Here is a 57,671-nt window from a genome sequence, read left to right on the forward strand (position 1 = left end):
GACGGAATTTCGTACATGGTGTCGAGCAGCACGCCTTCGAGGATGGAACGCAAGCCACGGGCACCGGTCTTGCGCTCCAGCGCGCGACGGGCAACCGACTTCAACGCGTCGGTGCGGAACTCGAGGTCCACGCCTTCCATCTCGAACAGCTTGGCATACTGCTTGGTCAGCGCATTCTTCGGCTCGGTGAGGATCTGTATCAAAGCAGCCTCATCCAGCTCGTCCAGCGTTGCAAGCACTGGCAGACGGCCCACGAACTCGGGGATCAGACCGAACTTGACCAGATCGTCAGGCTCGACTTCACGCAGGGACTCGCCAACCTTCTTGCCCTCCTCCTTGCTGCGAACCTCGGCGTTGAAGCCGATGCCGCCACGGGTGGAACGGTTCTGAATGACCTTTTCCAGGCCCGAGAAGGCACCACCGCAGATAAAGAGGATGTTGCGTGTGTCCACTTGCAGGAATTCCTGCTGCGGATGCTTGCGACCACCTTGCGGAGGAACGGAAGCCACGGTGCCCTCGATCAGCTTCAGCAAGGCTTGCTGCACGCCTTCGCCGGAAACGTCACGAGTGATCGAAGGGTTGTCGGATTTGCGCGAAATCTTGTCGATTTCATCGATGTAGACAATGCCCATCTGGGCCTTCTCGACATCGTAATCACATTTCTGCAACAGCTTCTGGATAATGTTTTCAACGTCCTCACCCACATAACCGGCTTCGGTCAGGGTGGTGGCGTCAGCGATGGTGAACGGCACATTGAGCAGACGGGCCAGTGTTTCGGCCAGCAGCGTCTTGCCGGAGCCCGTAGGGCCGATCAGCAGGATGTTGCTCTTGCCCAGTTCAACGTCGTCGTTCTTTTTGTCGCGCTGGTTCAGACGCTTGTAGTGGTTGTACACCGCTACTGCGAGGACCTTTTTGGCACGTTCCTGACCGATTACATACTGGTCAAGGATGCCGCTGATTTCTTTAGGCGAAGGCAATTTATGCGCGCTGCTTTCGGCCTGTGCTTCCTGCACCTCCTCGCGGATGATGTCGTTGCACAGGTCGACGCACTCGTCGCAGATAAAGACCGAGGGGCCGGCAATCAATTTGCGCACTTCATGCTGGCTTTTGCCACAGAAGGAGCAATAGAGCAATTTGCCGTTGTCCTCGCCGTTGCGGGTGTCAGTCATTCGATCGATCCAATCCGGTAGGCTTGCAACACAAGATGAAGGCTATTGCGGGCTTTTTCAAGTCCGCAGGCGGTCGGTTGTGCCGACCCCCTACATTTTGAGCCGCTTAGGCAGGCATTTGACGCTTGTTGATCACGGAGTCGATCAGGCCGTATTCAGCCGCACGCTCTGCGCTCATGAAGTTGTCACGCTCGGTGTCGCGCTCGATGGTTTCGAGGCTCTGGCCGGTGTGATGCGCCAGTAGCGAGTTGAGACGATGACGAATGTGCAGGATTTCCTTGGCATGGATGTCGATATCCGACGCCTGACCCTGGAAACCGCCCAGCGGCTGGTGAATCATCATCCGCGAGTTGGGCAGGCAATGACGCTTGCCTTCTGCACCACCGGCCAGCAGGAAGGCACCCATGCTGCAAGCCTGACCGATACAGATAGTCGAAACGTCCGGCTTGATGAACTGCATGGTGTCGTAGATCGACATGCCTGCTGTCACCGAACCGCCCGGCGAGTTGATGTAGAGATGGATATCCTTGTCCGGGTTTTCCGCTTCAAGGAAGAGCAGTTGTGCCGCGATAAGGTTGGCCATGTAGTCCTCTACCGGACCAACCATAAAGATGACTCGCTCCTTGAGAAGGCGCGAATAGATGTCATAGGCGCGTTCGCCACGGGCGGACTGCTCGATAACCATCGGGACCAGGCCGCCAGCGGCCTGGATGTCAGAGTTCTGCTGAATATAAGAATTGCGGGACATGTCCTGCATTCACTCCCAAATAGTCGAGTCTTGAATACGCACAAGCCAGCGCGAAGGCTGGCTTGTGGGTGTTTTCGCACGAAAAGAGAAATCAGTCGGCTTTTGGAGCTTCCACCGGCTTGACAGCTTCTTCGTAGGAGACCGATTTGTCGGTCACGCTAGCTTTCTGCAAAACAGTATCTACAACTTGCTCTTCAAGCACAACAGAACGTACCTCGTTCATTTGCTGCTCGTTCTTGTAGTACCAGGCAACAACCTGCTCAGGCTCCTGATAGGCGGATGCCATTTCCTGAATCATTTCACGTACGCGAGCATCATCAGGCTTGAGGTCGAACTGCTTGACGACCTCGGCAACGATCAGACCCAGCTCGACGCGACGCTTGGCCTGCTCTTCGAACAGCTCAGCCGGCAACTGGTCTGGCTTGATGTTGCCGCCGAACTGTTGAACAGCCTGGACGCGCAGACGGTTGACTTCGTTTTCCAGCAGCGCTTTAGGCACTTCGATCGGGTTGGCAGCCAGCAGACCGTCCATGACCTGATTCTTGACCTTGGACTTGATCGCCTGACGCAGCTCGCGCTCCATGTTCTTGCGAACCTCGGTGCGGAAGCCTTCGATACCGGTTTCCTTGATACCGAACTGCTTGAAGAACTCTTCGTTCAGCTCAGGCAGCTTTGGCTCGGAAACGGTATTGACGGTCACGGTGAACTCGGCAGCCTTGCCGGCCAGCTCAAGGTTCTGATAGTCCTCGGGGAAGGTCACGTTCAGAACGCGCTCTTCGCCAGCCTTGGCGCCAACCAGACCGTCTTCGAAACCAGGAATCATGCGACCGGAACCCAGCACCAGCTGGGTAGCCGTAGCAGAACCGCCAGCGAACACTTCGCCGTCGACCTTGCCCACGAAATCGATGTTCAGCTGGTCTTCGTTCTGGGCAGCACGGTCGGCCACTTCAAAACGAACGTTCTGCTTGCGCAGTACTTCCAGCATGTTGTCCAGATCGCTGTCCGCCACGTCGGCAGACAGGCGCTCTACGGCGATGGTGTCGAAACCGGCAACGGTGAATTCCGGGAATACTTCGAAAGTAGCCACGTATTCCAGGTCTTTGCCTTTTTCGAAAGATTTCGGCTCTACAGCAGGAGCACCGGCCGGGTTCAGCTTCTGCTCAACCACAGCTTCGTAGAAAGTAGCCTGAATCAGATCGCCCAGTGCTTCCTGACGTGCGCCGTCTTCATAACGCTGACGGATCACGCTCATAGGCACCTTGCCTGGGCGGAAGCCCGGGATCTTGGCTTTGCGTGCGGTCTGCTGCAGACGCTTGTTGACTTCAGTCTCGATGCGTTCGGCAGGCACGCCAATGGTCATGCGGCGCTCAAGAGCGGAAGTATTTTCAACAGAAACTTGCATGGATATTCCTCGTTGCACAGACGTTAGCCGGCCGTTTCCGACCCCAGAATCAAGGGCATGCATTCTAGTGGGTCAAACTCAAGAAGTCACCCTACTGAAAAAGGGCGGGTTAACAAGAAGGAATCGGACTACAGCCGGAGGAGAAAGGAAAACACCTCGCATCACTCGCGACGTGTCTGGCACGGCCCCTATATAAGGAAACCTCTGCGCCGGACGATGACCGAATCCATCTACATAGCACGCCCCACTCGACCGGCGGCAATAGGGCCGCCGGACCCGCGAGGCGATGGAACGAATACGCCAAAACAAAAAAAGCCGCACTAGGCGGCTTTCTTTTTGTAGCTTTTGCAACCGAAGCGTTACCACTCGACTACAGTTATCCTGGTGCGGACGGAGAGACTCGAACTCTCACACCTTGCGGCGCTGGAACCTAAATCCAGTGTGTCTACCAATTCCACCACATCCGCATTTCAGACTTTTAAAGCAAAGGCGCCAGACTATGAATCTGGCGCCCTTCTTAATATGGGGTGGACGATGGGGTTCGAACCCACGACCGCAGGAGTCACAATCCTGTGCTCTACCAACTGAGCTACGCCCACCATATTGCGCGTGACGATAAAACTTACTTGCTGTGCCAAAGCTGCCTTAAATGGCGCACCCGGCAGGACTCGAACCTGCGACCATCCGCTTAGAAGGCGGATGCTCTATCCAGCTGAGCTACGGGCACTTATATAATTTGTATTCTTGCGATAACAAACTAAAAGGCTTTCAATCACACCGAGCTGATTTGCAACTCTGCCTGACCTAATCAACCAGTGCTAGCTTAACCAGTGCTGGGCTCTGCCCGGCAAGTGCGACGAATCTTATAGACGGCCCCTGGGGTCGTCAACCTTTTTTTGAAAAAAATTCAGCTAGATAAAGGAGTTAGCGGAATATACAAAGCAATCGCCTTTGCCCTCGCGCCATGTCATGCGAGAATGCGCGCTCATTTTATTTCCTCTCGATGGTTAATCACGCGTCATGACTGCAAAACTAATCGACGGCAAGGCGATCGCCGCCAGCCTGCGCCAGCAGATCGCCAAACGTGTCGCCGAACGTAGCCAGCAAGGTCTGCGTACGCCGGGCCTCGCGGTGATTCTGGTCGGCAGCGACCCTGCCTCTCAGGTCTATGTCTCTCACAAGCGCAAGGACTGCGAGGAAGTCGGCTTTATCTCCCAGGCCTACGACTTGCCCGCTGAGACCACTCAGACCGCACTGACCGATCTGATCGACCGCCTCAACGAGGATGCCGCTGTCGACGGCATCCTCCTGCAACTGCCCTTGCCTGCGCACCTCGATGCTTCGCTGCTGCTGGAGCGCATTCGCCCTGACAAGGACGTGGACGGTTTCCATCCTTATAACGTCGGCCGTCTGGCTCAGCGCATTCCCCTGCTGCGACCGTGCACACCCAAAGGGATCATTACCCTGCTGGAAAGCACCGGAGTCGATCTGTACGGTCTGGATGCTGTGGTGGTTGGCGCGTCGAACATTGTCGGCCGCCCCATGGCCATGGAATTGCTTCTGGCGGGCTGCACGGTCACCGTGACCCACCGCTTCACCAAGGATCTGGCAGGCCATGTAGGTCGCGCCGATCTGGTGGTGGTTGCCGCCGGCAAGCCGGGCCTGGTCAAGGGCGAATGGATCAAGCCCGGCGCGATTGTCATCGACGTCGGCATCAACCGTCAGGACGATGGCAAGCTGGTTGGCGACGTGGTTTACGAGACTGCCCTGCCCCGCGCCGGCTGGATCACTCCGGTTCCGGGCGGCGTTGGCCCCATGACCCGCGCCTGTCTGCTGGAAAACACGCTGTACGCCGCAGAAACCCTGCACGACTGATCAGCCTGCAGCAATAAAAAACGGCACCTCCAAGGTGCCGTTTTTTTACCTCGACAAAACCTTACTTCTTGCCAGCCTCCCAGCTTTTCAGCAGGTCAGCGTAGGCGATGGTTTCACCCTTGGGTTTCTCGTTGGCCAGTTTGCGCTGTGGCGCGAGGAACTTGCCGTTGCTGTTCTCAGCCTTGGCATACCACTCCTCGGCAGACGTTTCGGGGTTCATCTTCGGCGCACACTTGCTGGCTTCCTGAACCTTGGAACGTTCGATGCGCGTCATGATGGCATCCTGATCCTTGGCCAGACCGTTGAGGGCCTCCTGCGCTGTCTTCTCGCCAGTGACCGCCTCGGCCACATGGCTCCACCACAGCTGTGCCAGCTTCGGATAGTCAGGCACGTTGGTGCCGGTAGGCGACCATTGAACGCGGGCCGGGCTGCGATAGAACTCCACCAGACCTCCCAGCTTGGGTGCCAGAGCGGTCATCTCCTTGGAATTGATGTCCGACTCGCGAATCGGCGTCAGACCGACAATGGTCTTCTTCAGCGAAACACTTTTCGAGGTCACGAACTGCGCATACAGCCAGGCCGCCAGGCGCTTCTTCTCGTCGGAAGACTTCAGGAAGGTCCATGAGCCCACGTCCTGGTAACCGAGCTTCATGCCTTCTTTCCAGTACGGCCCTTTGGGTGACGGGGCCATGCGCCATTTCGGCGTGCCATCGGCGTTCATGACTGGCAGGCCCGGCTTGGTCATGTCGGCAGTAAAGGCGGTGTACCAGAAGAGCTGTTGCGCGACGTTACCCTGCGACGGAACCGGACCAGACTCCGAAAAGGTCATACCCGCAGCTTCAGGCGGTGCGTAGGCTTTCAGCCAGTCGATGTATTTCTGAGTCGCGAACACCGCTGCCGGCCCGTTGGTGTCGCCACCGCGGGTAATGCTGGAGCCGACCGGGTGGCAATCCTCGACGCGGATGCCCCACTCGTCCACAGGCAGACCGTTAGGCAAGCCCTTGTCGCCGCTGCCAGCCATGGAGAACCAGGCATCGGTGAAGCGCCAGCCCAGCGACGGGTCCTTCTTGCCGTAATCCATGTGCCCGAAGACTTTCTTGCCGTCGATCTCCTTGACGTCTTCGCTGAAGAATTTGGCAATGTCTTCGTAGGCCGACCAGTTGACCGGGACGCCCAGCTCATAGCCGTACTTATCCTTGAATTTCTTTTTCAGGTCGGGACGTTCGAACCAGTCGGCACGGAACCAGTACAGGTTGGCGAATTGCTGATCAGGCAGCTGGTAAAGCTTGCCGTCCGGCGCGGTGGTGAACGAGGTGCCGATGAAGTCTTTCAGGTCCAGAGTCGGCGAGGTGACCTTGCTGCCTTCCGGACTGGCCATCAGGTCGGTCAGCGACAGTGCCTTGCCGTAGCGGAAGTGTGTCCCGATCAGGTCCGAGTCGTTGACCCAGCCGTCGTAGATACTTTTGTCCGACTGCATGGCGGTCTGCAGTTTTTCGATCACATCACCCTCTTGCAGCAGGTCATGGGTGACTTTGATACCAGTGATTTCAGTGAAGGCCTTGGCCAGGGTTTTCGATTCGTACTCGTGGGTGGTCAGGGTTTCCGATATCACCTTGATGTCCATGCCACGGAACGGCTCGGCGGCCTTGATGAACCACTCCAGCTCTTTCAACTGTTCTGCATCGGAAAGCGTACTCGGTTTGAATTCACTGGCCGCCCACTTCTTCGCCGCATCTTCGTACTGATCTGCCCACGCCGAAACACTCAACCCGCTGAGCATCATCATGGTCGCCAGCGTCACGCTATGTTGCAGCTTGTTTTTCTTATTGAACATAGTCATCTCCAATGTTGCTTTTATGTAGTCCCGCTTTTCGAATATCGCCGACCGGATCACCCCGGCAATCGCGCCCGGCCGCCCTCTAACCCCAACGCATCACCACCAACAGCCACACCAGGGAGGCCCCTGAAGCGATCCAGACACTCCAGTCGGTCGCGCCTATCACCAGCAAATGCAGGTAAGCGCTACCCAGAAGCCCAATGAACAAACGGTCGCCACGCGTGGTGGCAATCGGCAGAAAACCACGGCGCTCGATACTTGCCGAGCGCAACTCCCATACGGTCATCCCCGCCAGAAGCAATGCGATGCTGATGAAAAAGGCCGCAGTGGGCAGTGTCCAGGACATCCACTCCATTTTTTCGACTCCTCAGACACGACCAAGAGCAAAGCCCTTGACCACATGGTTGCGAACGAACCAGATCACCAGCATACCCGGCAGGATAGTCAACACCCCCGCCGCCGCCAGCACTCCCCAATCGATACCCGACGCCGAGACCGTGCGAGTCATTACCGCAGCAATCGGTTTGGCATTGACCGATGTCAGGGTGCGCGCCAGCAGTAGCTCGACCCAGGAGAACATGAAGCAGAAAAACGCGGTAACACCGATACCCGAGCCAATCAGCGGAATGAAAATCTTCACGAAAAACTTCGGAAAGCTATAACCGTCGATGTAGGCCGTTTCATCGATTTCCTTGGGAACGCCGGACATGAAGCCCTCCAGAATCCATACCGCCAGCGGAACGTTGAACAAGCAATGCGCCAGTGCAACGGCGATGTGCGTGTCAAACAGGCCAATGGACGAGTAGAGCTGGAAAAACGGCAGCAGGAACACGGCCGGTGGTGCCATGCGATTGGTCAGCAGCCAGAAGAACAGGTGCTTGTCGCCGAGAAAACGATAGCGAGAGAACGCGTAGGCTGCCGGAAGCGCAACGCTCAGCGATATCACGGTATTGAGGCACACGTAGTACAGCGAGTTCAGATAACCGCTGTACCAGCTTTCGTCGGTGAAAATCACCTTGTAGTTGGCCAGGGTAAAGTCCTGCGGCCACAGGGTCAGGCCACCGAGGATCTCGGTATTGGTCTTGAACGACATGTTGATCAGCCAGTAGATCGGCACCAGCAGAAACAACAGGTAAATCCACAGCGGTATGATTTTGCGCAGACTCATGACCAGCCCCTCAATTCTTTTCGCTGTGAGTCATGGCGGTGTAGAACACCCATGACACCAACAGAATGATCAGGAAGTACACCAGCGAGAACGCCGCCGCAGGCCCCAGGTCGAACTGCCCGAGCGCCATGGTGGTCAGGGTCTGACTGAGGAAAGTAGTGGAGTTGCCAGGACCGCCACCGGTGAGCACGAACGGCTCGGTGTAGATCATGAAGCTGTCCATGAAGCGCAGCATCACCGCGATCAATAGCACGCTTTTCATCTTCGGCAGCTGGATATGCCGGAAGATGGCCCAGCCGGAGGCTCGATCAATCCGCGCCGCCTGATAGTAGACATCCGGGATGGCTCGCAGCCCTGAATAGCACAGCAAAGCCACCAGCGAAGTCCAGTGCCAGACGTCGATGACCAGCACTGTCACCCAGGCATCCGAAGCATTGGCGGCGTAGTTGTAGTTGATGCCCAGCACGTTGTTCAACGTGTAACCCAGCAAGCCGATATCGCCACGGCCGAAGATCTGCCAGATGGTACCGACCACGTTCCACGGAATCAGCAACGGAATGGTCATCACAATCAGGCACAGCGAAGACCAGCGGCCTTTGGTGGGCATAGTCAGGGCAATCGCGATACCCAGCGGGATCTCGATCAGCAGTACACAACCCGAGTAAATGAACTGGCGCAGCAGCGAATCGTGCAGGCGCGGGTCCTGCAAGACCTGGCGGAACCAGTCAGTACCGACAAAATAGCGGCTGGACTGGTCGAAGATGTCCTGCACCGAGTAATTGACCACAGTCATCATCGGGATAATCGCGCTGAATGCCACCAGCAAAAACACCGGCATCACCAGCCACCAGGCTTTGTTGTTCTGCACCTTACGCATGGGACACCTCACTGGCCGGGCCGGCTTCAAGCAGGTAATCGTCGGCATAGAGCATCAGCCATTGCCCTGGAAAGCTGATCCAGGCCTGGCCGTGCGGCACCGGTTTGTCTTCCTGCAAACGAACCTTGAGCAGTTGCCCGGCCAGTTTCAGGGTAATGATCTTGTAGGTGCCAAGGTCTTCCACATAGGTCACGTCAGCGCACATCGCATCGTCGTAAGGCCCGTCCCAGACATGCACGAACTCTGGACGAATGCCCACTTTCAGACTTTTCCACGGTGTATTGGCAAGCTTTTGCTGCAACGACTCAGGCAGCGGCAGATGAATGTCGGCAAAACCGACACCGCCCGGTTGAGGCGTAACGTCAATCAGGTTCATGCCAGGGCTGCCAATGAAATAGCCGACAAAGGTGTGCGACGGCTTCTCGAACAGCTCCCGCGGCGTGCCGAACTGCACAATCTGTCCGCCATACATCACGGCGATCTTGTCGGCGAAAGTCGACGCCTCCAGTTGATCGTGGGTGACGTAAACCATGGTGATATTGAACTGCTCGTGGATCTGCTTGAGCTTGCGGCGCAGCTTCCACTTCAGGTGCGGGTCAATCACGGTCAGCGGTTCGTCGAAGAGGATCGCCGACACGTCATCGCGCACCAGCCCGCGACCCATGGAGACTTTCTGCTTTTCGTCCGCGCTGAGGTTGCGCGCTTTCTTTTTCAGCAGCGGCTGCAGGTCCAGGACATCGGCAATTTCATTGACCTTGATGAGAATCCGCGCCTCGTCCAGGCCCTGATTGCGCAACGGAAAGGCCAGGTTATCGAACACGGTCATGGTGTCGTAGATCACTGGAAACTGGAAAACCTGAGCGATGTTGCGACGCTCCGGGGGCAGTTCGTTGACCACTTTCGAGTCGAACAGCACTTGCCCTTGAGAGGGACTGAGCAGCCCTGAAATAATATTGAGCAACGTTGACTTGCCGCAGCCGGACGGCCCGAGCAGCGCGTAAGCCCCGCCCTGCTCCCAGATGTGGCTCATCTCGCGAATTGCATAATCGTCAGGACCAGGCTTGGCGCTGTAACTGTGCGCCAGGTTTTGCAAGCGGATCTCGGCCATCAGGCAACCCTCGCCATGCGCAGGCCCGGCGCCTGAATCAGGCCGCCCTGCTGATCGAATACAAATAATTTGTGAGTCGGGATGTACACCCGAATCGATGCGTCAACGTCGTAGGCATGCACGCCCGGCAGGTGCAAAACCAGTGAAAACAGCTCGTTGCGCACATGCAGAAAGGTTTCCGAGCCGCTGATCTCCGCCAGCTCGACGGTGACCGCCAGCTCCAGATCATCATCGTTGGAAGGCACAAGGCTCAAATGGCTGGGACGCACACCAAAGCGGTATTCACCATCACCGACGGCCCGCAGGTCGACGTTGAGCGGGAAATGCACAAAGTTGGCGAAGCTGACTTCATTGCCGTCTATACGGCCCGGCATCAGATTGATCGGCGGTTCAGAGAACAGCTCGGCCGCCAATACCGTGCTCGGCCGGTGATAGACCTCGGGAGTCTTGCCGCTCTGCACCACCCGCCCTTCATGCAGAATGGTGGTGGTGCCACCCAGCGCCAGCGCTTCATTGGGCTCGGTAGTGGCATAGATTGCGATGGTATGGCGAGCGGCGAACAGCTCGCGCATTTCCTGACGCAGCTCTTCACGCAGCTTGTAATCAAGGTTGACCAGCGGTTCATCGAAGAGGATCAGTTCAGCGTCCTTGACCAGCGCTCTGGCCATAGCGGTGCGCTGCTGCTGCCCACCGGACAGTTCGAGGGGATGGCGTTGCAGGAATTTTTCGATGCGCAGCATCTTCGCGGTTTCCTGCACACGGCTGTGGATAACATCCTTGGACAGACCGGCCTGACGCAGCGGCGAGGCGATGTTTTCGAACACCGTCATGCTTGGGTAATTGATGAACTGCTGATAAACCATCGAGACGTTGCGCAGACGAACTGGTCGATTTGTAACGTCGACCCCGTTCATCAGCACCCGCCCGCTGTCAGGCTTGTCCAGCCCGGCCATCAGGCGCATCAGGCTGGTTTTGCCGGACAGGGTTCGCCCCAGCAGAACGTTGAAAGATCCTGGCTCAAAGCTCAGGGAAGCGTCGTCGATCCAGACCTGACCATCGACCGCGCGACTGACGTGCTCCAGCGTGAGAGACATGGCGTGCCCTTTGTTGTTTTTTTCTTAAGGGTGAATGCGTGACTATTTGCAGATAGCGACATTCGTGCCAGTTCGGCCAGATTGCTTGCGAGCCGCGAAACAGAGCCTTCCCCCGTATTCAGGGGGCGAAAGCGCTTTCACAGCTGAACAATAATGAACAGTAAACACTGAACACTTGAACAAAATGAACATTGACTTTGAACAAAACTGAACGACACTGGACGGACGTTGCGGGCAAGGATGGTCACGCCGACGGGACCTAAAAACAAAAACAACACGTCATATTCGCAGGCATCCTCATGTCTCAATCCAGCGCTTCGCTCGTTCACGACATCATCATTCAGGATTCATGGAGGCGCTGCCGGGATTTCGGTCTCAGCCATCAGACGCGTCCTTCATTCGGCCAACTGCCGGGCGCTGAGGTTTCCAGGCTGCTGGAGCGCCATCACGGGCTGGTGCAGACCACCCATCAGGAAGTCCTGCCGGTTTACGAAAACATTCTAAGCAACTCCAATTGCCTGATTCTGCTGGCCGACCCTCAAGGCCAGTTGCTCAAATCCTGGGGCGCGCAACGCTTCGTCGAGTCCTCTCAGGCACAGGGCTTCATGGCTGGCGCGAGCTGGAGCGAACGGGGCACCGGCACTAATGCCATCGGCACAGCACTGGCCTGTGAGCAGGCCATTCACATTGAACCGGACGAGCACTTCCTCAAGGCTAATCGCTTCATGACCGGTTCAGCTTCACCGATTTTCGATGCTGATCGACGCATCATTGCCGTGCTGGATGTGTCCAGCGACAGTTTCCTGCCCCCCTCGCATACGCTGGGTATGGTCAAAATGATGAGCCAGTCGGTGGAAAACCGACTGATCCTCGATCAGTTCCGCGACTCGCACTATCAGCTGATTTTCAATACGGGCCTGAACAATCTCGACAGCCAATGGGCAGGCCTGCTGATTTTTGATGAAAGCGGCCAGATCCTTTGCGCCAATCGACGCGCTGACAATTTGTTGGGGACGACGCCGTCCGGTGCCAGTATCGAAACGCTGTTCAAGTGCCCTATCCTGCAACTGCTCAGCGAGACAGAAGCGCGGCCGTTTGCACTGCACGCGTTTGGCAACAATCGCTTTCAATGTCTGCTCAAGCGTCCGACCCGCAAGCCGCTGAAGCTGCACAGCGTCCAGCCGGTTCAGGCACCTGTCGCGCTGCGGAGCCTGGACCTGGAAGCGATCAGCCTGGGTGACGCAAAAATCGAGAAAGCCGTGAATCAGGCGCAGCGGCTGCTGGAAAAAGACATTCCGCTGCTGATCCACGGGGAAACCGGGGTAGGTAAGGAAGTGTTTGTCAAAGCCCTGCATCAAGCCAGTAGCCGCGCCACTCAGCCGCTGATCGCTGTCAACTGCGCGGCGATCCCGGCCGAACTGGTCGAAGCCGAGCTATTTGGCTATGAAAGAGGGGCGTTCACCGGTGCCAGTCAAAAAGGCAGCATTGGCCTGATTCGCAAAGCCGACAAAGGCACGCTGTTTCTGGATGAAGTCGGTGACATGCCCCTGCCGGTACAGGCGCGATTGCTGCGTGTGCTGCAAGAACGCTGCGTTCAGCCGTTGGGCAGCAGTGAATTATATCCGGTAGACATACGCCTGATTTCAGCCACCAATCGCAGCCTGCGCGATCAGGTTCAGACGGGGCACTTTCGCCAGGACCTTTATTATCGAATCAGTGGGCTCAACATCGAGTTGCCGCCGTTGCGCGAGCGCACCGACAAACATGCACTCATCCAGCGTATTTGGGAACGGCATCGCGACGCTCATCAACGGGCGGGGTTTTCTCGGGAAGTGCTCGAGTTATTCGAACATCACCCGTGGCCGGGCAACATTCGTCAGCTCAACAGCGTGATTCAGGTGGCGCTGGCTTTGGCAGATGAACAGCCGATCAGTACCGAGCACCTGCCGGAGGATTTTCTGCTGGATATGGGCATGGATGAGGACTGCCGAGAGCCGGTGAAAACCCAGGAATCCACTGTGCGCCTTCACACGACAGAAGACCTGAGCCAACTGTTTCAAGCGGCTGGCGGAAATATTTCACAGCTGGCAAAACGCCTGGGGGTAAGCCGCAACACGCTGTACAAGCGGTTGCGGGAACAGCGGATTGTCTAGTTTTTGGCTTTCGGCAGACCGCACATCGAGGATCGGGCACGATAGTCTCCCGGGTCATTTCATTCCCATGCTCCGCGTGGGAATGCACTTCGTGACGTTCCGCGTCACTAGCCGCCTTATTTGATCAGTCCGCCAGACGCCAGGTCGTGCCGCCCTTGCCGTCTTCCAGCAGTACGCCCATGGCGGTGATCTGGTCGCGAATCCGGTCGGATTCGGCCCAGTCCTTCGCCGCGCGTGCAGCCAGACGTGCCTGAATCAGCGCTTCCACTTGCGCTGCATCGACCCGCCCTTCCGCGCCTGCACGCAAAAAGTCGTCGGCTTCGAGCTGCAGAACACCCAGCACACTGGCCAACTGCTTCAAGCGCGCCGCCAGACCCGCCGCTGCGGTGACATCGGATTCACGCAGGCGGTTGATCTCACGGACCATTTCGAACAGTACCGCACACGCTTCCGGCGTGCCGAAATCATCATTCATCGCCGTGCTGAAACGCTCGACGAACGCCTCCCCACCCGCAGGCTCGGCAACCGGCAACCCCTTGAGCGCGTGATAGAAGCGTTCCAGCGCCGCCTTCGACTCACGCAGGCTGTCTTCGGAGTAGTTGATCGCGCTGCGGTAGTGGCTGGATACCAGCAGGTAACGCACCACTTCCGGATGGTATTTCTCCAGCACGTCGCGGATGGTGAAGAAGTTGTTCAAGGACTTGGACATCTTCTCGCCATTGATGCGAATCATCCCGCAGTGCAACCAGGCATTGGCGTAGGTCTTGCCGGTGGCCGCTTCGCTTTGGGCAATTTCGTTTTCATGGTGCGGAAACTCCAGATCGCTGCCGCCACCATGAATATCGAAGGTGTCACCCAGGCAGCAGGTCGACATCACCGAGCATTCGATATGCCAGCCCGGACGCCCTGCGCCCCATGGCGACTCCCAGCTCGGCTCGCCAGGCTTGACGCCTTTCCAGAGCACGAAGTCCAGTGGGTCTTCCTTGGACTCATCCACTTCGATCCGCGCGCCGATGCGCAGGTCTTCTATCTTCTTGCGCGACAGCTTGCCGTAGCCCTGAAACTTGCCCACACGGTAATACACGTCGCCGTTACCCGGAGCGTAGGCATAGCCCTTGTCGATCAGGGTCTGGATCATCGCGTGCATGCCAGCGATGTGATCGGTGGCACGCGGCTCCATGTCCGGCTTGAGGATATTGAGGCGCGCCTCGTCCTCGTGCATGGCGTCGATCATGCGCGCAGTCAGCGCGTCGAACGACTCACCGTTGTCACGCGCACGATTGATGATCTTGTCGTCAATATCGGTGATGTTGCGCACATAAGTCAGCTCGTAACCGCTGAAGCGCAACCAGCGAGTCACCAGATCGAACGCCACCATGCTGCGGCCATGGCCCAGATGGCAGTAGTCGTACACGGTCATCCCGCAGACGTACATGCGCACCTTGTTGCCATCCAGCGGTTTGAATACTTCTTTGCTCTTGGTGAGCGTGTTGTAAATAGAAAGCACTATCTGCCCCTCGGACATATCTCAGGTCCAGGAATCCCGCAACGTGACCGTGCGGTTGAAGACTGGTTGACCGGGTTTCGAGTCCTTGATGTCCGCGCAGAAATAACCTTCGCGTTCGAACTGGAAACGGTCTTCCGGTTGCGCGTGTCCCAATGATGGTTCAGCACGACAACCGGTCAGCACTTGCAGGGAATCGGGGTTGATATTGTCCAGAAAGCTCGCGCCGTCTTCGGCTTTTTCCGGGTTGGCGGAGCGGAACAGGCGGTCATACAGACGCACTTCGCATTCAACGCTCTCGGCCGCTGGCACCCAGTGCACAACGCCCTTGACCTTGCGGCCTTCAGGGTTCTTGCCCAGGGTGTCCGGATCGTAGGAGCAACGCAGTTCTACGATGTTGCCCTCTGCGTCCTTGATCGCTTCGTCGGCGCGAATCACATAGCTGCCACGCAAACGTACTTCACCATTGGGTTCAAGACGTTTGTAGCCTTTTGGCGGCTCTTCCATGTAATCGTCGCGATCGATGTAGATCTCCCGCGAAAACGGCAGCTCGCGCATGCCCAGGTCTTCTTTCGGATGGCGCGGCAGTTCCAGCTTCTCGACCTGACCTTCCGGGTAGTTGGTGATGACCACTTTCAAGGGGCGCAGCACACACATGGCGCGCGGCGCGCTGTGGTCCAGGTCGTCGCGAATGCTGAATTCGAGCATACCGAAATCGACCACCCCGTCAGAGCGGTTGGTGCCGATCATTTCGCAGAAATTGCGAATCGATTTCGGCGTGTAGCCACGACGACGAAAACCGGACAGCGTCGACATGCGCGGGTCATCCCAGCCACTGACGTGTTTCTCGTCAACCAGTTGCTTGAGCTTGCGCTTGCTGGTGATGGTGTAGTTCAGGTTCAGCCGCGAGAACTCATACTGACGCGGTTTGCACGGCACCGGCAGGTTGTCGAGGAACCAGTCGTACAGCGGACGATGGCTTTCGAACTCCAGGGTGCAGATCGAGTGGGTGATGCCTTCAAGGGCATCCGACTGACCGTGGGTGAAGTCATAGATCGGGTAGATGCACCACTTGTCGCCGGTCTGATGGTGATGCGCATGACGAATGCGGTAGATGATCGGGTCACGCAGGTTCATGTTCGGCGAGGCCATGTCGATTTTGGCACGCAGTACACGAGCGCCATCTTCGAATTCACCAGCCTTCATACGCGCGAACAGGTCGAGGTTGTCCTCGACGCTGCGCTCACGGAACGGACTGTTCTTGCCCGGCTCGGTCAGGGTGCCGCGGTATTCGCGCGCCTGCTCGGGGGTCAGATCGTCAACGTAAGCCTTGCCTGCCTTGATCAGCTCGACCGCCCAGTCGTGCAACTGGTCGAAATACTGCGAAGCGTAGCGCACTTCGCCCGCCCACTCGAAGCCCAGCCACTTGACGTCGCTCATGATGGCGTCGATGTATTCCTGGTCTTCCTTGGCCGGGTTGGTGTCATCGAAACGCAGGTGCGTATCGCCACCGAACTCCTTGGCCAGACCGAAGTTCACGCAGATCGACTTGGCGTGACCGATGTGCAGGTAACCGTTGGGCTCTGGCGGAAAGCGCGTGATGATTTTACTGTGCTTGCCCGAGTCCAGGTCTGCCTGCACGATTGGACGCAGGAAATTGGTCGGTACGGCTGGGCCTGCCTTGGAATGGGCAGCGGGTTCTGGAGTGGGCTTGCTCATAGGATCCTTGGACATACGTGCGCGGCCAGGGTAGGCCGACTAAATCAAAGCGCTTATCATAGCCGAAGCTGTCAAGTCCCTGACAACAGAGTGCACATTTGAGGGCATAAAAGCTGCAAAAGCGCTGAAAAATGTAACCTCGTCCGTAAACTGCGCGTCAGGGTCATAATGTGCCCATTCATGCATGACTATTAGAGCGACTTTCCACATGTCCAAAGTAAAGCTGACCACCAACCACGGCGACATCGTTCTGCAACTGAACGCAGAAAAGGCGCCACTGACTGTAGCCAACTTCATCGAATACGTTAACGCTGGCCACTACGAAAACACGGTTTTCCACCGTGTGATCGGTAACTTCATGGTTCAGGGCGGCGGTTTCGAGCCTGGCATGAAAGAAAAGAAAGACAAGCGCCCAAGCATCCAGAACGAAGCCGACAACGGTCTGCCGAACAAGAAGTACAGCGTCGCCATGGCCCGCACCATGGAGCCGCATTCGGCCTCTGCGCAGTTCTTCATCAACGTGGCTGACAACGCCTTCCTGAACCACAGCGCCAAGACCGTTCAGGGCTGGGGTTACGCTGTATTCGGTGAAGTGATCGAAGGCACTGATGTCGTCGACAAGATCAAGGGCGTTGCGACTACCAGCAAAGCCGGTCATCAGGACGTGCCTGCAGAAGACGTGATCATCGAGAAAGCCGAGATCGTTGAGTGATACTGCTGATCTCCGATCTGCACCTTGAACAGGAGCGCCCGGACATTACCCGGGCGTTTCTGGATCTGCTCGCGGGCCGCGCCCGCGAAGCCGAAGCGCTGTATATCCTCGGGGATTTCTTTGAAGTCTGGATCGGTGACGACGCCATGTCACCGTTTCAGCTTTCAATCTGCAAGGCCCTGCGCGCATTGAGTGACAGCGGCACACGAATTTTTCTGATGCACGGCAACCGCGACTTCATGATCGGCAAGGGTTTCTGCAAGGCAGCGGGTTGCACCCTGTTGAGCGATCCGAGCGTCGTGCAGTTGAACGGTGAGCGCGTGCTGTTGATGCATGGCGATAGCCTGTGCACCCGCGATGAAGGTTATATCCGGATGCGCCGTTATCTGCGCCATCCGCTGACGCTTTTCATTCTGCGCCATTTGCCGCTGGGCACCCGGCACAAGCTGGCGCGCAAGTTGCGCAATGAAAGCCGTGCGCAAACCCGTATGAAGGCCAATGATATTGTCGATGTGACGCCAGACGAGGTGCCGCGGATCATGCAGCAGTTCGACGTGCGTACTCTGGTCCACGGCCACACTCATCGCCCCGCGATTCATAAGTTGCAGATCGGCGATCAGGCAGCCAGACGCATTGTGCTGGGCGACTGGGATCGTCAGGGCTGGGTGTTGCAGGTGGATGAGCAGGGTTTCAGTCTGAACTCATTCGACTTTGTGCCCGAGACGACTGCGCTGTTGAATTGATAGCGCGGGAACGCGGCTGAGAGCACAGCGGTTCTGCGATGTCAGGTGGATTGGGGTTCGACTCAGGTCACCTTTTTCGCCCCTCGGCGAGTTACTTTGAGGGGCCATAGTAACCAAAGCCCTCGCTCCTGTTTCCGGCCCGACTTCGTCATTCCTTCACCCTGTCACTAAGGTCGCACTCTGCGTCGCCAGTGCCATCGCGGTTGAAACGCACTGCGTTGGCAGCTGCTATTTATATGGCATGCCGATCGTGACGCTCAGGCAATCGACCCCATCACCGGCTCTTCGCCTGCAACGGGCACATCATGCAGCGAGATTTTCGAGGTCTCCGGTAAGGCCAGGCCGCCAGCCATCGCCAATACAGCTACGGCAATGAGGTAGAACGCTGGCGACAGGTTGCTGCCCGTGACACCGATCAGCCAGGTCGCCACCAGCGGCGCGGTGCCGCCGAACAGGGTGTAGGCCATGTTGTAGGTGATTGCCGAGGCGGTATAGCGGGTGCGGGTCGGGAAGGTTTCCGACAACAGCGCTGCCGTCACTACACCGCACAGCACTGCGCCCACAGCAAGCAGCATGACCCCGATGATCGAGGCAATGAACGAGCCGGAGCTGGCCATCAGGAATGACGGAAACACCACGACCATCAACAGAGTACAGGCCGTTGCCATGGTGACCCGACGGCCTACCCGATCCGAATAGGCACCGGCCAGCGGACAGAGAGCAGCGGCGAAGGCCAGTGCGATCAACGAAACCAGCAGCGCCGTCGCCCTGCTCAACCCGCCAGCCACTTGCAGGTAGGTCGCAAAGTAAGTGGTGAACATATAGAACGACAGCGCCGTCAACGACACGAACGCTCCCAGACAACACATGGCAGCTGCATGATGGCGCAAGGTGTCCTTTAGTGGCGAGTGAGCCACGGCGTGCTCTTGCGTGACAGCCTGAAAGGCCGGAGTTTCGTCGAGCTTCCAGCGCAAGTACAAGCCGACCAGCCCCAAGGGCGCTGCAATCAGAAACGACAGGCGCCAGCCCCAACTGCCCATGGCTTCGGTCGACAGTGACGACTCCAGCGCGTAAGCCACCACTGCTGCGGCAGCGAAGGCGGAAAACGTCGACACCGGCACGAAGCTGCCGTACCAGGCCCGCTGCGTGCGCGGCGCATGCTCCATGAGGTAGGCGCAGGCCCCGGCATACTCGCCACCGGCCGAGAAACCCTGCGCACAGCGAATCATGGTCAGCAGAATCGGTGCCATCACGCCAATCGCTGCATACGTCGGCAACAAGCCGATCAGTGTGGTCGCGCCTGCCATCAACAGGATGGTCATCGCCAGGGTCTTCTTGCGCCCGATGCGGTCACCCAGCATGCCAAAGAAAATCCCGCCCAATGGCCGGAATGCGAAGGCCACGGCAAACACGGCGAAGGTTTTCAACAACGCGGCGCTGCTGTCACCGCTTGGGAAAAACTGCAGCGCGATGGTGGTTGCCAGAAAGCCGTACACGGCGAAATCGAACCATTCGACGAAGTTGCCGATGGCCGCCGCGACGATGACCTTTTTCAGCGTGGCAGGATCGACTTGCTCTACGGCGGTAGTTGTCATGGCTGACCTCAGCGTATTGATCTGGAATGGACCAATTATCGAGACAGCGACCCGGATGCCTCACTCCAGAAGTGTCATCCACGTAGTCATGGCCGACGTCTCGCCACCGATCTGCGCAGAATTCATGCCAAAGGCTCTGCCACAAGGCTTACAGGCCCATCGCGCGCCGCCCCTGCAGGCCACCGGTATGGACGAGGACCAGACGGCTGCCTGACTTGAACCGACCGGCCAGCACCTCATCGTGCAGGGCCAGCAAAGCCTTGCCGGTGTACAAGGGCTCCAGAGGTACGCCGCTATGCGCCTCGCTGCTGGCGATGAAGTCGAGCAGCGCGGCATCGGTTCTGGCGAAACCGCCCCGGCTGGCCGCCAGCAGGACACAGGCAGCGGGCAGGTTCGGCGAGGCGTTCGCCTGCGACCCTGCGGCTTCTTTCAACACAGCCACGATGTTTTGAGCAACGCCATGATCGTCCGGCACCGCCATCGCGCCATATACCGGATGGGCGCCGGCCTCGGCCAACAGCAAACCGGCAAGCGTTGTGCCGGTGCCGACTGCCAGCCACCAGCCGTGATAATCGTCCCAGCCAAGGTGCCCGAGCTGGCTATCGACCATCTCCCGCAACCTTGCGCAGCCCAGCGCACCGGCAAGCCCGCCACCGCCTTCGGCAATCGGATACAGCTCAGGATATTGCGCCTGCCAGGGCAGCCAGAAATCCGCAGCATGTCGTGCTCGATAACCCGCATAGCCCAACCAGTGCAATTGCATGCCAAAAGCTTGCAGGTCCAGTACCGTCGGCGTCTGCTGGGCGTGACCACGCAACAGGCCCACCGTCGGGAAACCGAAGCGCCTGCCCGCTGCTGCCAGAGCATGGAGATGATTGGAGTGTGCGCCGCCCAGGCTGATCAATCCCTCTGCACCCGCCTCTACAGCCTGGGGCAGGTGTTCGCTGAGCTTGAACCATTTGTTGCCGCTGATGAGCGAGTCAATAAGGTCCAGGCGCAGGATCGCCACCTCGACCCCGGCATCTTGCAGCCAGGGCAGGTTCAAGCGTTGCAGCGCAGCAGTGGGCTGCCAGTCAAGGGCGTCAACAATCATCCGCGCAGTTTACAGACAAGCTCAATCAGAGCGCAGCGGCCAGACGCGAACCCTGATCGATAGCGCGTTTGGCATCCAACTCGGCGGCAACGTCTGCACCGCCGATCAGATGGACGCTTTGCCCGGCGCTGACCAGATCGTCATACAGCTCGCGCAGCGGGTCCTGCCCGGCGCAAATCACAATGTTATCTACCGCCAGCAGCTTTTCCTCGCCGTCTTCACCAATGCGAATATGCAACCCGGCATCGTCGATTTTCAGGTACTGGACACTGTTTAGCATCTGCACCTGCTTGTTTTTCAGCCCGGTGCGGTGAATCCAGCCGGTGGTCTTGCCCAGGCCGTCGCCCACCTTGGAACTCTTGCGTTGCAGCAGGTACACCTGGCGTGCCGGGGCGTGCACATCAGGTTTGATCCCGGCCACGCCGCCGCGCGCTTCAAGCATGGTATCGATGCCCCACTCTTTCCAGAACGCCTCGCGATCCAGGCTGGTGGCCACGCCCTGGTGTACGAGAAATTCCGACACATCGAAACCGATACCGCCTGCGCCGATCACTGCCACGCTGCGCCCGACCGGCTTGCGCTGCAAAATGACATCCAGATAGCTGAGCACTTTTTGGTTATCGATACCTGGGATGGCAGGAGTGCGCGGTGCGATGCCGGTTGCCAGAATCACCTCGTCAAAGCCGGCCCCCAGCAAGTCTTCGGCTTTTATGCGAGTGCCGAGGCGCAATTGCACGCCGGTTTCTTCCACTTTGTTGCGGAAGTAACGCAGCGTCTCGGAGAACTCTTCCTTGCCCGGCACGCGCTTGGCGATATTGAACTGGCCACCGATTTCGCTGGCCGAATCGAACACCGTCACCTCATGTCCGCGCTGTGCAGCAACGGTTGCAGCAGCCAGACCGGCAGGACCGGCACCCACCACGGCAATTTTCTTCACCTGCCGGGTGGGCAGGTAGTTGAGCTCGGTCTCGTGACAGGCGCGCGGGTTGACCAGGCAACTGGTGAGCTTGCCGCCGAAGGTGTGGTCAAGGCAGGCCTGATTACAGCCGATGCAGGTGTTGATCCGTTCGGCGTGCCCCGCCGCAGCCTTGTTGACGAATTCCGGGTCGGCCAGAAAAGGACGAGCCATCGAGACCATGTCGGCGTCGCCCTCGCTGAGGATGCGCTCGGCAACTTCCGGGGTATTGATGCGGTTGGTAGTGATCAGCGGCACCTTCACCGAACCTCGCAGTTTGGCAGTGACCTTGCTGAACGCTGCACGCGGCACCTTGGTGGCGATGGTCGGAATACGTGCCTCGTGCCAACCGATCCCGGTGTTGATCAGCGTCGCACCCGCCTGCTCGACCGCCTTGGCCAGCTGGACGATCTCTTCCCAGGTGCTACCACCCTCCACAAGATCCAGCATCGACAGTCGAAAGATAATGATGAAATCCGCACCGACCGCCTCACGCACCCGCGTAACGATCTCGACCGCCAGGCGCATGCGGTTTTCATAGCTGCCGCCCCAGCGATCGGTGCGGTGGTTGGTATGTGCGGCGAGGAATTGATTGATGAAATAGCCTTCCGAACCCATGATTTCGACACCGTCATACCCGGCACTGCGGGCCAGCGTGGAACAGGTCACGAAATCAGCGATCTGCTTTTCGATGCCCTCTTCGTCCAGCTCACGCGGCGTGAAAGGGTTGATCGGGGCCTGGATAGCACTCGGCGCAACCTGCTTGCGGCTATAGGCGTAGCGACCGGCATGCAGGATCTGCAGGCAGATCTTGCCGCCAGCCTCGTGGACCGCACGGGTAACGATGCGATGCTGCTCCGCCTCTTCGGCATTGGTGAGTTTTGCCGCACCGTCGTAGACGCCACCCTCTTCGTTGGGCGCGATCCCGCCGGTCACCATCAACCCGACCCCGCCGCGTGCCCGCTCGGCAAAATAAGCCGCCATGCGCTCGAAACCACCCGGCCGCTCTTCAAGACCAGTGTGCATCGAGCCCATCAAGGTCCGGTTGCGCAAGGTTGTGAAGCCCAGGTCCAGCGGGGCCAGCAGGTGCGGGTAATGAGCAGCAGTCATGGCGAAGCTCCATCGAGTCAATCACGGGAAAACAAGGACCTCTGCGGGTCCTCTCATGGGCAACAGTAAAGACGCATCCAGCCCCACACTCAATGACCGAAAGTGACAAGTTATTGATCCAAACGCGCAGCGGCACTTGGCAAGCGCCTGACGTCGTCCTACCCTAGTCGACAATTCCCTGATGGCAGCCAGCCGGCCTTTTTATGCGCAAACTCTTCGCCATCTGCCTGATCCTGCTGAGCGTAGCCAGCCTTGTCAGTTACGCAGTCTGGACCGGACAACGTCCGGCGGGCCACTACCTGTCCGATCTGCGCATTCGCCTGGCAATCAATGAAGGCGAGCCCAGTGAACGCGGAAACATGCTGGGCATCGAGCCGGAGCTGTTCCCCACGGACTATCAGAACACTGACCGACTGCACCGCAAGCTGGCCGCCTATCTGCAACAGGCCCGTGATTACGGGCTGATCAACCACAGAACGGTGGTAGTACTCCCCGAGCATATCGGCACCTGGCTGTTCGCCAGTGGCGAGAAGGATGAGCTTTATCAAGCAGCAACAGTCGATGAAGCGATGGACTGGCTGTCCTGGAGCAATCCGCTGCAATTCATCACGGCGATGCTCAGTGCCGAAGGCCGGGACCGTGTGGATGACGCCCATCTGCGCCTCAAGGCACGATCGATGGCACGCGACTACCAGGCACTGTTCGGCGGCCTGGCCAAAGAGTTCGGTATAACACTGGTGGCAGGCTCGATTGTGCTGCCGGAACCAAGCGTTGAAAACGGTCAGTTGAAAGTCGGTAAAGGCGCCCTGTACAACATCAGCCTGACATTCGGCAGCGATGGCCAGCCGCTCGGCCAGCCTCAGCGTCAGCTGTACCCGGACCGTTTTCAGAAACGCTACGTGCACACGGCGAGCGACGCACCATTGAATGTGCTCGACACGCCCGCAGGGCGTCTGGCCGTGCTGATCGGTAGCGACAGTTGGTACGCGGACAATTACGCACGCTTGAATCAGAGCGGTGCGCAGCTGATTGCGGTGCCTGCTTTTGTGATCGGCAAGGCCACTTGGTCCGAACCGTGGCGCAAGCCTCGGCACTCAAGCATCGATATGGCAGCCGACAATCCAAGCGAGGGCGAAGCCTGGCATCGCCTGACCCTGATCGGCCGTCCAGCGCAAAGCAGTGCACAGGCAGGGGTCAGCGTGTTCATGCGCGGGCAATTCTGGAATCAGGGCGTTGCCGGGCAAAGTTTTGCCAGCCACGCAGGTCAGACAATTGCCGAACCGTCGTCTGACAATGGCCCCGATGGCGGTGCCCGCCTGATCAACCTCTGGCTTTGACGATGCCGACCTTGACCCTGCGCCTTGGTGACCTGTCGGTGGGCTACATCCAGAGTCTGGCCGGTGCGGTCACTCGTTTAGGCAAGAATCCTGATCCGCTGCTCGAGCAGTACGGTCTGGACCCCGCCCGCCTGAGTCAGGCGCGTGCGCGACTGTCTATCCCACGCTACATGCGCCTGGGGCATGCTGCCATACAGCTTACCGGCCAGCCCGGGCTCGGCTTGCACATGGGCCAGCTCAGTCGTTTCGCGCATGCAGGTCTGGCGGGCGTGACCGCCGCCCAGGCTCCCACAGTGCGCGAGGCCGCCCGCACGCTGATCCGTTTCGAGCCATTGTATGCCTCCAACTATCGCGGTCAGTCGAGCTTTCACGAGGATGCGCAAGGCGCCTGGATGCGCTTCTATTCAATCAGCCCCTATAACGCTTACAACCGCTTTGTTGTGGACTCGATTTTGGCTGGCTGGCTGGCTCAGCTCTCAACACTGGCGGGCACCAGACTACGTGCACAACGTGTCGAGATCGAATTCGATGCGCCTGACTACGCCGCGCAATATGCCAGCCTGAGCGACAGCCCGGTGATATTTGCCGCAGCCACCAATCAACTGCGCCTGGATCAGAGCTGTCTTGCGTTACGCAACCCTGACCACTGCCCGAGTACCTGGCGGCATCTGCTGCAATTATGCGAAGGCGAACTGGAGCAACAGACCCGTACCCGCAGCTTGCGTGAACGCATCATTCAACTGCTTGGGCCGCTATTGAACGGCGGCAGGGAACCGGATCTGGAAGAGGTGGCGGCAAGGCTCAAGCTGCCGACCTGGACACTGCGACGCAAGCTGGCCGAGGAAGGCACATGCTTTCGCGCCGTGCTCAATGACACGCGGCGTGATCTGGCGATGACTTATATTCGCGACACTGAACTGGCGTTCGGGGAGATCGCCTACCTGCTGGGGTTCGCTTCTGCCGAAGCCTTTCAACGCGCCTTCAAACGCTGGAACGGACAGACTCCGGGAGAGTTCCGCCGCAGCCAGCGCCAAAGCGCATGAAGCCTTTCATAACTCGGTAGCGTCGTCGGCAGGCTCTACCGGGTCCAGCTCCGATGCACGGTATTCAAGCAGTTCTTCCTGGTATTCGTCCATTTCTTCGCCCTCTTGGCTGATTGAGTATGGGTGATAATTAAAGCTGAAATAACTGACCGCAAGATCAACATTAAAGTGCCAATGTGAAATAAAAATGTTGATCCCTATCAAACAGACGAAAAAGATCGTCGCCGATTCAGCACGTCTCTCGATACGCGGCCAGCCAGGCACTATTGACTTGCAGGCCCGTGTCGACCTAACCTCAGGGCCATGAACCTCATCAAGCAAAACCTCGGCCAGATTATTATTACCGTCATTCCAGTCATGGCGGGTTAGCCGACGTTTGCAAAAACCCGCCCTGGAGGCGGGTTTCTTCTGTCTCCTGGGCAACATTATTGAACCAGGAGTCAGATATGATTGTTATCCCTCGCTCTATCGCCCTTCGCGCCTTCCTGAACCTGATTATCGCTCTGCCACCTGTTGCCGGACTGCGCATGTATGAGGGATCGACGCGATGAGCCAAGGCCAGCACGATCTGCTCAATCATTACGCTCGCAAGATCCTCACCTCCTGTGTTTATGACGTGGCTATCGAAACCCCGCTGCACGGCGCTCGCCAGCTGTCCGAACGGCTGGGCAATCAGGTGCTGCTCAAGCGCGAAGACCTGCAGCCGGTGTTCTCCTTCAAGATTCGCGGCGCGTACAACAAGCTGGCGCAATTGACCGCAGAAGAGGCCGCACGCGGCGTGGTCACGGCTTCGGCGGGTAACCACGCGCAAGGTCTGGCACTGGCGGCACGCGAACTGGGCATTCTGGCGACTATCGTCATGCCGCGCACCACCCCGGAAATCAAGGTCGAAGGCGTGCGCTCACGGGGCGCCACGGTGGTGCTGCACGGCGATTCCTTCCCGGAAGCGCTGGCCTACTCGCTGAAGCTGGTCGACGAACAAGGCTTCGTCTACATCCACCCGTATGACGACCCCGATACGATTGCCGGGCAAGGCACCGTGGCGATGGAGATTCTTCGTCAGCAACCGGGGCAGCTGGACGCGATATTCGTACCGGTCGGTGGTGGCGGTTTGATCGCGGGTATCGCGGCGTACGTCAAATACCTGCGCCCAGAGATCAAGGTGATCGGCGTCGAGCCGGACGACTCCAACTGCCTGCAAGCGGCGATGGCCGCCGGGGAGCGCGTGGTGCTGAGCCAGGTCGGGCTGTTTGCCGATGGCGTGGCGGTGGCGCAGATCGGCCATCACACCTTTGAAGTGTGCCGTCATTATGTCGATGAGGTGATCACCGTCAGCACCGATGAAATCTGCGCGGCGATCAAGGACATCTACGACGACACCCGCTCGATCACCGAGCCTGCGGGCGCGCTGGGTGTTGCCGGGATCAAGAAATACGTCGAGCAACGCGGCATCAGCGGTCAGACACTGGTGGCCATCGACTCCGGAGCCAACGTCAACTTCGACCGTTTGCGTCACGTTGCCGAGCGCGCCGAGCTGGGCGAAGGCCGCGAAGCAATCATCGCCGTGACCATTCCCGAGCAGCCGGGCAGCTTCAAGGCATTCTGCGAAGCCATCGGCAAACGGCAGATCACCGAATTCAACTATCGCTACCACACCGATCGCGAGGCGCACATCTTTGTCGGTGTGCAAACCCACCCCGAGAACGACCCACGCAGCGCCCTGATCGCCAGCCTGACCGGGCAGGGTTTTCCGGTGCTGGACCTGACCGACAACGAACTGGCCAAACTGCACATCCGCCACATGGTCGGCGGGCATGCCGAGCGCGTCGACGACGAAGTGGTACTGCGTTTCGAATTCCCGGAGCGCCCCGGCGCGCTGTTCAACTTCCTCAACCGCCTGGGCGGACGCTGGACCATCTCGATGTTCCACTACCGCAACCACGGCGCAGCAGACGGCCGGGTGGTCGCTGGCCTGATAGTGCCGGAGGAAGAGCGGCATCTGGTGGGCGCAGCGCTGGACGAGATTGGTTACCCGTATTGGGACGAGAGCGAGAACCCGGCGTATCGGTTGTTTCTGGGCTGAGGACGTGGATACCTCTCGTTCCTCATGCGGACCGGCATACCCACGCGGAGCATGGGCACGATAGAGGTTCTCTGGACACCTTGATTATCGTCCCCACGCTCTGCGTGGGGATGCAGTTCTGGACGCTCTGCTTCCGCCGTGCATGATCACGACAGCCGGTATTGAGCGGGCTCAGCCTCGGTTGGCTTGGTACTGTCTGTTGGCTCGGCTGCCGGTGTGTCGACCGTTTCCGCCTTGAACGATGCAGGCTCGGCTGGCGCTGGCAGTGGTTCGCTTGCCGCGGGCGGCGTGGCTGATTCGGCAGCGGGTTCGGCCTTGGCGGGCGACTCCGTTGCTGCTGGAGCCAGTTTGGCGGGTTCGGCCGCCTTGGCCGGCTCGGCTGCGGCAGGGGCTACATCAGGAACACCCAGATCTGCTTTGGGCTTCTCGACAATATGCGCAGCCTTTTTCACTTCCGGTGGCAGGAAGTTTTCCACCAGACCGAAAAAGCGCTCGTAGAACTTCGCCGATGACACGGTTTCACTGGCCACCTTGACCATCGAGTCGTCAGTGGAGCCTATCGGCATCGAGACAGAGCCCAGCACTCCAACCCCGAGGCTGGCCGAGTTGTTGGTCTTCTTCAGCGCATAGCGATCCTGCAGAGCGTTTGCGAACATGGTCGAACTGCCATCCTTCGCATCAGCGGCGCACACCAGATTAAAGCTGATTTCAATATGCGCATCGCCGGTCTGTTGAAAGCTCTTGCGACCGGCAATCATCTTCGGGTCGCTGCTGGTGATGATATAGCCCTGGCTCAACAAGGCACGCCGCCCCGCTTCGCAATAAGCCAGGTCGGTTGCAGGATAACTGCGGGAGAAGGTCCCGGCGTCATCGAAATGTTCGTGGTCATAAACCGCCTGCTTCGGCGATGAACAACCAGCTGCCATCAACACGGCAGAGATCCAGAATGCGGTACGAACGTTCAGTAGCTTAAACATCGAAAATCCTGAGGAAGGAAAAGACTGCCAGCAAGACTGCGAACTGGGAAATGGCGGTAAGTCTGCAACAAGGCCGACGCTGGATCAACGTACAGATCAAAAGGATTTGGATACAACACGTGTTCAGGCCAACCACCCTACTCGCCTACGGACAAAACGCAGACAACAAAAAAGCGACCCGAGGGTCGCTTTCGTGTTTGCTTCAAGGAGTTCAAGGGCCTTGAAGCGGTGTATGGCGCAGCGGACGGGACTCGAACCCGCGACCCCCGGCGTGACAGGCCGGTATTCTAACCGACTGAACTACCGCTGCGTATCGCTGTAAACCTGTTTGAAACAAACCTTCGGTAGTTTGCTTCCTGTACTGGTGACTGAAAGACCCTTGGGCTTTTCAATCGCAGACCCGGCGAACCCGATCTGTACAAATATGGCGCAGCGGACGGGACTCGAACCCGCGACCCCCGGCGTGACAGGCCGGTATTCTAACCGACTGAACTACCGCTGCGCATTGTGGACTTGCGTCCTTTTGATACTTTGAAAGCCCTCGTACTTCAGCTTTCAAACTCAACGATGGTGGGTGATGACGGGATCGAACCGCCGACCCGCTGCTTGTAAGGCAGCTGCTCTCCCAGCTGAGCTAATCACCCTTTGCTTCGTTGAGGCCGCGAAATTTACGCACCTAACGAACCTAAGTCAATAGCCTGATTGAAGTTTTTTAAAAAACAGGCTCAATCGCAAAACCGCTACCACACATCAAAAGCACAACAAAGAGTCAATGTTGGCAGACTGCACGAAACTATTCGGCGTAGACCATCTTGCGCGTCATGCCGCCGTCGACCACAAATTCCTGCCCGGTCACAAAACCGGCGTTTCTGGACAACAACCACGCAACCATCGCGGCCACATCTTCTACCGTCCCTACCCTGCCGGCAGGATGCTGGGCGTGATCGGTCTCGGACAACGGCTCGGCCTTGCGCAACGAGGGGTCGCGCGCGTCGATCCAGCCAGGGCTGACAGCATTGACACGTATCTCCGGCCCCAGACTGATTGCCAGCGCGTGCGTCAGCGCCATCAGGCCGCCCTTGCTGGCCGCATAAGCTTCGGTATCGGCCTCGGACTGGCGGGATCGAGTAGAGGTAAGGTTGACGATGCTGCCACAGTGCGCACGCAGGTAAGGCGCGCAATGCTTGGCGAGCAGCATCGGGCCACCAAGATTGACAGCCAGTACCCGATTCCAGTGCGACAGCTCAAGGCTTTCCAGCGTAGTGTTGTGAGGGTCGGCGATCGCTGCGTTGCACACCAGCGCATCGAGACGACCGAACTGCCGAAGCACCTCGGCCACGCCCGCTGCGACCTGCTCTTCACTGGCAACGTCCATGGCAATGAACAGGGCATTTTCACCCAGCGCACCCGCCACTTTCGAACCACGCGCACGATCCAGATCGGTCAACACGACTTGCCAGCCTTCGGCAATCAGCCACGCTGCAATGCCGAGCCCGATCCCACGAGCGGCACCGGTCACCAGGGCGACACGACCATTGTGGACGCTGGAAAATTTCAACGCCCACGCCTCACCCGGCTTGCCACTGACCGGTTTGCTGGCCTCGCTACTCACAACGCCGCCAGACCACGGGCCAGGTCAGCCTGCAGATCAGCCACGTCTTCCAGCCCCACTGCAACCCGAATCAGGCTGTCGCGAATACCTGCGGCCTCACGTTCCTGAGGTGCCAGACGGCCGTGAGAGGTGGTGCTCGGGTGAGTGATCGTGGTTTTGCTGTCGCCCAGGTTGGCGGTGATCGAAATCAGTCGCGTGGCATCGATGAAGCGCCATGCGCCGTCCTTGCCACCCTTGACCTCGAAGCTCACCACCGCACCGAAACCCTTTTGCTGACGCTGGGCCAACTCGTGCTGCGGGTGGCTCTTCAGCCCCGCGTAATGGACTTTTTCGATGCCATCCTGCTGCTCGAGCCACTGTGCCAGTGCCTGGGCATTGGCACAGTGAGCGCGCATGCGCAGGTTCAGGGTTTCGAGACCCTTGAGGAAGATCCACGCATTGAACGGGCTGAGCGTAGGCCCGGCAGTACGCAGGAAGCCGACCACTTCTTTCATCTGCTCGCTGCGGCCGGCAACCACACCGCCCATGCAACGACCCTGGCCGTCGATGAACTTGGTAGCCGAATGCACGACAATATCAGCACCCAGCAACAGCGGCTGCTGCAAGGCCGGCGTGCAGAAACAGTTGTCGACGATCAGCATCGTACCTTTGGCGTGAGCGATTTCAGCCAGTGCAGCGATATCCACCAGCTCGGCCAATGGATTGGACGGCGACTCGACAAACAGCATTTTGGTGTTGGGCTTGATCGCCGCGTCCCAGCCGCTCAGCTCTGCAAGCGGAACGTAATCCACCTCAATGCCAAAGCGTTTGAAGTACTTGTCGAACAGGCTGATGGTCGAGCCAAAGACGCTGCGCGACACCAGCACATGATCCCCGGCACTGCACAGGCTCATCACGACCGCCAGGGTCGCCGCCATGCCGGTGGCCGTAGCAACGGCCTGTTCGGCGCCTTCCAGCGCGGCGATGCGCTCTTCAAAAGAGCGCACGGTCGGGTTGGTATAACGCGAGTAGACGTTGCCGGGCACCTCGCCAGCAAAACGCGCGGCCGCATCGGCAGCCGTGCGAAAGACATAGCTGGAGGTGAAGAACATGGGATCGCCATGCTCACCTTCCGGGGTGCGGTGTTGCCCGGCACGTACGGCAAGGGTATCGAAACCCACACCTTCAAGGTCGCTGTCCAGCCGACCTGCATCCCATTCCTGAGTCATGCCGCCCACTCCTTGTCCAATTTAGTTGTTGTACAGATCGATGATCGCGCTCACGGCCTGAGTCTTGATCTTGGAGGCGTCGTTACGCGCGCTCTCGATCCTGTTCAGATAATGCTCGTCGATGTCACCGGTCACGTACTTGCCATCGAAAACCGAGCAGTCGAAGTTGTCGATCTTGATCTTCTTGCTGCCACTGACCGCTTCGATCAGGTCATTCAGATCCTGATAAACCAGCCAGTCGGCACCGATAAGGTCGGCAACGTCCTGAGTGGAACGGTTGTGGGCGATCAGCTCGTGAGCACTCGGCATGTCGATGCCGTAGACGTTGGGGTAGCGCACGGCCGGGGCCGCCGAACAGAAGTAGACATTCTTGGCACCGGCTTCACGGGCCATCTGGATGATCTGCTTGCAGGTCGTGCCGCGCACGATGGAGTCATCCACCAGCATCACGTTCTTGCCGCGGAACTCCAGCTCGATTGCGTTGAGCTTCTGACGCACGGATTTCTTGCGTGCTGCCTGGCCCGGCATGATGAAGGTCCGGCCGATGTAGCGGTTCTTGACGAAACCTTCGCGGAACTTGACGCCCAGATGATTGGCCAGCTCCAGCGCAGCGGTACGGCTGGTGTCCGGAATCGGGATGACCACATCGATATCGTGATCCGGACGCTCGCGCAGGATCTTGTCGGCCAGCTTCTCGCCCATGCGCAAACGCGCCTTGTAGACCGAAATGCCGTCGATGATCGAGTCAGGACGTGCCAGATAAACGTGTTCGAAGATGCACGGTGCATATTTGGGGTTGGCCGCACACTGACGGGTATGCAGCTTGCCGTCTTCAGTGATGTAGACCGCTTCGCCCGGTGCCAGGTCGCGAATCAGGGTAAAGCCGAGCACGTCCAGCGACACGCTTTCCGACGCGATCATGTATTCGACGCCTTCGTCGGTATGACGCTGGCCAAACACGATAGGACGAATGGCGTCCGGGTCACGGAAGCCGACAATGCCGTAGCCGGTGATCATTGCCACGACCGCATAGCCGCCACGGCAGCGATTATGCACGTCGGTCACTGCGGCGAAGATATCCTCTTCGGTCGGCTGCAACTTGCCACGCACGGCCAGCTCATGGGCGAAAACGTTGAGCAGCACTTCCGAATCGGAATTGGTGTTCACATGGCGCAGGTCGGATTCGTAAATCTCCTTGGCCAGTTGTTCGACGTTGGTGAGGTTGCCGTTGTGCGCCAACGTGATGCCATAAGGCGAGTTGACGTAGAACGGCTGGGCCTCTGCAGACGTCGAGCTGCCCGCCGTTGGATAGCGCACATGACCGATGCCCATATGCCCGACCAAGCGCTGCATATGGCGTTGATGAAACACATCACGCACCAATCCGTTGTCCTTGCGCAGGAATAACCGGCCATCGTGGCTGGTTACGATACCGGCAGCGTCCTGGCCGCGGTGCTGGAGGACGGTAAGCGCGTCATACAGCGCCTGATTGACGTTCGACTTGCCGACGATACCGACGATGCCACACATGCGACACAACCCCTACTTAGTGGAACTGGATTTACCGAGCACATCCTGCGGCATTGTAGACGGCAGGATCTGTTCCTTGAACGGCAGATCAGCGGGTACGCTGATGCCGCTGGCGAGCCACTTGCTGGACATCCCTAGAATCAGGTTTTTCGACCAGTCAGCGACCATGAGAAATTGCGGCACCAGCCTGGACTGCTGCCACCATTGATCCTGTTGCACCGGCCCCAGGCTCAACAGCCCTACCGCCACAACGACAAGCAGGCCTCCGCGTGCTGCGCCGAAGACCATGCCGAGAAAACGATCGGTCCCGGAAAGCCCGGTGACGCGAATCAGCTCGCCTATCAGAAAGTTGACCATGGCGCCTACCAGCAAGGTGGCGACAAAAAGAATGGTGCAGCTCGCAATCACGCGGGCCGAAGGTGTTTCTATGTAATTGACCAGATACTGCGACAGCCCCGCGCCAAACATCCAGGCCACAACGCCTGCAATGATCCACGTCGTCAACGACAGTGCTTCTTTTACGAAGCCGCGCTTCAGACTGATCAGGGCGGAGATGGCGACAATTCCCAGAATTGCCCAGTCAACCGGAGTAAATGGCACGTTGCAGCCTGCAGACGGATAAGGCGGCGCATTTTAGCAGAGCGCCCGCCTGCCGGTAAGCAGCGATTACCGGCGCGAGGCATTTTCCTTTAACGCAAGGGCACGAGGTGCCGAACGGTCAGCCCCGCTCAGGCTGAAAGCGCACCACAATACCTTTGAGCTTTTGCTGTTTGTCGAGCTGATCGCGCAGACGATCAGCTTCGGCACGCTCGATAAGCGGGCCGACAAATACCCGATTAACGCCATCGGCAGTGCGAATGTAAGCATTGTAGCCTTGAGTTCGCAGAGTCTTTTGCAGGTTGTCGGCGTTGGCACGGTTGGACATGCTTGCCAGTTGAACCGACCAGCTGATCGACAGCCCGTTGGCATCGACGCCAGCAGGTGCTGCTGGCTTGGCGGGTGCCGCAGGGGCTGCCGGGGCTGCCGGGGCCGGAGCAGGCGCAAGTGCCGGCTTGGCAGCAGGCTTCGGGGCCGGGGCGCTGGCAACCGGAGGTGTGGCCGGTGTGGTTGGGGCAGGTGCGATCGGCATGGAAGGCGGCTGGCTGCTGCTCATGTCATCGTCGCTGGGCACAGGCTCCTGAGGCAGGGCCTGAGGCTCCGGAACAGGCACCGGGTCGACCCGGATCTGCGAAGCCGCAGGTGCCTGGGGCGCGGACGGTGCATCGACCTGCACCTGACGCGTTTCATCTTCCCGCGTGAAGAGCATGGGCAAGAAGATGACCGCCACAGCGATCAGCACCAGTGCTCCAACCATTCGCTGCTTGAATACGTTATCCAGCAAAGCCATTTGCAGCGTCCTCATCGGTGTACCGGGCCACCCATTCCAGGGCCTCGGCAACACAGTAAAATGATCCGAACAGCAGAATCTCGTCATCGGGCGTGGCGTGCGCGCACTGAGCTTCCAGCGCCAACGCAACACTCTGATAGGACGTCACGCAGGCGCCAAGGTTCTGCAAGGCCGAATGCAACTCTTCTGCCGGTCGGCTGCGCGAGGTAGGAAGCGGCGCAACGGCCCACTCATCGATGACCGGCACCAGGTGCGCGACCACACCCTCGAGGTCCTTATCGTTCAACAGCCCAAATACGGCGCGACGCTTGCCGACAACCGGCTGGCGCGCAAGGCATTGCTCCAGAAATTGCGCCGCATGGGGGTTGTGACCCACATCGAGAAGCAGATTGAGCCGCTTGCCTTGCCAGCTGACAGTTCTGCGATCAAGACGACCGGCGAGCCGGGTCTGCGCCAGAACCTGCCCTACTGCATCCGTTTGCAGCGGGTACCCCAGCAAGGCAAACGCCTGAAGTGCCAACGCTGCGTTCTGCATAGGCAGGTCCAGCAGTGGCAGACCGCGCAGTTCGACCTGTTCGCCGTGAGCAACACCACGCCAGTCCCAACTGTCCTTGCCTATCGAGAGGTCGAAATCACGACCACGCATCAGCAGCGGGCAACCCAACTCACGAGCCTTGGCCAGCAGCGGCTCGGGTGGTTCCGGATCGCCGCACAACGCTGGGCAACCGGCACGAAAGATTCCGGCCTTTTCGAAGGCGACCGACTCACGGGTGTTACCCAGATACTCGGCGTGATCAACACCGATACTGGTAACCAGCGCGAAATCTGCATCAACAAGATTTACCGCATCCAGGCGACCACCCAGACCGACCTCCAGAACGACCGCATCCAGCCGGGCCTGTTCGAACAGCCAGAATGCCGCCAGCGTGCCCATTTCGAAATAAGTCAGGGTTACATCACCACGCGCCGCTTCAACCGCCGCGAACGCATCGCATAACTCCAGGTCGGTTGCCTCGACACCCTGCACTTTCACCCGCTCGTTATAGCGAATCAAATGTGGGGAGCTGTAGACACCGACTTTCAAGCCCTGAGCCTGCAACAAGGCAGCGACAAAGGCACAGGTTGACCCCTTGCCGTTGGTGCCCGTCACCGTAACCACCCTGGGAGCCGGACGCGTCAGCCCCAACTGCTGCGCTACCTGCCGAGAACGATCCAGCCCCATGTCGATGGCGGATGGATGCAGTTGCTCCAGGTAAGCGAGCCAGTCGCTCAGGGATGTAGAGGTCATATCGTGGCCGGTGCCGGTGGAACGACGATAGGCTCGATGACCGGCGCTACAAAACGAGGCGTCGGCAGGTTCATCATCTGCGCCAGCAGGTTACCCAGACGCGGACGAAGCTCGCTACGCGAGATGATCATGTCGATAGCACCGTGATCGAGCAGGAACTCGCTACGCTGGAAGCCCTCAGGCAGCTTCTCGCGAACGGTTTGCTCGATAACACGAGGACCGGCGAAACCGATCAGCGCCTTGGGCTCGGCAACGATGACATCGCCCAGCATGGCCAGACTGGCGGAAACGCCGCCGTAGACCGGGTCGGTCAACACCGAGATAAAGGGCAGGCCTTCTTCGCGAAGACGTGCCAGAACGGCCGATGTCTTGGCCATCTGCATCAGCGAGATCAGTGCTTCCTGCATGCGCGCACCGCCGGAAGCGGCGAAGCAGATCATCGGGCAACGATTTTCCAGGGCGTAGTTGGCGGCGCGCACGAAACGCTCGCCGACGATGGCACCCATAGAACCGCCCATGAACGAGAACTCGAACGCTGAAGCCACCACCGGCATGCCCAGCAACGTGCCGCTCATGGAAATCAGCGCATCCATTTCACCGGTCTGTTTCTGCGCAGCGGTCAGGCGGTCCTTGTATTTCTTGCCGTCACGGAATTTCAGACGGTCGACCGGCTCAAGATCGGCACCCAGCTCTTCGCGGCCTTCGACATCCAGAAAAATGTTCAGGCGTGCGCGCGCACCGATACGCATGTGGTGGTTGCACTTGGGGCAGACGTCCAGGGTCTTTTCCAGCTCCGGGCGATACAGAACCGCCTCGCAGGACGGGCATTTGTGCCAGAGGCCTTCGGGAACCGAGCTCTTTTTGACCTCGGAACGCATGATCGATGGGATCAGTTTGTCTACCAACCAGTTGCTCATGCTTTATATCTCCAGTACCGGTGTGGCTCGAACGGCTGGCGATCACGCGCCAGTCGCATGCCCTCGGATAAATTCGTGTATGGACGATGATGAAGGATAGCGATCGACCCAAGCCAGACCTGCACATCCCTCACCCCGATTTTTTACAACGACGGCGTTGCACTCTGGCACCACCGCTTACTTGATTCGACCCGCATGCCTTGTGGCAGGGACAGGCTTATGGACGGCGGCCGACCGGCAACCGTCACATCAGGTGCCATGCACTGCACTCATGAACGCAAGGATCTTTTCCCGATCCTTGATGCCCTTGCTCTTTTCGACACCGCCGCTGACATCCACGGCGTAGGGCCGAACCTGGGCAATGGCCTGCGCCACATTCGCCGACGTCAGCCCGCCCGCCAGAATGACCGGTTTATCCAGATCGTCCGGAATCAGCGCCCAATCGAAGGTTTCTCCGGTGCCGCCAGGAACACCCTCTACATAGGTGTCGAGCAGCACGCCTCGCGCATTGCGATAGGTACGGCAAACCTGAGCGATGTCATCACCCGCCTTGACCCGCAAAGCCTTGATGTAGGGGCGATGATAACCATCGCATTCATCCGGTGTTTCATCGCCATGAAACTGCAGCATGTCCAGCGCAACCGCATCCAGCGTCTCGTTGAGTTCGCAGCGGCTGGCGTTGACGAACAGGCCGACGGTGGTAATGAACGGCGGCAACGCGGCAATGATAGCGCGAGCCTGCAGCACTGTTACTGCACGCGGACTTTTCGGGTAGAACACCAGGCCAATTGCATCGGCTCCTGCCTCGGCTGCAGCCAGAGCATCCTCTATGCGGGTAATCCCGCAGATCTTGCTGCGAACGGCTGACATATAGTGAGCAACCTCAGACCTTTCGGAAAGTCCCGGATGTTAGCAAATGCTGCTCGGGTCGTCAGCCGTCCAGTTCTGCAAAGCCCGTAAGAAAATGCGGACCTACAAAACGCTCGGGCAGCGGAAATTCATCACGGTACTCGACCTGAACAAGGTACAGACCATAAGGATGGGCCGTCACACCACCGGTACGCCGAACCCGGCTTTCCAGCACGTCTCGCGCCCATTCGACCGGACGTTCGCCAGTGCCGATGGTCATCAAAACACCGGCGATGTTGCGCACCATATGGTGCAGGAAGGCATTGGCGCGCACGTCGATCACGATCATCTTGCCGTGACGCGTCACGCGCAGGTGGTGCAACTGCTTGACTGGCGACTTGGCCTGACACTGGCCGGCGCGGAAAGCGCTGAAGTCGTGAGTACCGACCAGATACTCGGCTGCCAGTGCCATCCGCTCTACATCCAGTGGGCGATGATTCCAGGTAATTTCCTGATTCAGGTGCGCCGGGCGAATCTGATCGTTATAGATCACGTAGCGATAACGACGGGCAATGGCCTTGAAGCGGGCATGAAACGTAGCGGGCATGACCCGGGCCCAGGTTACGCTGACGTCATGGGGCAGATTGATATTTGCGCCCATGACCCAGGCCTTCATGGTGCGCTCGGCCTGCGTATCGAAATGCACCACCTGCCCGCAGGCATGCACGCCAGCATCTGTGCGGCCGGCACACATCAGTGATACCGGTGATGCAGCCACTTTTGACAAAGCGTCTTCAAGAGTTTCCTGCACGGTCAGCACACCGGATGCCTGACGTTGCCAGCCGCAATAGCGCGAGCCCTTGTATTCAACGCCCAGCGCGATTCGGGAAAAACCCTCGGCAGCCATTTCGGCTGCCGGGTTGTCTATGTTCGCCAAAGTGGTACAGCCTGTCGGTTCGCAAAAAGTCGGTCATTATACGGCCGCAAGAAAAACACGCTACCAAGCCGGGCAATTGAAATGCAAACGGCCGCATAAGCGGCCGTTTGCAGGTTGTTGCCTTAGGAGGATCAGGCCAGCCGCGAAAGCATCTCCCGCGCTTCGCTTTTCTGTCCGTCATCGCCCTCGGTGACCACTTCGTCAAGAATATCCCGGGCACCGTCTGCATCGCCCATGTCGATATAGGCGCGCGCCAGATCAAGCTTGGTCGCGGCTTCGTCAGTGCCGGCCATGAAGTCGAAGTCCGGCTCGTCTTCCAGTGCCGCAGCATCTTCGGCCGTGAACCTTGGTTCATCGAGCGGCGGATGCTCGAGATTCTGTGAAAGGCGGTCCAGCTCGGCATTGACGTCGTCGATTTCGGTCGCGAATGCCTGGCTGGCCTGATCGGTTTCAATCTCGTCCGCCAGCGACAGATCAAAGTCTTCCGGAAGCTCAAGGTCATCACTGACAGGCGGCACAGACGGCGTTTCACCCAGATCAAGTGGATCATTGCCAAGGCCGAGCAGGAAGTCATCTTCGTTCTTGAGCGCCGGATCTTCTTCGGACAGGTCCAGATCGAAGTCGGCAAGGTCTTCCGGCGTAGTCGCCGCACGGGCCTCTTCCTGTTGCTGCATGATCGACTCGAAGCTCAGCTCCTCGTCATCCGCTGCTGCCTGCACCTTCGGCTCATCCAGCATCAGGTCGTCAAGCTCGTTCACAGTGGTGACTTCAGGCGTGGGCGCTTCTTCGAATTCATCCAGGCTCAAGTCAAAATCGTGATCGAACGGGTCCGCTTCTTCAGCAGGTTCAGCGGCCAGTGGCGTAGCCCCTTCAGGTGCGGGCTCGGGATCTGCTGTTACAGCGACTTCAGGCTCAGGTTCAACCTCTTGCTCTGCCGAATCATCGGCCAACAGCTCTTCAACATACTTGGCGTCAAGCTCTGCAACCAGCGCAGCAGCACTGGCAGCTGCTGCCGCCGCAGCCACTGCCGGAGCAGCCGACGCAGTGGCAGATTCAGAAACCGCTGGCGCAGCAACAGGCGCTACCGGCTTCAGGGTCGAGTTAAGTTCTTCCTGCTGCTCGACCTCAGCTTCACGCTTTCCCGCTGCCACCAGTTTGCGTTCGTGGGCGGCGTAAGCTTTGTTATTACCCTGCTCGGCGTAGATTTCCATCAGCTTGAGGCGAATATCATCGCGCTTCGGATCTTCCTTCACTGCTTCTTCAAGCAGTTCGACAGCCTGATTCATGCGCCCGTAAGCAATATGGATCTCGGCCTGAAGCAGCGGATCGGCAGGACGTTCGCGAGCGGCGGTGGCAGCGGCGGCACCAGCAGCCCCCATGCGAACGTTCGGTGGTGGCACGTCCAGGCCATCGAAGCTGGCTGGCGGTGCATTCATGTCCATGTCTGAAACAAAATCCGACTCCTCAGCCAGAGCACGCGCCATACGCTTGTGCTTCTCGGCTTCGGCCTTCGCAGCGCGACGACGCGCCAGGAACAACAGCAACAAGGCCAGAATCAACAATACGGCACCGCCGATCAGGCCAAGCAGTACCGGGTTGTTGAGGATTTTCTGCAGCACGTCTTCATCTTCGGCTGCAGCCACCGGCTCCACAGCCAGCGGCTGATCGGCTGCAGGAGTCGCAACCTCGGCGGCACCTGCCGGCAATGCATCCTCAGGAGCAATCTCCCCAGCCGGTTTGACCGGAGCTCCATTGGCATCGACCAGCGAAGCAGGCACTGCCGCATTGGCAGGCGTGGTGGCTTCCGGGGTGGCAGCAGCCGGAGGCACAGCTGCACCGGCGGCCTGCATTTTGGCCAACTGACCGTTTTTCAGCTCAATCAGTCGCTGTAGCTTATCGAGCTGGCTTTGCAGGTCGTTCATGCGGCTTTTCAGCTCGGCATTGTCACGACGCGTGGTGTCCAGAGCTTCCTGAGCCACCGCCAGCTTGTTGCCAAGATCACTGTCACCCGCTGCACCTTTTGCCGCAGGCTTGCCGCTTGCCGAAACCAGGCTCAGGTTGTCGGAGGTATCGACCTTTGAAGGAGCAGCGCCAGCGCGATCACGGCGGGTGGCATCGACCTGGCGCGTGCCGGCAGGCAGGCGACGGCCTTCACGCCAGGCGCTGTACTGCCGGGAAACTTCTGCAACTGCCTGCGGTTGTGGCAACGCGGTGGTTTGCTGCGGAGTCGGAAGGCGCAGCACCTGCCCCTTCTTCAAGCGGTTGATGTTGCCGCCGATGAACGCTTCCGGGTTCAACGCCTGAATGGCCAGCATGGTTTGCTGGACAGTGCCGCCAGTACGTACCTTCGCGGCAATTTCCCACAAGGTATCGTTATTGGCGGTGACATATTGTGCCTGTTTGTCCGCGGCTGGCGGCGGCAATACCGGCGCACTGGCGGCAGGTGCTGGAGCCTCGGGTGCCGCAGCCTCTGTCGACGGCGCGACTGTCGCCAGTTGCGCGGGTGCGGCAGGAGCAGCAGCTGGTGCCGGGGCGGCGGCCGCAGCGGCGGCCTCTGGAGAAAACTTCGGTGGATCGAGCAGGAGGCTGTATTCACGCAGCAACCGGCCATTTGGCCAGAGCACCTGAACCAGGAACTTCACGTAAGGCTCGCGCACCGGCTTGCTGGAAGTAATGCGCAGGACACTTTTACCGCTGGCGTTGATAACCGGGGTAAAAGTGAGATCGTTGAGAAATGCCTGACGGGTAACGCCCGCCTGAGCGAAGTCAGCAGTGGTCGCCAGGCTCGGCACAACTTGCGTTGCGTTAAGCCCCTGCGCCTCAGTCAACTCTATTTCCGCTACCAAGGGCTGATTCAGGGTCGACTTGACCGACAATTCCCCGAGCCCCAGCGCCTGCGCCATACCCGATGACAGCGCTGAAGCCGCAGCGATTGCTAATACCAGTTTACGAACCTGAACCATAGCCCATCCCTTGTTTAAAGATTCCCCGAGATCCGGGGAGGTAGTCCTGCATTTGGGTGTAAGGCGTATCGCCGCTAAAACAATTATTCAAATTGTTGCCAAGTATCTTTTACACATAGTCTTTTATCAACAATTCGCCAACCTGCACAGCATTGAGCGCAGCGCCTTTTCGCACATTATCTGACGTCAGCCACAGATTCAGCTGCTCGGGATCGTCGATTCCCGCCCGAACGCGCCCCACATAAACCACGTCCTGCCCTACGGCATCACCCACCGGCGTAGGGTAATCACCCTCATCGACCAGTTCGATTCCGGCGGCAGACTCGAGTGCCGCATTGATCGCCGCAACATCGACCGAACCTGCGGTGCGCAGCGTTACGGTAAAGCTGTCGCCAAAGAACACCGGCACTTGAATGCAGGTAGCAGACACTTTGAGCGATGGCAGCGTCAGCAGTTCGCGTAATTCATCGACCAGACGCCTTTCCAGCGGCAAATGCCCCGACTCGTCAGGCGTCCCCACCTGGGCCAGTACGTTGAACGCCATCTGACGATCAAAAAAGCGGGTTTCCAGCGGGCGGACATTCAATAGCTCGGTAGTCTGACGCGCCAGCTCACTGACGCCTTCGCGCCCGAGTGCGGAGACCGCCAGACAGGCCGTTACTGTCACAGACTGGATATCGATCAACCCGCGCAACGGCGCCAAAGCCAGTGCGACCGCAGTGGCAGAGGCGCTCGGGCTGGCCACCAGCGAGGCGGCCGCGCCGCTGTGCAAAAGCGTAGCATTTATTTCCGGCACGATATTGGGTGCCTGCACGGCGGGAAATGCACCGGACAAGTCGACGACCGAGCACCCCGCCGCCACGGCCTTTTCGGCGTAACTGCGGCTTACCGCCGGGCCAGCGGCGAAGAATGCCAGGCGCACCTTGCTGAAGTCGAACTCATCGACTTCCCGTACGCGTACATTCTTGCCCCGAAACGGCACCGAGTGACCCGCAGACTCGATACTTGCCAGCAGGTGCAGATTGCCGACCGGGAAGTTGCGCTCCTCCAGCACCTGGACAACGGTTTCGCCGACAGTACCGGTTGCGCCGATTACGGCGATATCAAAGGACTGGCTCATGCAAAAACCTCAGGGAAATCAGGGAGCGGCACTTTAACTGTCGCACTGGCGACAGGCAATTCAAGCCGGCAAATAGCCGTGTTTTTCAAGGTTCAAGACCCACCGGAAAAAACACGCCATGACTCCAGACACCCAGCCAGCGCTGCCCGTTGATCTCGCGGGAGACCGCCAGCTCGACCAGTTGATAAAAGACATTGCGGTGAATCAGCGCCTCAAGATTGCTCCGCACATGGATATACGGCGCTGGCTCCTGAGTATCAGGGTTTGTCACAACCCGCAAAGGGTGCTCCGGCCCCGCTTCAGCCTGATCCTCGACATTGGTCAGGAAGCGCAGCACCTGACCCTCACCCTCTCCCAGCACCTCAAGGGTTACGGCGACAAAAGGCGCGTCATCGACCTTGATGCCGACTTTCTCGACAGGGGTAATCAGAAAATAGTCATCGCCGTCGCGACGCATGATCGTCGAGAACAACCTGACCATTGGTTTGCGGCCGATCGGCGTGCCCAGGTAATACCATGTCCCGTCTCGGGCGATACGCATGTCGATATCGCCACAGAAATCCGGATTCCACAAATGAACAGGCGGCAACCCCTTGGTTTTGGGGATCTGCGCAAACAGATCACCCGCCTTGTTTGAATCGGTCACTCCACTCTCCTGACGCTGGCTTAACGTTCGACGCCCAATAAGGTACGAGCGTAGTCCTCAAGAGGCGGACCCAGCAAATCTTCGGGGCTTTTGTCGTAAAGCGTCAGCAATCCGCCACGGCTGCGAATGCGCGCGCTGTCGATAAGGTAACGGGTGCTGGTTTCGATCAGCATCAGTTGAATGACACCGCTGTCGACACCCAGACGGTCCACGGCTTCCTGATCGGCCCACTGATCGCCGGTGCCGATGCGATCATCGGCCTTGGCAAAACGGGTGTAGAGCAAATAATGTGCGCCTGCACTGCGCGCCTCGATCATGGCCTCATCCAGGCCCATTGGCCCACGGGCACGGCGGACCATCGGGAAGTACTCGATGAACCCCTTGAAGGCCTCTTCAGCCACCACATTGGGCCGCGGATAGGCATTGCCTGGCGGCACGAAGGCACCTTGCGCGATGTAAATGAACGAGTCGGGCTGCACACGCCAGTTGGCAGTACGGCGAGTGTCGCTGTGATCGAGCAGACCCGCATCGCTGAATTGCTCGCGAACCCCCTCGCCCATGTCACTGACTTTCATGCAGCCACTCAACGCCAAAAGCGCGAGCAGCATAACCAGGCTACGCATCATCCCCTCCCAAATACCGGTGACGGAAAACCGGCGAATGGTCGTCGGATGCAGCTTCCGCGCCATCTCTGGCACAGCAGGCACCAAAGCCTTGAAGCAGATGCTCAAGACCGGGCCGGGGCGTTATTCCGTAGCAGGGTCGGGTTTGGGCTCGGCGATGACGTCGGCATCGCGCTTGCGCTTGTTGCCCATACGCACGCCGATGTCCATGAGGAAGTGGAAGAAGCCTTCCTGATCTTCCAGCACATTGCTCCAGAACGGCGAGTGGTACAGCGCAACGGCGCCATGCACCAGCGCCCAGGCGGCACAGTAGTGGTAGTAAGGCGGGACATCTTCGAGCTTGCCTTCGGTGATGCGGCCTTTGATCAGCAGCGTCAGGTGTTCGAAGTTGGAGGCGCGGATCTTGTGGAGCTCTTCGACCAGCTCGGGCACCTGATTGCCCTTGACCACTTTTTCCTCCAGGCGGTCGAACAGGCGATAGCGCTGCGGATCACGCATACGGAATTCGAAGTAGGCACGTGAGAGCGCCTCCTTGTCCTTGTCGACATCAGCGGAGTGCAGCAGCTCGTTCAGGTCTCGCTCATAGTCGAGCATCAGGCGCAGATAGATTTCTGCCTTGGACTTGAAGTGCTTGTAGATGGTGCCTTTACCAATGCCGACGGCGTCCGCGATCATCTCGACAGTGACGCTGTCTTCGCCCTGCTCCAGGAACAGCTTTAGCGCGGTGTCGAGAATTTCCTGCTCACGGCGGCGAAATTCACGGACCTTACGAGGTTCTTTCTGCATAGAGAGGTCTGTCAGGATCGAAATCGAAGCCGGGTATTATGCCCAATCGGCGCTAAATTGCACGGATCATCCTTACTTGTCGACCTTTATGAACGAAACCGGCGAAAAATTCGCATTTTGGCGTCCGCTTCGCAAACCTGACACACGACGGTATGCTACGACGCAGGCAGTACCGGGGATGCAGCGACAAACTCCAGGTAACCCGTGATCACTACATACAACGTGAAATAGGCAAAGATCAGCGCCGAGGCAATGTAGGACCAGCGCAACATACGCTCCCCCATGAAACGCCCACCCTGATGTGCCAGCGCACACAGCGAGATCGACCAGACCACGCCCGCCGCAACGAACCCGGCAAGAAAGGTCGAGGCACTGGCAAGATCAGAACCCTGTCGAGCAATCAGCGCACCGCCGACTGCAGCAAACCAGAGAATGGCGCTGGGTGATGACATCGCCAGAAAAATTCCGCGCAGGAACAACGCCAGGCTGGATTTTTCCGATTGAACATCCTGATTATCGAGGCCGGCACTGACCGCGGTGGCACTCATGACCATCCTGAAGCAGAACCAGGCCAACACCGCCGTACCGCCGAGCCAGAGCACGTAGCGTACGGCTTCATATTGCAGCAGCACCGCCATGCCAAGCATGGCCAGGACCGCATAGGCCAGATCGCCGACACAGGTTCCCAACCCAAGCCACAGCCCCTTGGAAAAGCCGCGCTGCATGGACAGCGTGATCATGGCTATGTTTGCCAGGCCAATATCCAGGCATAACGACAGACTCAGTAGAAAACCGTTGGAAAACTCCACTCGAACACTCCGACCAGGCACTGAAAAACCTCGGCATGCCTGACCTGCTGGCGTACACGGGCAAATATGATGCGATGGCCTTGTATCCCGTCCGGCAAAAAGTGCTCATCAAGGACTCAAGAATCGCTTTAGTATTCCAAAACTGTTTAAAAAACGATCACAAGGCACTGGACGGTACGCCATGCTGGGCAATACTTAAGCCACTGACGGGTCATCATTCCCCAAATGACTCGCCAGTAAAGGTGCCTAAGGACTAGCGTGCCTTTGTTTTACTCCTAATGGTCTTAACCCGGCTTCACCCCCCCAGAATCCGGGTTTTTTTTGCCCGCGATTTGCCGTCAGTCAACGTGTACGCCACTCAGCGTTGAACATGCGCCAGCGGGAACAGGCGAGCGAAGTTAGCGGTGGTCTGCTCGGCGAAATGCTCGTAGGACTCGCCCCGTAGCATCGCCAGAAACTCGGCAACTTCGCGTACGTACTGCGGCAGATTCGGTTTGCCCCGATAAGGGATAGGCGCAAGGTATGGGGAATCGGTCTCGACCAGCAGCCGGTCAGCGGGGACTTGCCTTGCGACATCCCGCAGGGCGTCGGCGTTGCGAAAGGTCACGATGCCGGACAGCGAGATGTAGTAACCCATATCCAGCGCCGCCCTGGCCATCTCCCAGTCTTCGGTGAAGCAATGCAGAACGCCCGCTTGAGGCAGCGCCGCATCACGCAGAAGGCTCAATGTATCGGCGCGCGCGCCACGGGTATGGATGATCACCGGCTTGCCAGTGACACTGGCTGCCTCCAGGTGCAACCGAAAAGAAGCCTGCTGCAGCTCGGCAGCTTCGGGTTCGTAGTGATAGTCCAGACCGGTTTCACCTATCGCCACCACTCGCGGGTGATCCAGCTCCTTGAGCAACCAGTCCAGGGGCGGCATTTCGCCGGGCTTCACGTCCAGCGGATGAATGCCCACCGAGCAATCGACATCCGCGTAGCGTTCGGCGAGTGCCTTGACCGCACTCGCATTGTCGGCGCTGACACCGATGCAGAGAAAATGCCCGACCCCTCTGCCACGGGCGGCATTGAGGGCTGCATCCAGAGAGCCGTCGTGCTGGGCAAGGTCAAGGCGATCAAGGTGACAATGGGAATCTACAAGCATGGGTTAAAACACAACTACATCGTATGGGTTGGACGATCGGACTTCAGAGCACCGACCAGATGAGTTTCGATCAGATTGCGCGCGGTATTGTCGCCATCATTGAATTGCACGCCGACACCGGCAGTCCGGTTGCCCTGCGCACCTTTTGGCGTGATCCAGGCGACGCGGCCAGCCACCGGAACCTTCTCCGGTTCGTCCATCAGATTGAGCAGCATGAACACTTCGTCACCCAGCTTGTAGCTTTTGCTGGTGGGGATGAACAGCCCGCCGTTTCTGATGAATGGCATGTAGGCAGCGTAAAGCACGGATTTGTCCTTGATGGTCAGGGACAGAATGCCATTACGTGGACCTGTGTTCAGCGGCAGACTCATGACAACACCTCAACGGTTCCGGGTAACGCAGAGTCTACGCCTGTCCTGGCAGGCCTGCCCACTGCACCAGTAATGCTTCAAGCAGCAAGACCCGGTTTAGATTGGCCTTGGACATGACTTTTTGCCTCTGTGCCAGAATCCAGTCCTGAATCTCCAGCACTTTTGCGCGAGAAGACTTCTGCGCCAGGTATTGAACGACCTTGCGCATGTCGCCCAGACCAAGGCCTTCCTCGTCCTGCGTCATCTGATAGCGCAGGATCAGGTGCGACCAGTCACAGAACCAGTCGAACAACAATAACAACGGGATGTCCTTCCAGCCTTCGGCCAGCTGGGTAGCCGATTGCTGTTGCTTGAGCAGCTTCTTGACGCCATCCACCACCAGCGCGCGCTGTTCGCGAACGCCTTGCGTGTAAAGTGCCGCAGCAGCCAGCGGCGACCCCGCTGCCAGCGTCAGCAATTCGAACCGTTCTTCCTGCGTGCAATCAGGCAGGGCATTGCCCAGCCAGTCCAGGCTCATCTGTTCACTGGGCAATGGGCAGGCCTGCTGCACACAGCGACTTTTGACCGTTGGCAGCAAGCGGCTCGGCTGATGGCTGACCAGCAATAGAACGGTATTGCCCGACGGCTCCTCAAGACTCTTCAACAAGGCGTTGGCAGCGTTGATGTTCATCGCTTCCACCGGCTCGACGAGCACCACCTTGCGACCGCCCATCTGGGCGGTCTGCACCACAAAGCTCACCAGGTCACGGACCTGATCAACCTTGATCGGCTTGTCTGCTTCTTCCGGCTCCAGCACATAGTTGTCCGGATGACTGCCAGCCGCCAGCAGCAGGCAGGATTTGCAATGCCCGCAGGCCTCAAGCGCTTCGGGAGCCTTGCACAGCAGGCTGGCCATCAGGCGCTCGGCCAGTGCCCGCTTGCCGATACCGGCCGGACCGTGCAGCAGATAGGCATGAGCGTGCTGAGCACGACCGGCCATCTGCTGCCAGAGTGATGCCTGCCAGGGGTAGGCTTCAGCCACGTCGCAGCTCCAGCAACTGCGGCAGCAATGTATCAAGGGAAGCCTGAACGTCAGCCAGCGGCTGGGCCGCGTCCACCAGACGATACCGCGCAGGATCCGCCTTGGCCCGCTGCAGATAAGTCGAGCGCACCGCGTCGAAGAAAGCCCGGCCTTCCTGCTCGAAGCGATCGAGTCGGCCACGTGCTGCGGCACGTGACAGACCGATTTCCACCGGCAGGTCAAACACCAGCGTCAGATCAGGCCGCAGATCGCCTTGAACAAATTCTTCCAGCACGGCAATACGCTGCTGAGACAAGCCGCGGCCCCCACCTTGATACGCGTAGGTTGCATCGGTAAACCGATCACAGAGCACCACCTCGCCACGCGCCAGAGCCGGGCGAATGACCTCGGCCAAATGCTGTGCACGCGCAGCAAACACCAGCAGCAGTTCGGTGTCGGCACTCATGGCTTCATCACTGGGAGCCAGCAGCAGTTCGCGAATGCGCTCGGCCAGCGGAGTGCCGCCCGGCTCGCGGGTCAGCAATACCTGAACGCCCTGCGCGCGCAGCTGTGCCGCCAGGTATTCGCGATTGGTACTTTTGCCAGCACCTTCCGGACCTTCAAGGGTGATAAACAAGCCAGTCACAGGTAATCCTTAATTATTGCCATCATTGCGCATTCGGCTCGGGCTGCGGGGCATCCGTTGCAGTCGCAGGCTCGGGCTCTGAAGAGGGAGAATCAGTTGATGGTGCCGGTGCAGCAGGTGCCGGGCTGGAGCGATAATCTGCGCGGCGCTTGAGCTGATAGTCACGCACCGCTGAGTTATGGGCATCCAGATCGTCCGAGAACACATGGCTGCCGTCCCCCTTGGCCACGAAATACAGGCTGCTGCCCGCTACCGGGTTGAGCGCGGCATGAATCGCCTCGCGCCCCACCAGTGAAATCGGTGTCGGCGGCATACCGGCTATCACGTAGGTATTGTACGGCGTGGGTTCCTTGAGATTGGCCCGGGTCAACTTGCCGTTGTAGCGCTCGCCCATGCCATAGATCACGGTCGGATCGGTCTGCAACTGCATGCCCAGCTTCAAGCGACGCACGAACACACCCGCAATCTGGCCACGCTCCTGAGGCACACCGGTTTCCTTCTCGACCAGCGACGCCATGATCAGGGCCTGATAAGGATTGGAATACGGAGCCTCAGACGACCTGGCATTCCATTCTTCATCCAGCACTTCTTCCAGACGACTGTAAGCCTGCCTGAGCAATTCGGCATCGGTCATGCCGCGCACATAGCGATAGGTGTCAGGAAAGAAACGCCCTTCAGGGAATACATCAGGATGGCCGATTTTTGCCATCAGCTCGCCGTCGGACAAGCCAGCCAGCGTTTGATCGAGCTTGGCCTGTTTGGCCAGCGCAGCCCGCACCTGACGGAAATTCCAGCCCTCGACCAGCGTCAGGCTGTATTGCACAACCTCCTTGCGCTTCCAGACGTCGAACAGCCCCTTGACGTTCATGCCCGGCACCATGCGGTATTCGCCGCTGTGCAGTGCCTGTCCGGAGAGGTTGAAACGCCAGTAGAGGCGCAACCAGAAGGCGTCCTTGATCACGCCATCGGCCTGCAGTCGATTAAGCACACCGGTCGGCGTTGAGCCGGCCGGGACATCCAGCAGTTGCTCCTGAGCGACTTCGAGCGGCTGGTTCAGCGCCTGATGTTGCTGCCAGAACGCAAAGCCGAGCAAAAGGCCTGCCAGAACGACAGCTGTTTCCAGCAACACCAATATTTTTCGGATCACAAATCAGATATCCAGAAGGGTGCGAGCAATACCTTGCAGTTTACGGGTGAGCGGCCCGACCGGCCAGCTCAAGACTGTAAAGCCGCGAACCGGCCAGACGCCGTAGACGCTATTGCATAGAAACACTTCGTCCGCCGATTCAAGGTCGGACAGGTGCAAATCACGGATATCGACAACCAGTCCCAGGTTTCGTGCCTGATCCAGCAACTCGGCACGCATCACCCCCGCTACCCCGCAGCGGCTCAGATCGGCAGTCAGCAGGCGGCCCTGGCTGACCAGAAACAGATTGCTGTAGACACCCTCGATCAATCGCCCGGAGGTATCGCGCATCAAGCCTTCGGCATGCTCGCTATCGCTCCATTCCGAGCGGGCCAGCACCTGTTCCAGGCGATTCAGGTGCTTGAGTCCAGCCAGAAGCGGCTGTTCCGCCAGACGCGTCTGGCAGGCAAACAGGCGCACGCCCTGCTCGGCATGCACACCCGGATAGGCTGGCGCAGGGCCGCCCTGCAGGATTCGACGCGATTGGGCATTGGGGGCTGGAGCGTAACCGCGCTGGCTGTCGCCGCGGGTAAGGATCAGCTTCATGACCCCATCGCCAAGCTCTGCAGCGAAGCGGGTCATTTCTGCACGGATAAGCGCATGATCGGTTGCGATCGACAAGCGCGCGCATCCGTTTTCGAGACGCTGCAGATGGCGCTCCAGGAGCAATGGCTGCCCGGCCTTGACGACGATGGTTTCAAACAGTCCATCGCCGTAGGCCAGACCCCGGTCCTTGAGGGACAAGGCGTCTGCGGGGCAGCCATCGACCCAGGCGGGCATTACTCGGCGAACCGACGGAACACCAGCGAGCCGTTGGTGCCACCGAAGCCGAAGGAGTTCGACAGAACGACGTCGATCGGCATGCGGCGCGCTTCGTGAGGCACGAAATCCAGATCGCAGCCTTCGCTTGGCTCATCCAGGTTGATGGTCGGCGGAGCCACCTGATCAACCATCGCCAGCACGCTGAAGATCGCCTCGACAGCACCAGCAGCGCCCAGCAGGTGGCCGGTCATCGACTTGGTCGAACTGACAGCCAGCTTGTAGGCATGATCGCCAAATACCGACTTGATCGCAGAAGCCTCGGCCAGATCGCCAGCAGGCGTCGACGTACCGTGTGCGTTGATGTACTGCACCTGATCGGCATTGACCTTGGCGTCACGCAACGCATTGACGATGCAGCGTGCAGCACCGGCACCGTCATCAGGTGGCGAGGTCATGTGATAGGCATCGCCGCTCATGCCGAACCCGACCAGTTCAGCGTAGATGGTCGCACCACGCGCCTTGGCGTGCTCAAGTTCTTCAAGCACCATCGCACCTGCACCGTCGGACAGGACGAAACCATCACGGCCTTTGTCCCAGGGACGACTGGCACGGGTCGGGTCGTCGTTGCGGGTCGACAGCGCACGCGCGGCACCGAAACCACCCAGCCCCAGGCCACAGGCAGCCATTTCAGCGCCACCGGCAATCATCACGTCCGCTTCGTCATAGGCGATGTTGCGAGCCGCCATGCCGATGCAGTGGGTCGCCGTGGTGCAAGCCGTGGCGATGGAGTAATTAGGCCCCTGTGCACCCAGATGGATAGACAGGAAACCGGAAATCATGTTGATGATCGAGCCCGGCACGAAAAACGGAGAAATCCGTCCTGGCCCTTGCTCGTGCAGCAGACGACTGCTGTTTTCGATATTGGTCAGACCACCGATACCCGAACCCATCGCGACGCCGATGCGTTCACGGTTTGCATCAGTGACTTCGAGGCCTGCATTACGCACCGCCTGAAAGCTGGCCGCGAGACCATACTGAATGAAGAGATCGAGCCGGCGCGCTTCTTTGGGCGCGAGGTATTCTTCGACGTTGAAACCCTTGACCGAACCGCCGAAACGGGTGGTGAAGGCCGACAAGTCCGTGTGCTCGATAAGGCCAATGCCACTGCGGCCCGCCAGAATGCCCTGCCAACTGCTGGGCACGTCATTGCCCAGTGGCGAAAGCATGCCCATCCCGGTGACCACGACGCGTCTACGCGACACAGGACTCTCCTTCTCTCTTGTTTACGGAACAATCATTTACGAACAATCACAGCGTTTTCTAAAGAAAAAACCGCACGCCGGTTAAAGCAGTGCGGTTTTCCCGTGACAGCAGTCAGCGATTACAAATCTTAAGCCTGATGGCTAGTGACGTAGTCGATTGCTGCTTGAACGGTAGTGATCTTTTCCGCTTCTTCGTCAGGGATTTCGGTCTCGAATTCCTCTTCCAGAGCCATTACCAGCTCGACAGTGTCCAGGGAGTCAGCGCCCAGGTCTTCAACGAAAGAAGCAGTGTTGACAACCTCTTCTGATTTGACGCCAAGTTGCTCTGCAACGATTTTCTTGACGCGCTCTTCGATGGTGCTCATACCTAGTTTTAACTCCTAGTGGAAATGTTCAGGCATCTGGCCAGTGGGTAAGTGTATAGAAGAGGTTTTGCGAATTTCAAGCTTAACGCTCTCCCCTTATGCCCAACCGTACCTTTGCCCATGCATAGATTGCAGCTTTATAACGGATTTTAGACAGCTCGTATGACATTTTTTTGAAACAGATGGTCACATTAGCTCATGTACATGCCGCCGTTAACAGGGATTGTGGCCCCGGTAACGTACCCTGCGCCTTCGGAGGCAAGAAAAGCGACTACATGCGCAATCTCTTCAGCCTGACCCAGACGGCCCAGGGGTATCTGGGTAATCAGTGACTCACGCTGAGCCTCAGGCAGCTCACGCGTCATATCGGTGTCGATGAAACCGGGCGCAACCGAATTCACGGTTACTGCCCGCGAGCCCACTTCACGGGCCAGAGCCCTGCTGAAACCTTCCAGCCCGGCCTTCGCGGAAGCATAGTTTACTTGACCGGCGTTGCCCATGGCACCCACAACCGAACCAATGCTGATAATACGGCCCCAACGCGCTTTGGTCATGCCGCGCAAAACACCCTTGGAAAGGCGGAAAAGGCTGTTCAGGTTGGTGTTGACGACGTCATACCATTCGTCATCTTTCATGCGCATCATCAGATTATCACGGGTGATGCCAGCATTATTGACCAGAATCAACGGTGCACCGACACGCTCCTGGATGGTCGACAGGACCGAATTCACGGACTCGGCATCGCAGACATCGAGCATCAGGCCAAAGCCTTCGATGCCGTTTTCCTTGAACGTCGCACTGATGCGCTCGGCGCCGGACTCAGAGGTCGCGGTGCCCACAACGACAGCACCATTGCGCCCCAATTCCAGGGCGATGGCTTGACCAATACCGCGACTCGCACCGGTGACCAGTGCAACTTTACCTTGAAGGCTCATACAGGCTTCTCCTAATCAGGCCAGTGCCGCGCGCGCGGCGGCAAAGGCGTCCGGGGTATCAAGGTTGTAAGTAATCACGCCTTCGGCGCAACGCTTGTTCAGACCGGCCAGGACTTTACCCGGCCCACACTCCACAAGCTGGGTCGCACCACGGCTGGCCAGGCATTGAATGGATTCAACCCAGCGAACCGGCTTGTACAGCTGTTCCAGCAAGTCACGCTTGAGCGTCGCCAAGTCACTGACTGCGCTGGCACTGACGTTCTGTACCAATGCGATTTCAGGCGCCTGCCATTCAATGGCTTCAACAGCCTCGGCGAAACGCTCGGCGGCCGGACGCATCAGTTCGCAGTGCGACGGCACGCTGACCGGCAACGGCAATGCACGCTTGGCACCCCGCGCCTTGCAAAGCTCCATGGCGCGCTTGACGGCCTCGGCGGAACCGGCGATCACCACCTGGCCCGGCGAGTTGAAATTAACCGCACTGACAACTTCGCCCTGTGCTGCTTCGGCACAGGCAGCGATAACGTCGGCATCATCAAGACCCAGAATGGCGGCCATGCCGCCTTGACCGGCCGGCACCGCTTCCTGCATCAACTGACCGCGACGCTCAACGAGCTTCACCGCATCAGCCAGACTCAGGCTTTGCGCAGCTACCAGCGCACTGTATTCACCCAGACTGTGACCTGCGACGAACGCAGGAACGGCACCGCCCTCGGCCAGCCACACATGCCACAAGGCTATGGAAGCAGTCAGAATGGCAGGCTGGGTCTTGTCGGTCTGATTGAGCAACTCGACAGGACCGCTCTGGGTCAACGCCCACAGGTCATAGCCAAGGGCTTCGGAAGCCTGCTCGAAAGTATCGAGAATCAACGGATGTTGCGCGCCTTGCTCGGCGAGCATGCCGAGCGATTGCGATCCTTGACCCGGAAAGACGAATGCGAGGGATGCAGACATTTGACAAGCCTCTGAATTATTGTCGCCAAAATGGGCGTCCGGACAGGCCGAACGCGGGTATTCAAATTTACATGACTGATCGGTTGGATGACTGACCAGTCTGATGCGTCACATTTTCAGGCTCCGCCGTTCTGGAGAAGCAATTCAAGCCGCCCCTTCAGGCGCTGCGGCAGGTTTTCACGGGATTCAACGATCGCTCGCTGAATCGCACTCTGGAACCCTGAAACACTGGCCGAACCGTGGCTTTTCACCACGACCCCCTGCAACCCGAGCAAGCTCGCGCCATTATGACGAGCAGGTGCCAGATCAGTCTGCAGTCGCTTGAGCAACGGCAACGCCAGCGCTCCGACCGCCCTGCTCAGCAGGTTGCGGTTGAACAGTGTATCGATTCTGGCGGCAATCATGGTCGCCAGACCTTCGCTCGACTTGAGCAGTACATTGCCGACAAAGCCATCACACACCACAACGTCAGCCTCACCCCGGTACAAACCGTCGCCTTCGACGTAGCCAATGTAGTTGAGCCCCAGGGCTGCCTGCAAAAGACCGGCGGCAAGCTTGACCTGCTGATTGCCCTTGATGTCTTCCGTGCCCACGTTAAGCAAGGCAACCCTGGGCTTTTTGACACCCAGGGTTTCTGCAAGAACAGAGCCCATTACCGCAAACTGATAAAGCGCCTCGGCGCTGCAATCGACATTCGCACCCAGGTCGAGCAGCTGACAATGGCCAGAACGAGTGGGAATGGCTGCGATCATCGCGGGACGATCGATACCGGGCAGCGTCTTGAGCACAAACCGCGAAAGCGCCATCAGCGCACCGGTATTACCAGCGCTGACACATGCCTGGGCCTGCCCGCTTGCAACAAGCTCAAGCGCAACACGCATGGACGAGTCAGGCTTGCCACGCAGAGCCTGGGACGGACGCTCGTCCATTGCAATGGCTTCATTGGCGTTTACGACACGCAGGCGCGCGCGATCCACAGCACCATGACGGGCAATGAGCTCTTCAATCAGGGAGGCTTGGCCGACGAGGACCAGATGAAGCGAGGGTGTAGCTGTCAGGCACGCGAGGCTTGCCTGAACAATGTTGCGGGGACCGAAGTCCCCGCCCATTGCGTCGATCGCGATGATCGGAGCGGACAAGAAATTACTCGTCAGCGCCCTTGTCGATCACTTTACGACCACGGTATACGCCTTCTGGCGATACGTGGTGACGCAGGTGAATTTCACCAGTGGTCTTTTCTACCGACAGAGTGCTTGCCTCAAGAGCGTCGTGCGAACGACGCATGTCACGGGCAGAGCGGGATTTTTTGTTCTGCTGAACAGCCATAATTGATTAACTCCTAAACGTTTGGGTCACGCTTTAACTGCGCCAATACACTGAACGGGTTGGACCGCGTTACCTCGTCCACGCTCGGTTCGGGCTCATCGAGACCCGCCGGTTGCTGGCATTCTTCAGGATGATGAGCAGGCACAATGGGCAAGGCGAGCAATAGCTCCTCCTCGATCAATGCCAGCAGATCCAAAGGATCTTCGCCCAGTTCCAGCACGTCATAACCTTTCGGTAACGACTGGGTATTCGCACCCTCCTTCACCACGGCGTAACTGCATTCGCTGTGGATCGGCAGGGTCACCAGCTCAAGACAACGCTGGCAAACCATCTTGACCGGGACGTCTATCGAACTGTGGATAACCACAGAACGGCGTTCGTCACGCTCAAAAACGAATTTCGCCTGCACCGTACCGACAGTGTCGGCAAGCGGGTCGCAGAGTCTCTTCAAATCGCCCAGCAGCACTTCACCCTGAAGGGTAGTGCCGCGATCAGACAATTTGCGCGGGTCAACGTGAGATGGAATCGGGTCATTCAACATAGGCGCAGCATTCTAGGGATGCCCCCCGGGCATGTCAAAGGAAATTCAGGCCTGTTCGTCACTCCGGCCACTCTTTAGAATCAACGCTCAGCCTACGGAGAACCGCATGCCATCCCTGCTCCTTGCCTCCAGCTCTTCATACCGGCGCGAACTGCTCACTCGCCTGCGCCTGCCATTCACCTGCAAGTCCCCGGACATTGATGAAAGTCACCGACCGGACGAAACCGCACACGACCTCGTTCGACGCCTTGCCTTAGAGAAAGCCAGGGCGCTGGCGGGCGAATATCCGCATCACCTGATCATTGGCTCCGATCAGGTTGCCGTCCTGGACGGGCAGATACTCGGCAAGCCACATACCTTCGAGCGCGCACTTGAGCAACTGACGGCTGCCAGTGGCGCCAGCGTAACCTTCCTGACCGGACTGGCCCTGCTTAATAGCTCGACAGGCAAGTACCAGGTCGATTGCGTACCCTTTACCGTGCACATGCGCGAACTCGATCAAGCCAGCATCGAACGCTATCTGCATGCAGAGCAACCTTATGACTGCGCCGGCAGCTTCAAGGCTGAAGGGTTGGGGGTCAGCCTGTTTCGCAGCACCGAAGGCAGCGACGCGACCAGCCTGATCGGCCTGCCACTGATACGCCTTGTGGACATGCTAATAAAGGAAGGGGTCAGCGTACCCTGACGCTCAGACAAAGAACCCGGCCATTGGCCGGGTTCTTCATTTCTGCATCAAGCCGTCAGCGCAGGCTTGGACCGTTGAAGCCGACCAGCATGGCAATGCGCTCAGCGATACTGGTGCCCAGCTTTTTCGAAAAGCGGTCGAAAGGCGACTCTTCGACGGTATATTCGACGATATCCTTTTCCTTGATCACATCCCGCGCGACATAACTGGCACTGCCCAGGCCGTCCACCAGACCGAGCGCAACGGCCTGCTCACCGGTCCAGATCAGCCCCGAAAACAGTTCGGGATGATCCTTGTCCTTCAGACGATCGCCACGACCCTGCTTGACGCTGGCGATGAACTGACGATGCGTTGTGTCCAGCACCCCCTGCCAGAACTGCGTCTCATCGGCCTTCTGCGGCTGGAACGGATCAAGGAAAGCTTTGTGCTCGCCCGATGTGTAGGTACGACGATCAACGCCGAGCTTGTCCATGGCACCGACAAACCCGAACCCCGCCGCCGTCACACCTATCGACCCCACCAGACTGGCCTTGTCGGCGTAGATCTGGTCGGCAGCACTGGCAATGTAATAAGCCCCCGAAGCACCCAGATCGGTAATGACCGCATACACCTTGATATCCGGTTTTGCAGCACGCAGACGACGGATTTCGTCATAGACATAGCCCGACTGCACAGGACTGCCGCCCGGACTGTTGATACGCAGAATAACGCCCTTGGTCTTTTCATCCTCGAACGCCTTCTGCAGCGCCGTGACGATATTCTCGGCACTGGCCGACTCCTTGTCGGCAATCACACCCTGCACATCAATCAACGCTGTGTGGCTGGAGCGGCGCGATGTACCGCCTTCAAAGTCCAGCATCGGAACGACCACTGCGACAAACAGAAACGCGAACGTCAGCAGCTTGAAGAAAATTCCCCAGCGACGCGCACGACGCTGCTCCTGAACACTGGCCAGCAGCGTCTTTTCCAGAAGTTTCCAGCTTTTTGCTTCTTCCTTGCCATTGATGCCCTCGTCCGCGCTTTGCGAGACGGGTGCCTTCCATTCGTCAGACATGTTCCAATCACTCCAACCCTAAAACTAGACGCCGCGCCCATTCAACCAGGTGCGCAGCTCGGAAAAATGCTCAATAGCCAATCGTGGCTGAAACTGGCGCAACGACTCCAGCGACTGAGCGCCATAACCCACCGCAACCGAATCCATACCTGCGTTGCGGGCCATCAGCAGATCGAATGACGCATCGCCGATCATCAACGAACGCTGCGGCGCAACATCACAATGCGCCATGATCTCGTTTAACATCAGCGGGTCCGGCTTGCTGGCGGTTTCGTCGGCAGCCCGGGTGGCATCGAAGTAATCGCCCCAGCCATTGGCTTGTAGCACCCGATCCAGCCCACGGCGCGCCTTGCCGGTAGCGACCGCCAGACGATAGCCGTCCTCGCGAAACGCTTGCATCGACTCCAGAACGCCCTCGAACAGCGGCGAAGGCACGTTATCCATTGCCATATAGCTGTCAGCA

General features: G+C 58.7%; 54 protein-coding genes and 6 tRNA genes (2 of these 60 cut by a window edge). 8 read left to right on the plus strand and 52 right to left on the minus strand.

Translation table 11 applies throughout. The features are described from left to right. From clpX to RYB66_RS04180, 6 genes are all read right to left on the minus strand, one after another. A protein-coding gene (gene clpX / locus RYB66_RS04155; RefSeq protein WP_316893891.1) for an ATP-dependent Clp protease ATP-binding subunit ClpX crosses the window boundary here: on the minus strand, positions 1-1,169 show its 5' portion. The gene continues 115 nt to the left of window position 1, outside the view; the window shows 1,169 of its 1,284 coding nt (coding positions 1-1,169); the start codon lies at positions 1,167-1,169; the stop codon falls past the left edge of the window. A 106-nt stretch (positions 1,170-1,275) separates the two neighbouring features. Beyond that, entirely contained in the window at positions 1,276-1,917 is a 642-nt protein-coding gene (gene clpP, locus RYB66_RS04160) for an ATP-dependent Clp endopeptidase proteolytic subunit ClpP (RefSeq protein ID WP_002552734.1), read from the minus strand. A gap of 91 nt (positions 1,918-2,008) precedes the next feature. Further along, the gene (tig, locus tag RYB66_RS04165) at positions 2,009-3,319 is read right to left on the minus strand and encodes a trigger factor (RefSeq protein WP_002552733.1); all 1,311 of its coding nucleotides are present in this window, start codon (positions 3,317-3,319) and stop codon (positions 2,009-2,011) included. 382 nt (positions 3,320-3,701) lie between these two features. After that, positions 3,702-3,786 (minus strand) — tRNA-Leu (locus RYB66_RS04170). A 56-nt stretch (positions 3,787-3,842) separates the two neighbouring features. Beyond that, positions 3,843-3,918 (minus strand) — tRNA-His (locus RYB66_RS04175). Between the two features lie 51 nt (positions 3,919-3,969). After that, a tRNA-Arg gene (locus tag RYB66_RS04180) sits at positions 3,970-4,046 on the minus strand. Between the two features lie 293 nt (positions 4,047-4,339). On the opposite strand from RYB66_RS04180, the gene folD reads away from it, so the two are divergent. Further along, a complete protein-coding gene (gene folD, locus RYB66_RS04185) occupies positions 4,340-5,194 on the plus strand; it encodes a bifunctional methylenetetrahydrofolate dehydrogenase/methenyltetrahydrofolate cyclohydrolase FolD (RefSeq protein WP_316893894.1) in 855 nt (284 codons plus the stop codon). A gap of 61 nt (positions 5,195-5,255) precedes the next feature. Here folD and RYB66_RS04190 read toward each other — a convergent pair whose 3' ends face one another. The 6 genes from RYB66_RS04190 to RYB66_RS04215 form a co-directional block, all read right to left on the minus strand. Then, positions 5,256-7,028: an ABC transporter substrate-binding protein gene (locus RYB66_RS04190; protein ID WP_316893896.1), complete on the minus strand. Its 1,773-nt coding sequence runs from the start codon at positions 7,026-7,028 to the stop codon at positions 5,256-5,258. An 85-nt stretch (positions 7,029-7,113) separates the two neighbouring features. Next, on the minus strand, positions 7,114-7,386 hold the full coding sequence (locus RYB66_RS04195) for a DUF2160 domain-containing protein (protein ID WP_002552730.1): 273 nt from the start codon (positions 7,384-7,386) through the stop codon (positions 7,114-7,116). Between the two features lie 12 nt (positions 7,387-7,398). Continuing rightward, positions 7,399-8,199, minus strand: coding sequence for a carbohydrate ABC transporter permease (locus RYB66_RS04200; RefSeq protein WP_003315280.1), 801 nt, complete (start codon positions 8,197-8,199; stop codon positions 7,399-7,401). 10 nt (positions 8,200-8,209) lie between these two features. Beyond that, a complete protein-coding gene (locus RYB66_RS04205; protein ID WP_002552729.1) occupies positions 8,210-9,076 on the minus strand; it encodes a carbohydrate ABC transporter permease in 867 nt (288 codons plus the stop codon). Further along, positions 9,069-10,184 carry an ABC transporter ATP-binding protein gene (locus RYB66_RS04210; RefSeq protein ID WP_005743877.1) on the minus strand — a complete coding sequence of 372 codons (1,116 nt, stop codon included), beginning with the start codon at positions 10,182-10,184 and terminating at the stop codon, positions 9,069-9,071. Before RYB66_RS04210 ends, RYB66_RS04205 begins: the two co-directional genes overlap by 8 nt. Beyond that, positions 10,184-11,278 (minus strand): ABC transporter ATP-binding protein, encoded by a 1,095-nt coding sequence (locus RYB66_RS04215; RefSeq protein WP_002552727.1) that lies wholly within the window; start codon positions 11,276-11,278, stop codon positions 10,184-10,186. Before RYB66_RS04215 ends, RYB66_RS04210 begins: the two co-directional genes overlap by 1 nt. Positions 11,279-11,577: 299 nt before the next feature. Between RYB66_RS04215 and RYB66_RS04220 the strand changes: the two genes are divergently transcribed. Next, positions 11,578-13,431, plus strand: coding sequence for a sigma-54-dependent Fis family transcriptional regulator (locus RYB66_RS04220; RefSeq protein ID WP_005782248.1), 1,854 nt, complete (start codon positions 11,578-11,580; stop codon positions 13,429-13,431). 124 nt (positions 13,432-13,555) lie between these two features. Here the strand turns inward: RYB66_RS04220 and cysS are convergent, their stop codons facing one another. Then, positions 13,556-14,938, minus strand: a complete 1,383-nt coding sequence (gene cysS, locus RYB66_RS04225; protein WP_011168154.1) for a cysteine--tRNA ligase — start codon at positions 14,936-14,938, stop codon at positions 13,556-13,558. A 21-nt stretch (positions 14,939-14,959) separates the two neighbouring features. After that, positions 14,960-16,654, minus strand: coding sequence for a glutamine--tRNA ligase/YqeY domain fusion protein (locus tag RYB66_RS04230; protein WP_002552724.1), 1,695 nt, complete (start codon positions 16,652-16,654; stop codon positions 14,960-14,962). A 208-nt stretch (positions 16,655-16,862) separates the two neighbouring features. Between RYB66_RS04230 and RYB66_RS04235 the strand changes: the two genes are divergently transcribed. Next, positions 16,863-17,366, plus strand: a complete 504-nt coding sequence (locus tag RYB66_RS04235) for a peptidylprolyl isomerase (RefSeq protein ID WP_004661308.1) — start codon at positions 16,863-16,865, stop codon at positions 17,364-17,366. Beyond that, the gene (gene lpxH, locus RYB66_RS04240) at positions 17,363-18,109 is read left to right on the plus strand and encodes a UDP-2,3-diacylglucosamine diphosphatase (protein WP_005733173.1); all 747 of its coding nucleotides are present in this window, start codon (positions 17,363-17,365) and stop codon (positions 18,107-18,109) included. The genes RYB66_RS04235 and lpxH overlap by 4 nt, the downstream gene beginning before the upstream one ends. Before the next feature lie 257 nt (positions 18,110-18,366). Here the strand turns inward: lpxH and RYB66_RS04245 are convergent, their stop codons facing one another. The 3 genes from RYB66_RS04245 to RYB66_RS04255 all read right to left on the minus strand — a co-directional run bounded on the left by RYB66_RS04245 (position 18,367) and on the right by RYB66_RS04255 (position 22,862). Beyond that, the gene (locus RYB66_RS04245) at positions 18,367-19,704 is read right to left on the minus strand and encodes an MFS transporter (RefSeq protein ID WP_316893899.1); all 1,338 of its coding nucleotides are present in this window, start codon (positions 19,702-19,704) and stop codon (positions 18,367-18,369) included. A gap of 148 nt (positions 19,705-19,852) precedes the next feature. Further along, positions 19,853-20,797, minus strand: coding sequence for a 1-aminocyclopropane-1-carboxylate deaminase/D-cysteine desulfhydrase (locus tag RYB66_RS04250; RefSeq protein WP_005743873.1), 945 nt, complete (start codon positions 20,795-20,797; stop codon positions 19,853-19,855). Positions 20,798-20,822: 25 nt separating this feature from the next. Continuing rightward, positions 20,823-22,862 (minus strand): NADPH-dependent 2,4-dienoyl-CoA reductase, encoded by a 2,040-nt coding sequence (locus tag RYB66_RS04255; protein WP_005743872.1) that lies wholly within the window; start codon positions 22,860-22,862, stop codon positions 20,823-20,825. A 203-nt stretch (positions 22,863-23,065) separates the two neighbouring features. On the opposite strand from RYB66_RS04255, the gene RYB66_RS04260 reads away from it, so the two are divergent. Both RYB66_RS04260 and RYB66_RS04265 read left to right on the plus strand, forming a co-directional pair. Beyond that, positions 23,066-24,199 carry a nitrilase-related carbon-nitrogen hydrolase gene (locus RYB66_RS04260; protein ID WP_005743871.1) on the plus strand — a complete coding sequence of 378 codons (1,134 nt, stop codon included), beginning with the start codon at positions 23,066-23,068 and terminating at the stop codon, positions 24,197-24,199. Positions 24,200-24,201: 2 nt separating this feature from the next. Continuing rightward, positions 24,202-25,242, plus strand: a complete 1,041-nt coding sequence (locus RYB66_RS04265; protein ID WP_004664340.1) for an AraC family transcriptional regulator — start codon at positions 24,202-24,204, stop codon at positions 25,240-25,242. A gap of 6 nt (positions 25,243-25,248) precedes the next feature. Here the strand turns inward: RYB66_RS04265 and RYB66_RS04270 are convergent, their stop codons facing one another. Then, on the minus strand, positions 25,249-25,668 hold the full coding sequence (locus RYB66_RS04270) for a hypothetical protein (protein ID WP_010208991.1): 420 nt from the start codon (positions 25,666-25,668) through the stop codon (positions 25,249-25,251). 121 nt (positions 25,669-25,789) lie between these two features. Here RYB66_RS04270 and ilvA point away from each other — a divergent pair, with 121 nt between their 5' ends. Then, a complete protein-coding gene (ilvA, locus tag RYB66_RS04275; RefSeq protein WP_080164719.1) occupies positions 25,790-27,325 on the plus strand; it encodes a threonine ammonia-lyase, biosynthetic in 1,536 nt (511 codons plus the stop codon). 146 nt (positions 27,326-27,471) lie between these two features. Here the strand turns inward: ilvA and RYB66_RS04280 are convergent, their stop codons facing one another. From RYB66_RS04280 to RYB66_RS04435, 32 genes are all read right to left on the minus strand, one after another. After that, entirely contained in the window at positions 27,472-28,302 is an 831-nt protein-coding gene (locus tag RYB66_RS04280; RefSeq protein ID WP_316893903.1) for a DUF2242 domain-containing protein, read from the minus strand. 233 nt (positions 28,303-28,535) lie between these two features. Continuing rightward, positions 28,536-28,612, minus strand: a tRNA-Asp gene (locus RYB66_RS04285). Between the two features lie 115 nt (positions 28,613-28,727). After that, positions 28,728-28,804: transfer RNA gene (locus tag RYB66_RS04290), tRNA-Asp, on the minus strand. Between the two features lie 66 nt (positions 28,805-28,870). Then, a tRNA-Val gene (locus RYB66_RS04295) sits at positions 28,871-28,946 on the minus strand. 149 nt (positions 28,947-29,095) lie between these two features. Beyond that, positions 29,096-29,860, minus strand: coding sequence for an SDR family oxidoreductase (locus RYB66_RS04300; protein WP_161798104.1), 765 nt, complete (start codon positions 29,858-29,860; stop codon positions 29,096-29,098). Between the two features lie 50 nt (positions 29,861-29,910). Next, positions 29,911-31,122 (minus strand): O-succinylhomoserine sulfhydrylase, encoded by a 1,212-nt coding sequence (locus RYB66_RS04305; protein WP_005743867.1) that lies wholly within the window; start codon positions 31,120-31,122, stop codon positions 29,911-29,913. Positions 31,123-31,143: 21 nt separating this feature from the next. Continuing rightward, positions 31,144-32,652, minus strand: a complete 1,509-nt coding sequence (gene purF, locus RYB66_RS04310; protein WP_004657889.1) for an amidophosphoribosyltransferase — start codon at positions 32,650-32,652, stop codon at positions 31,144-31,146. 12 nt (positions 32,653-32,664) lie between these two features. Then, positions 32,665-33,252, minus strand: coding sequence for a CvpA family protein (locus RYB66_RS04315; protein WP_002552712.1), 588 nt, complete (start codon positions 33,250-33,252; stop codon positions 32,665-32,667). A 118-nt stretch (positions 33,253-33,370) separates the two neighbouring features. Continuing rightward, entirely contained in the window at positions 33,371-34,039 is a 669-nt protein-coding gene (locus tag RYB66_RS04320) for an SPOR domain-containing protein (RefSeq protein WP_005743864.1), read from the minus strand. After that, the gene (gene folC, locus RYB66_RS04325) at positions 34,023-35,327 is read right to left on the minus strand and encodes a bifunctional tetrahydrofolate synthase/dihydrofolate synthase (protein ID WP_005743863.1); all 1,305 of its coding nucleotides are present in this window, start codon (positions 35,325-35,327) and stop codon (positions 34,023-34,025) included. The genes RYB66_RS04320 and folC overlap by 17 nt, the downstream gene beginning before the upstream one ends. After that, positions 35,324-36,244 (minus strand): acetyl-CoA carboxylase, carboxyltransferase subunit beta, encoded by a 921-nt coding sequence (gene accD / locus RYB66_RS04330; protein ID WP_002552709.1) that lies wholly within the window; start codon positions 36,242-36,244, stop codon positions 35,324-35,326. Before accD ends, folC begins: the two co-directional genes overlap by 4 nt. Before the next feature lie 249 nt (positions 36,245-36,493). Continuing rightward, entirely contained in the window at positions 36,494-37,114 is a 621-nt protein-coding gene (locus tag RYB66_RS04335) for a phosphoribosylanthranilate isomerase (RefSeq protein WP_004664334.1), read from the minus strand. Positions 37,115-37,175: 61 nt separating this feature from the next. Continuing rightward, entirely contained in the window at positions 37,176-38,000 is an 825-nt protein-coding gene (gene truA / locus RYB66_RS04340; RefSeq protein ID WP_011168144.1) for a tRNA pseudouridine(38-40) synthase TruA, read from the minus strand. Between the two features lie 161 nt (positions 38,001-38,161). Then, positions 38,162-40,993 carry a FimV/HubP family polar landmark protein gene (locus RYB66_RS04345; RefSeq protein ID WP_005743862.1) on the minus strand — a complete coding sequence of 944 codons (2,832 nt, stop codon included), beginning with the start codon at positions 40,991-40,993 and terminating at the stop codon, positions 38,162-38,164. Between the two features lie 109 nt (positions 40,994-41,102). Further along, positions 41,103-42,113, minus strand: coding sequence for an aspartate-semialdehyde dehydrogenase (locus RYB66_RS04350; protein ID WP_005743861.1), 1,011 nt, complete (start codon positions 42,111-42,113; stop codon positions 41,103-41,105). Between the two features lie 85 nt (positions 42,114-42,198). Beyond that, positions 42,199-42,759, minus strand: coding sequence for a DUF1285 domain-containing protein (locus RYB66_RS04355; RefSeq protein WP_005743860.1), 561 nt, complete (start codon positions 42,757-42,759; stop codon positions 42,199-42,201). Between the two features lie 20 nt (positions 42,760-42,779). Next, positions 42,780-43,382 carry a DUF4823 domain-containing protein gene (locus tag RYB66_RS04360; RefSeq protein ID WP_002552702.1) on the minus strand — a complete coding sequence of 201 codons (603 nt, stop codon included), beginning with the start codon at positions 43,380-43,382 and terminating at the stop codon, positions 42,780-42,782. 123 nt (positions 43,383-43,505) lie between these two features. Further along, positions 43,506-44,168, minus strand: a complete 663-nt coding sequence (locus RYB66_RS04365) for a TetR/AcrR family transcriptional regulator (protein WP_004657874.1) — start codon at positions 44,166-44,168, stop codon at positions 43,506-43,508. Between the two features lie 155 nt (positions 44,169-44,323). Further along, positions 44,324-44,977, minus strand: coding sequence for a LysE family translocator (locus RYB66_RS04370; protein WP_004664328.1), 654 nt, complete (start codon positions 44,975-44,977; stop codon positions 44,324-44,326). A 358-nt stretch (positions 44,978-45,335) separates the two neighbouring features. Beyond that, positions 45,336-46,121, minus strand: a complete 786-nt coding sequence (locus RYB66_RS04375; protein ID WP_005743858.1) for a TatD family hydrolase — start codon at positions 46,119-46,121, stop codon at positions 45,336-45,338. Positions 46,122-46,135: 14 nt separating this feature from the next. Further along, complete coding sequence (locus tag RYB66_RS04380; protein ID WP_002552698.1) at positions 46,136-46,492, minus strand: PilZ domain-containing protein; 357 nt, start codon at positions 46,490-46,492, stop codon at positions 46,136-46,138. A 34-nt stretch (positions 46,493-46,526) separates the two neighbouring features. Beyond that, complete coding sequence (locus RYB66_RS04385) at positions 46,527-47,513, minus strand: DNA polymerase III subunit delta' (protein WP_005743856.1); 987 nt, start codon at positions 47,511-47,513, stop codon at positions 46,527-46,529. Continuing rightward, positions 47,506-48,138: a dTMP kinase gene (tmk, locus tag RYB66_RS04390; RefSeq protein WP_004667786.1), complete on the minus strand. Its 633-nt coding sequence runs from the start codon at positions 48,136-48,138 to the stop codon at positions 47,506-47,508. The genes RYB66_RS04385 and tmk overlap by 8 nt, the downstream gene beginning before the upstream one ends. Before the next feature lie 22 nt (positions 48,139-48,160). Continuing rightward, positions 48,161-49,285 (minus strand): endolytic transglycosylase MltG, encoded by a 1,125-nt coding sequence (gene mltG, locus RYB66_RS04395; RefSeq protein ID WP_002552695.1) that lies wholly within the window; start codon positions 49,283-49,285, stop codon positions 48,161-48,163. A gap of 3 nt (positions 49,286-49,288) precedes the next feature. Next, a complete protein-coding gene (gene pabC / locus RYB66_RS04400) occupies positions 49,289-50,104 on the minus strand; it encodes an aminodeoxychorismate lyase (RefSeq protein ID WP_005743854.1) in 816 nt (271 codons plus the stop codon). Continuing rightward, positions 50,104-51,348 carry a beta-ketoacyl-ACP synthase II gene (fabF, locus tag RYB66_RS04405; RefSeq protein ID WP_002552693.1) on the minus strand — a complete coding sequence of 415 codons (1,245 nt, stop codon included), beginning with the start codon at positions 51,346-51,348 and terminating at the stop codon, positions 50,104-50,106. The genes pabC and fabF overlap by 1 nt, the downstream gene beginning before the upstream one ends. Before the next feature lie 128 nt (positions 51,349-51,476). Beyond that, positions 51,477-51,713 carry an acyl carrier protein gene (acpP, locus tag RYB66_RS04410; protein WP_002552692.1) on the minus strand — a complete coding sequence of 79 codons (237 nt, stop codon included), beginning with the start codon at positions 51,711-51,713 and terminating at the stop codon, positions 51,477-51,479. A 191-nt stretch (positions 51,714-51,904) separates the two neighbouring features. Beyond that, entirely contained in the window at positions 51,905-52,648 is a 744-nt protein-coding gene (gene fabG / locus RYB66_RS04415) for a 3-oxoacyl-ACP reductase FabG (protein WP_003318510.1), read from the minus strand. Positions 52,649-52,663: 15 nt separating this feature from the next. Then, positions 52,664-53,602 carry an ACP S-malonyltransferase gene (gene fabD / locus RYB66_RS04420; RefSeq protein ID WP_016981661.1) on the minus strand — a complete coding sequence of 313 codons (939 nt, stop codon included), beginning with the start codon at positions 53,600-53,602 and terminating at the stop codon, positions 52,664-52,666. Positions 53,603-53,718: 116 nt separating this feature from the next. Further along, positions 53,719-54,741, minus strand: coding sequence for a phosphate acyltransferase PlsX (gene plsX, locus RYB66_RS04425; RefSeq protein ID WP_316893904.1), 1,023 nt, complete (start codon positions 54,739-54,741; stop codon positions 53,719-53,721). Positions 54,742-54,745: 4 nt separating this feature from the next. Continuing rightward, a complete protein-coding gene (gene rpmF, locus RYB66_RS04430; protein ID WP_002552688.1) occupies positions 54,746-54,928 on the minus strand; it encodes a 50S ribosomal protein L32 in 183 nt (60 codons plus the stop codon). Positions 54,929-54,941: 13 nt separating this feature from the next. Then, complete coding sequence (locus RYB66_RS04435) at positions 54,942-55,469, minus strand: YceD family protein (protein ID WP_002552687.1); 528 nt, start codon at positions 55,467-55,469, stop codon at positions 54,942-54,944. Between the two features lie 106 nt (positions 55,470-55,575). On the opposite strand from RYB66_RS04435, the gene RYB66_RS04440 reads away from it, so the two are divergent. Beyond that, positions 55,576-56,154 carry a Maf family protein gene (locus tag RYB66_RS04440; protein WP_016981657.1) on the plus strand — a complete coding sequence of 193 codons (579 nt, stop codon included), beginning with the start codon at positions 55,576-55,578 and terminating at the stop codon, positions 56,152-56,154. 55 nt (positions 56,155-56,209) lie between these two features. On the opposite strand, the gene sppA is transcribed toward RYB66_RS04440, so the two are convergent. Together sppA and RYB66_RS04450 are read right to left on the minus strand one after the other, a co-directional pair. After that, a complete protein-coding gene (gene sppA / locus RYB66_RS04445) occupies positions 56,210-57,208 on the minus strand; it encodes a signal peptide peptidase SppA (protein WP_005782203.1) in 999 nt (332 codons plus the stop codon). 24 nt (positions 57,209-57,232) lie between these two features. Further along, on the minus strand, positions 57,233-57,671 hold the 3' portion of the coding sequence (locus RYB66_RS04450) for an HAD-IA family hydrolase (protein WP_004664321.1). The gene runs 224 nt beyond the window's last position; only the last 439 of its 663 coding nucleotides appear in the window; the start codon falls outside the window, past its right edge; it ends in the stop codon at positions 57,233-57,235.

Source organism: Pseudomonas syringae group sp. 243L2, from assembly GCF_032587875.1.
GTDB classification, from domain to species: Bacteria; Pseudomonadota; Gammaproteobacteria; order Pseudomonadales; family Pseudomonadaceae; genus Aquipseudomonas; species Aquipseudomonas amygdali.

Excerpts from the sequence above, each read along its gene's own strand:
- clpP (WP_002552734.1), bottom strand. The coding sequence starts at position 1,917 with ATGTCCCGCAATTCTTATATTCAGCAGAACTCTGACATCCAGGCCGCT.
- tig (WP_002552733.1), bottom strand. The coding sequence starts at position 3,319 with ATGCAAGTTTCTGTTGAAAATACTTCCGCTCTTGAGCGCCGCATGACC.
- folD (WP_316893894.1), top strand. The coding sequence starts at position 4,340 with ATGACTGCAAAACTAATCGACGGCAAGGCGATCGCCGCCAGCCTGCGC.
- RYB66_RS04190 (WP_316893896.1), bottom strand. The coding sequence starts at position 7,028 with ATGTTCAATAAGAAAAACAAGCTGCAACATAGCGTGACGCTGGCGACC.
- RYB66_RS04195 (WP_002552730.1), bottom strand. The coding sequence starts at position 7,386 with ATGGAGTGGATGTCCTGGACACTGCCCACTGCGGCCTTTTTCATCAGC.
- RYB66_RS04200 (WP_003315280.1), bottom strand. The coding sequence starts at position 8,199 with ATGAGTCTGCGCAAAATCATACCGCTGTGGATTTACCTGTTGTTTCTG.
- RYB66_RS04205 (WP_002552729.1), bottom strand. The coding sequence starts at position 9,076 with ATGCGTAAGGTGCAGAACAACAAAGCCTGGTGGCTGGTGATGCCGGTG.
- RYB66_RS04210 (WP_005743877.1), bottom strand. The coding sequence starts at position 10,184 with ATGGCCGAGATCCGCTTGCAAAACCTGGCGCACAGTTACAGCGCCAAG.
- RYB66_RS04215 (WP_002552727.1), bottom strand. The coding sequence starts at position 11,278 with ATGTCTCTCACGCTGGAGCACGTCAGTCGCGCGGTCGATGGTCAGGTC.
- RYB66_RS04220 (WP_005782248.1), top strand. The coding sequence starts at position 11,578 with ATGTCTCAATCCAGCGCTTCGCTCGTTCACGACATCATCATTCAGGAT.
- RYB66_RS04230 (WP_002552724.1), bottom strand. The coding sequence starts at position 16,654 with ATGAGCAAGCCCACTCCAGAACCCGCTGCCCATTCCAAGGCAGGCCCA.
- RYB66_RS04235 (WP_004661308.1), top strand. The coding sequence starts at position 16,863 with ATGTCCAAAGTAAAGCTGACCACCAACCACGGCGACATCGTTCTGCAA.
- RYB66_RS04245 (WP_316893899.1), bottom strand. The coding sequence starts at position 19,704 with ATGACAACTACCGCCGTAGAGCAAGTCGATCCTGCCACGCTGAAAAAG.
- RYB66_RS04250 (WP_005743873.1), bottom strand. The coding sequence starts at position 20,797 with ATGATTGTTGACGCCCTTGACTGGCAGCCCACTGCTGCGCTGCAACGC.
- RYB66_RS04255 (WP_005743872.1), bottom strand. The coding sequence starts at position 22,862 with ATGACTGCTGCTCATTACCCGCACCTGCTGGCCCCGCTGGACCTGGGC.
- RYB66_RS04260 (WP_005743871.1), top strand. The coding sequence starts at position 23,066 with ATGCGCAAACTCTTCGCCATCTGCCTGATCCTGCTGAGCGTAGCCAGC.
- RYB66_RS04265 (WP_004664340.1), top strand. The coding sequence starts at position 24,202 with ATGCCGACCTTGACCCTGCGCCTTGGTGACCTGTCGGTGGGCTACATC.
- RYB66_RS04270 (WP_010208991.1), bottom strand. The coding sequence starts at position 25,668 with ATGTTGCCCAGGAGACAGAAGAAACCCGCCTCCAGGGCGGGTTTTTGC.
- ilvA (WP_080164719.1), top strand. The coding sequence starts at position 25,790 with ATGAGCCAAGGCCAGCACGATCTGCTCAATCATTACGCTCGCAAGATC.
- RYB66_RS04280 (WP_316893903.1), bottom strand. The coding sequence starts at position 28,302 with ATGTTTAAGCTACTGAACGTTCGTACCGCATTCTGGATCTCTGCCGTG.
- RYB66_RS04305 (WP_005743867.1), bottom strand. The coding sequence starts at position 31,122 with ATGACTCAGGAATGGGATGCAGGTCGGCTGGACAGCGACCTTGAAGGT.
- purF (WP_004657889.1), bottom strand. The coding sequence starts at position 32,652 with ATGTGTGGCATCGTCGGTATCGTCGGCAAGTCGAACGTCAATCAGGCG.
- RYB66_RS04320 (WP_005743864.1), bottom strand. The coding sequence starts at position 34,039 with ATGGCTTTGCTGGATAACGTATTCAAGCAGCGAATGGTTGGAGCACTG.
- folC (WP_005743863.1), bottom strand. The coding sequence starts at position 35,327 with ATGACCTCTACATCCCTGAGCGACTGGCTCGCTTACCTGGAGCAACTG.
- accD (WP_002552709.1), bottom strand. The coding sequence starts at position 36,244 with ATGAGCAACTGGTTGGTAGACAAACTGATCCCATCGATCATGCGTTCC.
- RYB66_RS04335 (WP_004664334.1), bottom strand. The coding sequence starts at position 37,114 with ATGTCAGCCGTTCGCAGCAAGATCTGCGGGATTACCCGCATAGAGGAT.
- truA (WP_011168144.1), bottom strand. The coding sequence starts at position 38,000 with ATGGCTGCCGAGGGTTTTTCCCGAATCGCGCTGGGCGTTGAATACAAG.
- RYB66_RS04345 (WP_005743862.1), bottom strand. The coding sequence starts at position 40,993 with ATGGTTCAGGTTCGTAAACTGGTATTAGCAATCGCTGCGGCTTCAGCG.
- RYB66_RS04350 (WP_005743861.1), bottom strand. The coding sequence starts at position 42,113 with ATGAGCCAGTCCTTTGATATCGCCGTAATCGGCGCAACCGGTACTGTC.
- RYB66_RS04360 (WP_002552702.1), bottom strand. The coding sequence starts at position 43,382 with ATGCGTAGCCTGGTTATGCTGCTCGCGCTTTTGGCGTTGAGTGGCTGC.
- RYB66_RS04365 (WP_004657874.1), bottom strand. The coding sequence starts at position 44,168 with ATGCAGAAAGAACCTCGTAAGGTCCGTGAATTTCGCCGCCGTGAGCAG.
- RYB66_RS04375 (WP_005743858.1), bottom strand. The coding sequence starts at position 46,121 with ATGCTTGTAGATTCCCATTGTCACCTTGATCGCCTTGACCTTGCCCAG.
- RYB66_RS04380 (WP_002552698.1), bottom strand. The coding sequence starts at position 46,492 with ATGAGTCTGCCGCTGAACACAGGTCCACGTAATGGCATTCTGTCCCTG.
- pabC (WP_005743854.1), bottom strand. The coding sequence starts at position 50,104 with ATGCCCGCCTGGGTCGATGGCTGCCCCGCAGACGCCTTGTCCCTCAAG.
- acpP (WP_002552692.1), bottom strand. The coding sequence starts at position 51,713 with ATGAGCACCATCGAAGAGCGCGTCAAGAAAATCGTTGCAGAGCAACTT.
- fabG (WP_003318510.1), bottom strand. The coding sequence starts at position 52,648 with ATGAGCCTTCAAGGTAAAGTTGCACTGGTCACCGGTGCGAGTCGCGGT.
- fabD (WP_016981661.1), bottom strand. The coding sequence starts at position 53,602 with ATGTCTGCATCCCTCGCATTCGTCTTTCCGGGTCAAGGATCGCAATCG.
- rpmF (WP_002552688.1), bottom strand. The coding sequence starts at position 54,928 with ATGGCTGTTCAGCAGAACAAAAAATCCCGCTCTGCCCGTGACATGCGT.
- RYB66_RS04435 (WP_002552687.1), bottom strand. The coding sequence starts at position 55,469 with ATGTTGAATGACCCGATTCCATCTCACGTTGACCCGCGCAAATTGTCT.
- RYB66_RS04440 (WP_016981657.1), top strand. The coding sequence starts at position 55,576 with ATGCCATCCCTGCTCCTTGCCTCCAGCTCTTCATACCGGCGCGAACTG.
- sppA (WP_005782203.1), bottom strand. The coding sequence starts at position 57,208 with ATGTCTGACGAATGGAAGGCACCCGTCTCGCAAAGCGCGGACGAGGGC.